General features: G+C 65.9%; 52 protein-coding genes, 1 tRNA gene and 1 pseudogene (1 of these 54 running past the window's edge). 32 read left to right on the top strand and 22 right to left on the bottom strand.

Going from position 1 to position 57,671, the window contains the following annotated elements:
• From VGG53_RS11195 to VGG53_RS11215, 5 genes are all read left to right on the top strand, one after another.
• Positions 1-1,980 (top strand): acetyl/propionyl/methylcrotonyl-CoA carboxylase subunit alpha (locus VGG53_RS11195; RefSeq protein ID WP_331518129.1); only part of this gene is annotated, 1,980 nt, incomplete at its 5' end.
• The gene (locus VGG53_RS11200; RefSeq protein ID WP_331518130.1) at positions 1,977-3,143 is read left to right on the top strand and encodes an acyl-CoA dehydrogenase family protein; all 1,167 of its coding nucleotides are present in this window, start codon (positions 1,977-1,979) and stop codon (positions 3,141-3,143) included. The genes VGG53_RS11195 and VGG53_RS11200, both read left to right, overlap by 4 nt.
• Positions 3,143-3,919, top strand: a complete 777-nt coding sequence (locus VGG53_RS11205) for an enoyl-CoA hydratase family protein (RefSeq protein WP_331518131.1) — start codon at positions 3,143-3,145, stop codon at positions 3,917-3,919. The genes VGG53_RS11200 and VGG53_RS11205 overlap by 1 nt, the downstream gene beginning before the upstream one ends.
• A gap of 49 nt (positions 3,920-3,968) precedes the next feature.
• Positions 3,969-5,357, top strand: coding sequence for a ClC family H(+)/Cl(-) exchange transporter (locus VGG53_RS11210; RefSeq protein ID WP_331518132.1), 1,389 nt, complete (start codon positions 3,969-3,971; stop codon positions 5,355-5,357).
• Between the two features lie 75 nt (positions 5,358-5,432).
• Entirely contained in the window at positions 5,433-6,035 is a 603-nt protein-coding gene (locus VGG53_RS11215; protein WP_331518133.1) for a DUF1707 domain-containing protein, read from the top strand.
• 9 nt (positions 6,036-6,044) lie between these two features.
• On the opposite strand, the gene VGG53_RS11220 is transcribed toward VGG53_RS11215, so the two are convergent.
• The 7 genes from VGG53_RS11220 to VGG53_RS11250 form a co-directional block, all read right to left on the bottom strand.
• Positions 6,045-8,039 (bottom strand): VWA domain-containing protein, encoded by a 1,995-nt coding sequence (locus tag VGG53_RS11220; RefSeq protein WP_331518134.1) that lies wholly within the window; start codon positions 8,037-8,039, stop codon positions 6,045-6,047.
• Positions 8,032-9,417 (bottom strand): ATP-binding protein, encoded by a 1,386-nt coding sequence (locus tag VGG53_RS11225; RefSeq protein ID WP_331518135.1) that lies wholly within the window; start codon positions 9,415-9,417, stop codon positions 8,032-8,034. The genes VGG53_RS11220 and VGG53_RS11225 overlap by 8 nt, the downstream gene beginning before the upstream one ends.
• A 118-nt stretch (positions 9,418-9,535) precedes the next feature.
• Complete coding sequence (locus VGG53_RS11230) at positions 9,536-9,967, bottom strand: hypothetical protein (protein ID WP_331518136.1); 432 nt, start codon at positions 9,965-9,967, stop codon at positions 9,536-9,538.
• A gap of 307 nt (positions 9,968-10,274) precedes the next feature.
• A complete protein-coding gene (gene purH / locus VGG53_RS11235; protein ID WP_331518137.1) occupies positions 10,275-11,846 on the bottom strand; it encodes a bifunctional phosphoribosylaminoimidazolecarboxamide formyltransferase/IMP cyclohydrolase in 1,572 nt (523 codons plus the stop codon).
• Positions 11,843-12,472 (bottom strand): phosphoribosylglycinamide formyltransferase, encoded by a 630-nt coding sequence (purN, locus tag VGG53_RS11240; protein ID WP_331518138.1) that lies wholly within the window; start codon positions 12,470-12,472, stop codon positions 11,843-11,845. Before purN ends, purH begins: the two co-directional genes overlap by 4 nt.
• Positions 12,473-12,530: 58 nt before the next feature.
• Positions 12,531-14,024: a DUF6350 family protein gene (locus tag VGG53_RS11245; protein WP_331518139.1), complete on the bottom strand. Its 1,494-nt coding sequence runs from the start codon at positions 14,022-14,024 to the stop codon at positions 12,531-12,533.
• An 83-nt stretch (positions 14,025-14,107) separates the two neighbouring features.
• Entirely contained in the window at positions 14,108-14,941 is an 834-nt protein-coding gene (locus VGG53_RS11250; protein WP_331518140.1) for a DUF5336 domain-containing protein, read from the bottom strand.
• Between the two features lie 268 nt (positions 14,942-15,209).
• Between VGG53_RS11250 and VGG53_RS11255 the strand changes: the two genes are divergently transcribed.
• Together VGG53_RS11255 and VGG53_RS11260 are read left to right on the top strand one after the other, a co-directional pair.
• The gene (locus VGG53_RS11255) at positions 15,210-16,058 is read left to right on the top strand and encodes an LLM class F420-dependent oxidoreductase (protein WP_331518141.1); all 849 of its coding nucleotides are present in this window, start codon (positions 15,210-15,212) and stop codon (positions 16,056-16,058) included.
• Between the two features lie 26 nt (positions 16,059-16,084).
• Positions 16,085-16,486 (top strand): hypothetical protein, encoded by a 402-nt coding sequence (locus VGG53_RS11260; protein ID WP_331518142.1) that lies wholly within the window; start codon positions 16,085-16,087, stop codon positions 16,484-16,486.
• On the opposite strand, the gene VGG53_RS11265 is transcribed toward VGG53_RS11260, so the two are convergent.
• From VGG53_RS11265 to sucC, 3 genes are read right to left on the bottom strand one after another with little or no spacing between them, the layout of a single operon-like run.
• Positions 16,487-18,028, bottom strand: coding sequence for an acetyl-CoA acetyltransferase (locus VGG53_RS11265; RefSeq protein WP_331518143.1), 1,542 nt, complete (start codon positions 18,026-18,028; stop codon positions 16,487-16,489).
• A gap of 40 nt (positions 18,029-18,068) precedes the next feature.
• The gene (sucD, locus tag VGG53_RS11270) at positions 18,069-18,971 is read right to left on the bottom strand and encodes a succinate--CoA ligase subunit alpha (RefSeq protein WP_331518144.1); all 903 of its coding nucleotides are present in this window, start codon (positions 18,969-18,971) and stop codon (positions 18,069-18,071) included.
• A gap of 21 nt (positions 18,972-18,992) precedes the next feature.
• Complete coding sequence (gene sucC, locus VGG53_RS11275) at positions 18,993-20,156, bottom strand: ADP-forming succinate--CoA ligase subunit beta (RefSeq protein WP_331518145.1); 1,164 nt, start codon at positions 20,154-20,156, stop codon at positions 18,993-18,995.
• A 256-nt stretch (positions 20,157-20,412) separates the two neighbouring features.
• Here sucC and VGG53_RS11280 point away from each other — a divergent pair, with 256 nt between their 5' ends.
• Both VGG53_RS11280 and VGG53_RS11285 read left to right on the top strand, forming a co-directional pair.
• Complete coding sequence (locus VGG53_RS11280; RefSeq protein WP_414688946.1) at positions 20,413-21,456, top strand: M23 family metallopeptidase; 1,044 nt, start codon at positions 20,413-20,415, stop codon at positions 21,454-21,456.
• A 3-nt stretch (positions 21,457-21,459) separates the two neighbouring features.
• Positions 21,460-22,056 carry a hypothetical protein gene (locus VGG53_RS11285; RefSeq protein ID WP_331518147.1) on the top strand — a complete coding sequence of 199 codons (597 nt, stop codon included), beginning with the start codon at positions 21,460-21,462 and terminating at the stop codon, positions 22,054-22,056.
• Between the two features lie 10 nt (positions 22,057-22,066).
• Here the strand turns inward: VGG53_RS11285 and pcrA are convergent, their stop codons facing one another.
• Positions 22,067-24,391: a DNA helicase PcrA gene (pcrA, locus tag VGG53_RS11290; protein ID WP_331518148.1), complete on the bottom strand. Its 2,325-nt coding sequence runs from the start codon at positions 24,389-24,391 to the stop codon at positions 22,067-22,069.
• A 199-nt stretch (positions 24,392-24,590) separates the two neighbouring features.
• Between pcrA and VGG53_RS11295 the strand changes: the two genes are divergently transcribed.
• Positions 24,591-24,902, top strand: a complete 312-nt coding sequence (locus VGG53_RS11295; protein WP_331518149.1) for a chorismate mutase — start codon at positions 24,591-24,593, stop codon at positions 24,900-24,902.
• Between the two features lie 69 nt (positions 24,903-24,971).
• A complete protein-coding gene (gene pgi, locus VGG53_RS11300; protein WP_331518150.1) occupies positions 24,972-26,636 on the top strand; it encodes a glucose-6-phosphate isomerase in 1,665 nt (554 codons plus the stop codon).
• Between the two features lie 21 nt (positions 26,637-26,657).
• Here pgi and VGG53_RS11305 read toward each other — a convergent pair whose 3' ends face one another.
• Positions 26,658-27,233, bottom strand: a complete 576-nt coding sequence (locus VGG53_RS11305; protein ID WP_331518177.1) for a TetR/AcrR family transcriptional regulator — start codon at positions 27,231-27,233, stop codon at positions 26,658-26,660.
• 92 nt (positions 27,234-27,325) lie between these two features.
• Here VGG53_RS11305 and VGG53_RS11310 point away from each other — a divergent pair, with 92 nt between their 5' ends.
• Positions 27,326-28,645, top strand: a complete 1,320-nt coding sequence (locus tag VGG53_RS11310) for an oxygenase MpaB family protein (RefSeq protein ID WP_331518151.1) — start codon at positions 27,326-27,328, stop codon at positions 28,643-28,645.
• A 15-nt stretch (positions 28,646-28,660) separates the two neighbouring features.
• On the opposite strand, the gene VGG53_RS11315 is transcribed toward VGG53_RS11310, so the two are convergent.
• The 4 genes and pseudogenes from VGG53_RS11315 to VGG53_RS11330 form a co-directional block, all read right to left on the bottom strand.
• On the bottom strand, positions 28,661-29,410 hold the full coding sequence (locus VGG53_RS11315; RefSeq protein ID WP_331518152.1) for an SDR family oxidoreductase: 750 nt from the start codon (positions 29,408-29,410) through the stop codon (positions 28,661-28,663).
• Positions 29,411-29,440: 30 nt separating this feature from the next.
• Positions 29,441-29,911, bottom strand: coding sequence for a zinc finger domain-containing protein (locus VGG53_RS11320; RefSeq protein WP_331518178.1), 471 nt, complete (start codon positions 29,909-29,911; stop codon positions 29,441-29,443).
• A gap of 150 nt (positions 29,912-30,061) precedes the next feature.
• Positions 30,062-30,304, bottom strand: a pseudogene (locus VGG53_RS11325) (DNA-formamidopyrimidine glycosylase family protein); the annotation flags it as partial.
• A gap of 16 nt (positions 30,305-30,320) precedes the next feature.
• Positions 30,321-30,722, bottom strand: coding sequence for a phage holin family protein (locus VGG53_RS11330; protein WP_331518153.1), 402 nt, complete (start codon positions 30,720-30,722; stop codon positions 30,321-30,323).
• A gap of 136 nt (positions 30,723-30,858) precedes the next feature.
• On the opposite strand from VGG53_RS11330, the gene VGG53_RS11335 reads away from it, so the two are divergent.
• The 5 genes from VGG53_RS11335 to VGG53_RS11355 all read left to right on the top strand — a co-directional run bounded on the left by VGG53_RS11335 (position 30,859) and on the right by VGG53_RS11355 (position 36,651).
• Complete coding sequence (locus tag VGG53_RS11335; RefSeq protein ID WP_331518154.1) at positions 30,859-31,761, top strand: diiron oxygenase; 903 nt, start codon at positions 30,859-30,861, stop codon at positions 31,759-31,761.
• Entirely contained in the window at positions 31,758-32,885 is a 1,128-nt protein-coding gene (locus VGG53_RS11340) for a DUF4873 domain-containing protein (protein ID WP_331518155.1), read from the top strand. Before VGG53_RS11335 ends, VGG53_RS11340 begins: the two co-directional genes overlap by 4 nt.
• A 120-nt stretch (positions 32,886-33,005) precedes the next feature.
• Positions 33,006-33,998 carry a chemotaxis protein CheB gene (locus tag VGG53_RS11345; protein WP_331518156.1) on the top strand — a complete coding sequence of 331 codons (993 nt, stop codon included), beginning with the start codon at positions 33,006-33,008 and terminating at the stop codon, positions 33,996-33,998.
• A complete protein-coding gene (locus tag VGG53_RS11350) occupies positions 33,976-34,761 on the top strand; it encodes an ATP-binding protein (RefSeq protein ID WP_414688947.1) in 786 nt (261 codons plus the stop codon). Before VGG53_RS11345 ends, VGG53_RS11350 begins: the two co-directional genes overlap by 23 nt.
• A gap of 48 nt (positions 34,762-34,809) precedes the next feature.
• Complete coding sequence (locus tag VGG53_RS11355) at positions 34,810-36,651, top strand: CheR family methyltransferase (protein ID WP_331518158.1); 1,842 nt, start codon at positions 34,810-34,812, stop codon at positions 36,649-36,651.
• Positions 36,652-36,691: 40 nt separating this feature from the next.
• Here the strand turns inward: VGG53_RS11355 and VGG53_RS11360 are convergent, their stop codons facing one another.
• The gene (locus VGG53_RS11360) at positions 36,692-37,081 is read right to left on the bottom strand and encodes a hypothetical protein (protein WP_331518159.1); all 390 of its coding nucleotides are present in this window, start codon (positions 37,079-37,081) and stop codon (positions 36,692-36,694) included.
• Positions 37,081-37,776, bottom strand: coding sequence for a GAF and ANTAR domain-containing protein (locus tag VGG53_RS11365; protein WP_331518160.1), 696 nt, complete (start codon positions 37,774-37,776; stop codon positions 37,081-37,083). Before VGG53_RS11365 ends, VGG53_RS11360 begins: the two co-directional genes overlap by 1 nt.
• Positions 37,777-37,963: 187 nt before the next feature.
• Between VGG53_RS11365 and VGG53_RS11370 the strand changes: the two genes are divergently transcribed.
• Positions 37,964-38,830, top strand: a complete 867-nt coding sequence (locus tag VGG53_RS11370) for a TIGR03619 family F420-dependent LLM class oxidoreductase (RefSeq protein ID WP_331518161.1) — start codon at positions 37,964-37,966, stop codon at positions 38,828-38,830.
• A gap of 3 nt (positions 38,831-38,833) precedes the next feature.
• Here the strand turns inward: VGG53_RS11370 and VGG53_RS11375 are convergent, their stop codons facing one another.
• From VGG53_RS11375 to VGG53_RS11385, 3 genes are read right to left on the bottom strand one after another with little or no spacing between them, the layout of a single operon-like run.
• Positions 38,834-39,640, bottom strand: a complete 807-nt coding sequence (locus VGG53_RS11375; RefSeq protein ID WP_331518162.1) for an enoyl-CoA hydratase/isomerase family protein — start codon at positions 39,638-39,640, stop codon at positions 38,834-38,836.
• A 24-nt stretch (positions 39,641-39,664) separates the two neighbouring features.
• On the bottom strand, positions 39,665-41,599 hold the full coding sequence (locus VGG53_RS11380; protein WP_331518163.1) for a fumarylacetoacetate hydrolase family protein: 1,935 nt from the start codon (positions 41,597-41,599) through the stop codon (positions 39,665-39,667).
• Positions 41,600-41,605: 6 nt separating this feature from the next.
• Positions 41,606-43,873, bottom strand: coding sequence for an ATP-dependent DNA ligase (locus tag VGG53_RS11385; RefSeq protein WP_331518164.1), 2,268 nt, complete (start codon positions 43,871-43,873; stop codon positions 41,606-41,608).
• A gap of 135 nt (positions 43,874-44,008) precedes the next feature.
• Here VGG53_RS11385 and VGG53_RS11390 point away from each other — a divergent pair, with 135 nt between their 5' ends.
• From VGG53_RS11390 to VGG53_RS11455, 14 genes are all read left to right on the top strand, one after another.
• Entirely contained in the window at positions 44,009-45,529 is a 1,521-nt protein-coding gene (locus VGG53_RS11390) for a mannitol dehydrogenase family protein (RefSeq protein WP_331518165.1), read from the top strand.
• Positions 45,526-46,383: an HAD-IA family hydrolase gene (locus VGG53_RS11395; protein WP_331518166.1), complete on the top strand. Its 858-nt coding sequence runs from the start codon at positions 45,526-45,528 to the stop codon at positions 46,381-46,383. Before VGG53_RS11390 ends, VGG53_RS11395 begins: the two co-directional genes overlap by 4 nt.
• A 66-nt stretch (positions 46,384-46,449) precedes the next feature.
• Positions 46,450-47,847: a mannitol dehydrogenase family protein gene (locus VGG53_RS11400; protein ID WP_414688948.1), complete on the top strand. Its 1,398-nt coding sequence runs from the start codon at positions 46,450-46,452 to the stop codon at positions 47,845-47,847.
• Positions 47,844-48,770 (top strand): carbohydrate kinase, encoded by a 927-nt coding sequence (locus VGG53_RS11405; RefSeq protein ID WP_331518167.1) that lies wholly within the window; start codon positions 47,844-47,846, stop codon positions 48,768-48,770. The genes VGG53_RS11400 and VGG53_RS11405 overlap by 4 nt, the downstream gene beginning before the upstream one ends.
• A gap of 37 nt (positions 48,771-48,807) precedes the next feature.
• The gene (locus VGG53_RS11410) at positions 48,808-49,743 is read left to right on the top strand and encodes a Ku protein (RefSeq protein WP_331518168.1); all 936 of its coding nucleotides are present in this window, start codon (positions 48,808-48,810) and stop codon (positions 49,741-49,743) included.
• 34 nt (positions 49,744-49,777) lie between these two features.
• Positions 49,778-50,092: a hypothetical protein gene (locus tag VGG53_RS11415; protein ID WP_331518169.1), complete on the top strand. Its 315-nt coding sequence runs from the start codon at positions 49,778-49,780 to the stop codon at positions 50,090-50,092.
• 39 nt (positions 50,093-50,131) lie between these two features.
• Positions 50,132-50,548 (top strand): DUF6632 domain-containing protein, encoded by a 417-nt coding sequence (locus tag VGG53_RS11420; protein ID WP_331518170.1) that lies wholly within the window; start codon positions 50,132-50,134, stop codon positions 50,546-50,548.
• A gap of 106 nt (positions 50,549-50,654) precedes the next feature.
• Positions 50,655-51,446, top strand: coding sequence for an SDR family oxidoreductase (locus VGG53_RS11425; RefSeq protein WP_331518171.1), 792 nt, complete (start codon positions 50,655-50,657; stop codon positions 51,444-51,446).
• Between the two features lie 2 nt (positions 51,447-51,448).
• Positions 51,449-52,525 (top strand): diacylglycerol kinase, encoded by a 1,077-nt coding sequence (locus VGG53_RS11430; RefSeq protein WP_331518172.1) that lies wholly within the window; start codon positions 51,449-51,451, stop codon positions 52,523-52,525.
• 49 nt (positions 52,526-52,574) lie between these two features.
• A complete protein-coding gene (locus tag VGG53_RS11435; protein WP_331518173.1) occupies positions 52,575-53,813 on the top strand; it encodes an Nramp family divalent metal transporter in 1,239 nt (412 codons plus the stop codon).
• Positions 53,814-53,861: 48 nt separating this feature from the next.
• Positions 53,862-54,932 carry a poly-gamma-glutamate hydrolase family protein gene (locus tag VGG53_RS11440; RefSeq protein ID WP_331518180.1) on the top strand — a complete coding sequence of 357 codons (1,071 nt, stop codon included), beginning with the start codon at positions 53,862-53,864 and terminating at the stop codon, positions 54,930-54,932.
• 21 nt (positions 54,933-54,953) lie between these two features.
• Positions 54,954-55,772, top strand: coding sequence for an LLM class F420-dependent oxidoreductase (locus VGG53_RS11445; protein WP_331518174.1), 819 nt, complete (start codon positions 54,954-54,956; stop codon positions 55,770-55,772).
• A gap of 53 nt (positions 55,773-55,825) precedes the next feature.
• Positions 55,826-56,335 (top strand): hypothetical protein, encoded by a 510-nt coding sequence (locus VGG53_RS11450; RefSeq protein ID WP_331518175.1) that lies wholly within the window; start codon positions 55,826-55,828, stop codon positions 56,333-56,335.
• A 52-nt stretch (positions 56,336-56,387) separates the two neighbouring features.
• Positions 56,388-56,460, top strand: a tRNA-Arg gene (locus VGG53_RS11455).
• 168 nt (positions 56,461-56,628) lie between these two features.
• On the opposite strand, the gene VGG53_RS11460 is transcribed toward VGG53_RS11455, so the two are convergent.
• Positions 56,629-57,671, bottom strand: part of the annotated coding region (locus tag VGG53_RS11460; RefSeq protein WP_331518176.1) for an FAD-dependent oxidoreductase (this coding region is incomplete at its 5' end). 377 nt of the annotated region lie beyond the right edge of the window; 1,043 of its 1,420 annotated nt are in view.

Genomic DNA, 57,671 nt, shown 5'->3' on the forward strand with positions numbered 1-57,671 from the left:
GCCAATCGCGGCGAGATCGCCCGACGGGTATTCGCGACGTGCCGCACTCTGGGCCTGGGCACCGTCGCGGTCTACACCGACCCGGACGCCGCCGCTCCGCATGTCGCCGAGGCCGATGCCCGGGTGCGGCTGCCCAAGACCAACGACTATCTCAATGCCGAGGCGATCATCGCGGCCGCCCGTGCGGCCGGCGCGGACGCGGTGCATCCGGGCTACGGATTCCTCTCGGAGAACGCTGAATTCGCCAAGGCGGTCACCGCCGCCGGGCTGGCCTGGATCGGCCCGCCGGTGGATGCGGTGCGCGCGATGGGCTCCAAGATCGAGTCCAAGAAACTGATGGCCGCCGCCGGCGTCCCAGCGCTCGAAGAACTCGACCCGGACACCGTCACGGCCGACCAGTTGCCAGTGCTGGTGAAGGCGTCCTCCGGCGGCGGTGGTCGCGGGATGCGCGTCGTTCACCAATTAGATTCGCTGCCAAGCGAAGTCGCCGCCGCCCAGCGCGAAGCGCAGTCCGCGTTCGGCGACCCCACGGTATTTTGTGAGCGCTACCTGCCCACCGGCCACCACGTCGAGGTCCAGGTGCTCGCCGACACCCACGGCACGGTGTGGGCGGTCGGCGAGCGGGAATGCTCGATTCAGCGCCGCCATCAGAAGATCATCGAGGAAGCACCGTCGCCGTTGGTCGAGCGCATACCGGGCATGCGGGCCAAGCTGTTCGACGCCGCCCGGCTGGCCGCCGGCGCGATCGGCTACACCGGGGCGGGCACGGTGGAGTTCCTCGCCGATGATGACGGCGAGTTCTACTTCCTGGAGATGAACACCAGGCTGCAGGTCGAACACCCGGTCACCGAAGAGACCACCGGTCTGGACCTGGTCGAACTGCAGATCGCGGTCGCCGACGGCGACCGGCTGGAAGCCGAACCGCCTGGCGCGCAAGGGCATTCCATTGAGGCGCGGCTCTACGCCGAGGACCCGGCGCGGGACTGGCAGCCACAGGCCGGCCCGGTGCACCGCATCGAGGTACCGGCGGCCCGCACGGAGTTCACCAGACTGGGGTCACGGACCGGGATCCGCCTGGATTCCGGGATCGTCGACGGCTCCGTGGTGTCCATCCACTACGACCCGATGCTCGCCAAGGTGATCTCCTACGCTCCGACGCGCCGCCAGGCGGCGCTGGTGCTCGCCGACGCGCTGGCACGAGCACAGCTGCACGGCGTGCGGACCAACCGCGATCTGTTGGTCAACGTGCTGCGGCACCAGGCATTCCTGGACGGCGCCACCGACACCGCGTTCTTCGACACGCACGACCTGGCGCAGCTGTCCGCGCCGTTGGCCGGCAAAGACGTGATCCGGCTGTCGGCAATCGCCGCGGCGCTGGCCGACGCGGCGGACAATCGCGCCGCGGCCACCGTGCTGGGCTCGATCCCCAGCGGCTGGCGCAATCTGTCTTCGGGCTACCAGGTCAAGACCTACGTCGACGACGCCGGCACCGAACACCGGGTCGAATACCGTTTCACCCGAACCGGATTGCTGTTGCCGTCCGACGAATCAATACGGCTGGTCTCGGCTTCGGCACACGAGGTGGTGTTGGCCGATGACAACGGCGTGGCACGCAGCTTCGCGGTTAGACGCTACGGCGCAGAAGGCTCAGCCATCTATATCGACTCGGCGCACGGACCGGTGCACCTGGTCGCGTTGCCCCGCTTCCCCGAACCGGGATCGGCCGTCGAGAAGGGTTCGCTGGTCGCGCCCATGCCGGGCAACGTCATTCGGCTGGGTGCTGCGATCGGCGATACCGTCACGGCCGGTCAACCGCTGATCTGGCTGGAGGCGATGAAAATGGAGCACACCATCACCGCCCCGAGCGACGGTGTCCTCGCCGAACTCAACGTCGACACCGGCCACCAAGTCGAAGTCGGCGCCGTGTTGGCACGCGTCGACGCCCCCCACGATCCCGAAGCAGAAGGAGACGCACCGTGACCGACAGCAGCTTCATCGAAAACGAAGACCGCACGGCGCTGCGCAAGGCGGTGTCCGAATGGGCATCCAACTATGGCAGCGAGTACTACCTGAAGAAAGCCCGCGCACACCAGCACACCGACGAACTATGGTCCGAGGCAGGCAAACTCGGCTTCCTGGGCGTCAACCTCCCCGAGGAGTACGGCGGCGGTGGCGCCGGCATGTACGAGCTGTCGCTGGTGATGGAGGAAATGGCGGCCGCGGGTAGCGCGCTGCTGCTGATGGTGGTCTCGCCCGCCATCAACGGCACGATCATCAGCAAGTTCGGCACCGAGGAACAAAAGACGCGCTGGATTCCCGGCATCGCCGACGGCTCGCTGACGATGGCGTTCGCGATCACCGAGCCCGACGCCGGATCCAATTCACACAAGATCACCACCACGGCCCGCCGCGACAGCAGTGACTGGATCCTCAAGGGGCAGAAGGTTTTCATCTCCGGGGTCGATCAGGCGCAGGCGGTGCTGGTGGTCGCGCGCTCCGAGGAAGCCAAGACCGGCAAGCTGCGACCGGCGCTGTTCGTGGTGCCCACCGATGCGCCAGGTTTCACCTACACCCCGATCGAGATGGAGCTGATCAGCCCCGAGCGGCAATTCCAGGTCTTCCTCGACGACGTCCGGCTGCCCAGCGACGCGCTCGTCGGGGCCGAAGATGCCGCCATCGCACAGCTTTTCGCGGGCCTGAACCCGGAGCGCATCATGGGTGCGGCGAGCTCGGTCGGCATGGGTCGCTTCGCACTCGACCACGCCGCCGACTACGTCAAGACCCGCCAGGTCTGGGGATCGCCGATCGGCGCGCACCAGGGCTTGTCACATCCGTTGGCGCAGTGCCACATCGAAGTGGAGCTCGCCAAGCTGATGATGCAGAAGGCGGCAACCCTGTACGACAACGGCGACGACGGTGGTGCAGCCACGGCCGCGAACATGGCCAAATACGCTGCGGCCGAAGCCGCTACGCGCTCGGTCGACCAGGCCGTGCAGTCGATGGGCGGTAACGGGCTGACCAAAGAGTACGGCGTGGCCGCCATGCTGGCCTCCGCGCGGCTGGGTCGTATCGCACCGGTCAGCCGCGAGATGGTGCTCAACTTCGTCGCGCAGACGTCGCTGGGCCTGCCCCGGTCCTACTGATGGACACTCTCGTCGAGTACGCCGTCGACGGGCAGGTGGCGCGGCTGACGCTGAATTCGCCGCACAACCGCAACGCGCTGTCGCCGACGTTGGTCGGCCAGCTGCATCAGGGCCTGCGCGACGCGGCGGACGACCCCGCGGTGCGGGTCGTCGTACTCGGCCACACCGGCAACACCTTCTGCGCCGGCGCCGACCTTTCTCAAGGGTCGGCGACGGCGAGCTCCGATCCCGCCGAGGCGACCGCCGAACGGTCCCGGGAGATGGCCGCGCTGCTGCGCGCGATCGTCGAGTCGCCGCGGCCGGTGATCGTCGCGGTCGACGGCCATGTCCGGGCCGGCGGCATGGGCCTGGTCGCCGCCTGCGACATCGCGGTCGCCGGTCCACGCAGCACCTTCGCGCTGACCGAAGCCCGTATCGGGGTGGCGCCGGCGATCATCTCGCTGACGCTGCTACCGAAGATGTCCGCCCGCGCCGCGGCCCGCTACTACTTGACCGGAGAGACGTTCGACGCTGCGACCGCCGCCGCGATCGGACTGATCACGGTGGCCGTCGATGACGTCCACGCGCAGGTGGCGTCTCTGGTCGCCGATATCGGCCGCGGCTCACCGCAGGGCTTGGCAGCGTCGAAGGCACTGACCACCGCCGCGGTGCTGGAGGGTTTCGACCGCGACGCCGAGCGGCTGGGCATCGAGTCGGCGCGGCTGTTCGTCTCCGACGAAGCCCGCGAGGGCATGCTGGCGTTTCTGGAGAAACGGCCGCCGTGCTGGGCAACCTGACATGACCCCCGCGACAGCGGGCCGTCATCGCCTCCGATAAGCAGTAGGGGTGGATAACGACGGAAGCCAAAGCTGGCGAAATTGGCTTCGCAGCCTGTTCACCGGATGGCAGCGCCCAACTACACACCCGGTAGATACACGGGGCGAGGGCGCCGAAAGCCTGATCGGGTTCGTGGTGGCGGCCGCGCTGGTCGGGGTGATCACCGGTCTCGGAGCGGCCACCTTCCGGCTGCTCCTCGAAGAGGCTGCGCGGTTGCGCAACAGCCTGGCTGCCTGGGCGCACGGCAGCTGGTGGGGGTTGATCGTCGTCGTGCTCGTCTGCACGACGGCCGCCACCGTCGCGGCAGCCCTGGTGCACCGGGTCGAACCGCACGCCGAAGGCAGCGGAATCCCGCGCGTCGAGGCGATCGCTGATGGCCGGGTCAGACCCGACCGATTTCGGATACTGCCCGTCAAGTACATCGGTGGGCTGTTGGCCATCGGCAGCGGTCTGGCACTCGGGCGCGAAGGACCGTCAGTCCAGATGGGCGGAACCGCCGCCGTCATCGTCGCCACCCTCACCCGGCGCAACCTGGCCGACCTGCGTGTCCTGGTCGCCGGTGGCGCTGCCGCGGGGCTTGCCACCGCATTCAACGCTCCTATCGCCGGCGGGGTCTTCGTCCTTGAAGAGCTCGTCAAGCGCTTTGACCCGCGCACCACCGTCGCCACCTTCGTTGCGTCTGCGTCCGGGTTTGCCGCCGCCCATCTGCTGGTGCAATCACGATATGAGTTCGAGATGACCGCAGTAGCCGAACCGCGGCTAGTCGAGTCCGGCTGGGTATTCGCCATCGGGATCCTCACGGGTTTGCTCGGCGTGCTCTACAACAGCGCGGTGATGTTCGGGCTGCGCCGGGCCGACGCCAGCCGTTGGCCGAAGGAGGCTCGCGCCGCCGTGACGGGCGCGCTCATCGGAGTGCTCGTCTGGGTCGTGCCAAACCTGGCCGGCAGTGGCGACAACCTCACCCAAAATGCACTTCTCGGCCATGGCACACTGCTCGCGATCACCGGCGCGCTCGTCCTCCGGTTCGCGCTGGGCGTCGTCTCCTACGCCGCCTCCACCCCCGGGGGCCTGTTCGCCCCCATGCTCGTACTCGGAGCAGACGCTGGGTTGATCATCGGGCTCGTAGCCAAGCACGTCACACCGCACGCCATGCCCGGCCTGGCCGCCTGCGCTCTTATCGGCATGGCCGCCTTCTTCACCGCGTCGGTGCACGCCCCCGTCACCGGTCTGATCCTCGCCACCGAAATGACCGGCATTACCAATCAATTGCCGCCGATGCTCGGTGCCTGCGCCATCGCCATGCTCGTCGCCATCGCGCTGCGGTCCCAACCCATCTACGACCGGCTCGCCCAACGGGCGGCCGAGGCAGCGCGGCGCACAGCGGACCACGGCAGCTGAGCGAAGCCTGAGCGTGGCGCAACAGTTTAGCGAAGATCCTTGCAGCAAAATTACTTCGTCGTAGGCTCGTCACTGATGAGCGAGTCAGCGCAGCGAGGCGCGCAGGACCAGCGGAGGGCAGTCGCGCGTGCCGCCGAAACCGATCGCATCCAGGTCGCACAGCTGCTCACTGACGCCGCCGCGCAGGGCCGGCTGCAGATGAGCGATTACGAAGACCGCCTCACCAGGGCCTACGCGGCGCAGACCTACGACGAACTGGATCGCCTGCGGTCCGACCTGCTGGGATCATCGGTGAGTCCCCGCGATGGCGGCGACGCCAAGCCCGCGCCGTCGATGCTGCTGCTGGCCATCATGAGCGCATTCGAACGGCGCGGCAGATGGAACGTGCCCAAGAAGCTGACGACGTTCGCGCTGTGGGGCGGCGGCGTGATCGACCTGCGCTACGCCGACTTCACCTCCACCGACGTCGAGATCCACGCCACGTCGATCATGGGCGGGCAGACCATCCTGCTGCCCCCCGAAGTCAACGTCGAGATCAAGGGCCACGGCGTGATGGGTGGATTCGACCATTCAGTAGCCGGCCAAGGCACGCCCGGTGCTCCCACCGTGCGGATCCGTGGTTTCTCGTTGTGGGGCGGAGTCGGTATCCGGCGGAAGAACCGAAAGACCCAGAGCTAGCCCGCGGGCCTATCGCCTGCGGCTGCGCAGGTAGTCGCCGACCACCGCCGCGCCCAGCCCGTCGAGATCGGGATCGACCACCCGGCCCTCGACGCGGCGCGCAACCTGATCGATGAACCTCGCCAGCCCGGGGTCGTTGCCCAACCGGAAGATGGTCACCTGCGCGCCGAGCCGCGCCATCTCGTCGAAGCCGCGCACGGTGTTGGCGATGGTTCGCGGATGCGGCGGGTAATCGAAAAACACAGCAGAACCCCGCCCGCTGCCATCGACGTCTTCCAGGTGCGCGGTCGGCTCACCGTCGGTGACCACCAGCAGGACGGGCTGCGCGTTGGGATGCCGACGCAGATGCCGGCCGGCCAGCGCCAGCGCGTGATGCAGGTTGGTGCCCTGCTCGTACACACCCTCCAGGCCCATCAGCTCGGCGCTGGTGATGGTCCGCGCATAGCGCCCAAAAGCAATGATCTGCAACGCATCTGAACGAAACCGGGTACGCACCAGGTGGTCGAGCGCCAGCGCCGTGCGTTTCATCGGCAGCCAGCGGTTCTCCATCACCATCGAGAACGAGGTGTCCACCAGCAACGCGACCACGGCCTGGGTGCGGGTCTCCGTTTCGGACACCTCGACGTCGTCGACGCTGATGCGAATCGCCGATTCCTGGTTGGCTGCCTGGGTTCCGGCCTGCCGCAGCACCGCGTTGGTCAGCGTCCGGGTGACATTCCACGGCTCGGTGTCGCCGAACTGCCAGGGCCGGGTGGCGCCGGTCAGTTCACCGGCGGCTCCGGCCCGCCGCAGATCACGCTCGCCGTGACGGCTGGAAAGCTGCTGTGCCACATCGCGTAACGCTGTTTCGCCGAGCCGTCGCATCGCCTTCGGCGACAACCGCCACTGGCCGTCCGAGCTCCGGTCCAGAAAGCCCTGGTTGACCAGCGCGCGCTCCAGCTCGGCCAGCGTTTGAGCGTCGATGGCGGCCTGGTCGCCCAGTTGGCGGGCCAGTGCGTCGAGGTCGACGTCGTCCATCGTCGCACCGGGATAGCTCTGCGACAGCTGCTCGGCGAGTTGTTCGAGCTCGCCGATGTCGGCCAGCGCCTGGGCGCCTTCACCCATGCCGAGCGGATTGTCGCCGGAGAACTGCGACGAGCCGTCCCAGTCCTCACCGGGCCGCGCCGCCTGCAGGTGCGCGTCGAGTCGATCCAATGCCTGCATCAATGCCGGCGACCCGAATGCCTGCTGCGCCAACGCATCCAACTCCGCGCGCTGATCCGGGCTCAGGCTGTTGCGGAACCGCTGCGCGGCCGCCGCGCGCTTGGCGAGCGAGTCCAGCAACTCCTCGACATTCTGCGGGTTCTCCGGAAAGAACTCACCGTGCTTGTCCATGAACTCTTGGAAATCTTGTTGGGAGTCTTGCCCTTTCGAGTGCTTGTCCAACAAATCGTTGAGGTCGTTCAGCATGTCGTTGACGCGCTGCCGGTCCTCGTCGGTGGCGCCCTCCAGCGCCTCCTTCATGCCGGCGAAACGCTGGTCGAGCATCTCCCGGCCGAGCAGATCCTTGATCTGCTGATACTTCTGCCGCGCCTCCTCGCTGCGCCAGCCGTATTCGGAGAGCTCTTGCACGGCCTTGGCCGGCGACGGCGAGAGTGCGTCGAGTTGCAGTTCGCCGAAGCGCGCGTCGTCATCCAGGGCGCGGGCCAGCTCTTTGCGCTCGGCCAGCACTGCATCGTCGAGCAGCTTTTTGATCTCTTGCAGCGTGCCGTCTAAGTTGTTCTCGCGCAGTAGCTCTCGCCGCCGACGGTTTGCCTCGGCGGCCAGCCGATCGGCTCCGTTCATGCTCTTGGTGCCTCGGCGCAGCAGCTCGGACAGCGCCCGGCGCGGCGAGGTGCCCGCCATCACGTCCTGCCCGATCTGCTCGAGCGCCTCACGCAGATCCACCGGTGGAGCCAGCGGGTCGGGCCCGCCGGTGTAGGCCGAGTATTTCGCCGAATGACCTGACGAATGACCTTTAGCCATAGACGGTTTCGCCTTCCCCGGACACCTTGTCGACGCGCTTGGCCAAATACAGTGCCTCCAAGGCTAATTCGAGCGCCGCAGCGCGCTCACCCTCGGATTCGGCGCCGAGCCGCTTGGCGATCGCCTCGATGATCGGCAGGTCGGGCAGCGCCGCCAGCACGTCCTTGGCCGAAACCCGCTCTCCCGTCGTCACCGCCGAGCCGCCCTCGACCGCAGCCACCAACGGGCCGACGTCGAGATCGCCGAGTGCTCTGGACGCGGTGTCGGCGGTGGCGCGGCGCAGCAGGTGTTCCAGCACGGCTTGTTCGCGGCCTTCCTCGCCGGACTCGAATTCCAGCTTGCCGCGCAGCACGTCGATCACGGTGCCCAAGTCGACCACCCGGGCCACCGGATCGGTCTCACCCAGCATCGCGCCGCGATGCCGCGCCGACGCCGCAACCGTCTCGGCCGCCGCGATCGCGAACCGCGCCGACACCCCGGACCGCTGATCGACCGAGTTGGACTCCCGCAGGTAGCGGGCAAACCGGGCGATCACCTGGATCAGGTAGTCGGGCACCTGGGCGCTCAGGTGCGCCTCCTGGCGGATCACCCCGACCTCGGCGTCGAGCTCAAGCGGGTAGTGCGTGCGGATTTCGGCGCCGAAGCGGTCCTTGAGCGGGGTGATGATGCGGCCCCGGTTGGTGTAGTCCTCGGGGTTGGCGCTGGCGACCACGAGCACGTCCAGCGGCAGCCGCAAGGTGTAGCCGCGGACCTGGATGTCGCGCTCCTCCATCACGTTGAGCATCGACACCTGGATGCGCTCGGCCAGGTCGGGCAGTTCGTTGACGGCGACGATGCCACGGTGTGCCCGTGGGATCAGACCGTAGGCGATGGTCTCGGGGTCTCCCAGGCTGCGGCCTTCGGCGACCTTGATCGGGTCGATGTCACCGACCAGGTCGGCCACGCTGGTGTCGGGAGTGGCCAGCTTCTCGGTGTAGCGCTCGCTGCGGTGTCGCCACTCGACCGGCAGGTCGTCGCCGAGCGTGGCGGCCTTGCGGATCGACTCCGGCGTGATCGGGGTGTACGGATGCTCACCGAGCTCGGCGCCACCGATCACCGGTGTCCACTCGTCGAGCAGGCCGATCAGCGCCCGCAGCAGACGCGTCTTGCCCTGCCCGCGCTCGCCCAGCAGCACGAAGTCGTGGCCGGCGATCAGCGCCCGCTCCAGCTGCGGCAACACGGTGTCCTCGAAGCCCAGGATGCCTGGCCAGATCTCGTCACCCTCGGCCAGCGCGGTCAGTAGGTTTTCCCGGATTTCTTGTTTGACGGCTCTTTCGCGGTGCCCGGTGGCACGCAGTTCGCCGACGGTGCGGGGCAGGTTATTCGCAGCGGTCACCACACCACGCTACGACGAGGCAGCCGATACAGCACCGCCCCCAGGTCACTTTGGCACCGGAAAGAGTAGGAAAGGCCGGGCCATCGCGTGGATTGCCCGGCCTTCCGAGGTGAATGTGAGGCTAGCCCGTGACGACGGTTGCCTCGGGGTCGCCCGGCTTCCAGGTGATGGTGCCGTGCTCGAACGTCGACTTGAAGGAACCGTCGGGTTCGGTCTGCTCGTCAGCGGACGGGTAACCCAGCTTGCCCTGCGAAGCCTGGTTCGCATTCCACGCGTCACGGATCTTGCCCCACACGAAGTAGACCGGGCCGCCGTTGCGATAGATCAGGACGCCGCCGTCGAATTGCTGGTAGACACCGCTGTTGTCCGCGGTGTTCTTCTGGTTGTCATACGGTGCGCCCAGGTCCTTCTTTTGAGCGTCGTTAAGGGTCTCCCACTTCGCCAGAATTGGTCCCTCGACGGTGTACGGCGTGCCGTTTGCACCGTTGATCTGCGTCGAGGTCGGTGCCGCCGGGGTCGTTGCCGGCGACATCGCCGGCGCCGAAGACGACATCGCTGACGATGACGACGTCGCTGACGAACTCGAGGATTGGCTGGAGTTGTTCGACTGGTGGCATCCCGCACCGATCAGAGCGAACACCGCAATTGCGACTGAGAACGACGCCGTTCTTTTGCTTATCGCGCGCATGTTTTCCTCTCGAATACCTTTTGAATCGCACCGGACTCGTCCCGGTAGACGTGCCCGAATTTCGATGCTAGGCCGATCCGATCTTGTGCGGAAGGAGAATCGGAACGACCCAAAACAGCGAGCCCGATACTTTGCTCGACGGTCGTCGGGCGTTCAGGTGCATGCCAGCGGTTCAGTGGGCGAAGTGCCGCGAGCCGGTCAGGTAGAGCGTCACGCCGGCTTTGGCGGCGGCAGCAGTCACTTCGTCGTCGCGGACCGACCCGCCCGGATGCACGATCGCGGTGACGCCCGCCGCGGTCAGCGTCTCAAGACCGTCCGGAAACGGGAAGAACGCGTCCGACGCGGCGACGGCGCCACGAACCCGATCCCCGCCGCGCTCGACCGCCAGCCGCGCCGCGTCGACGCGGTTCACCTGGCCCATGCCGATGCCGATGGTGGCACCGCCACCGGCGATGACGATCGCGTTGGACTTGACCGCACGGCAGGTTCGCCAGGCGAAGGCCAGATCCGCCAGAGTGGCCGGATCGGCCGCGGCACCAGTCGCCAGCGTCCAGTTGATCGGGTTGTCGCCGGGCGCGTCGATCCGGTCGCGTTGCTGCATCAACAGCCCGCCGCTGATCTGACGACGTTCCGTGTCGTCATCCATCGGCTCGGAAGCGACCAGCACCCTGACATTCTTCTTGCGCGCCAACACGTCAACGGCGCCCGGCGCATAGGCGGGCGCCACGATCACCTCGGTGAAAATCGTGCTGACATATTCGGCCATCTCGACGCTGACCTCGGTGTTGGCCGCGATCACTCCGCCGAACGCACTGAGCGGATCGCACTCGTGGGCCTTGCGGTGGGCGTCGGCGATCGAAACCGACGAGATCGCTATTCCGCACGGGTTCGCGTGCTTGATGATCGCTACGCAAGTCTGCTCATGATCGAAGGCCGCCCGCCAGGCCGCATCGGCATCGGTGAAGTTGTTGTACGACATCTCTTTTCCGTGCAGCTGGTCAGCCTGCGCCAGGCCGGGCCACCCGCTGTCGTCGACGTACAAAGCGGCTTGCTGATGCGGGTTCTCGCCATAACGCAGGTGGGTCGATCGTCGCCACGTGCCGGCGAACCACGCCGGGAACGTCGCGGCCGGCTCCTCGGGCGCCAGCGTCGACTCCATCCAGCCGGCCACCGCGACGTCGTACTCCGCGGTGTGCCGAAACGCCAACGACGCCAACTTCTTTCGTTCGGCAAGGGTGAAGCCGCCGCTACGCACCGCGGCCAGCACTCCGTCATAGCCAAGCGGATCGGTGACCACGGCCACGCTGGGATGATTCTTGGCCGAGGCACGAACCATCGACGGTCCGCCGATGTCGATCTGCTCGACACACTCGTCGACGCCCGCGCCGGACTCGACGGTCTCGCTGAACGGATACAGGTTGACCACCACCAACTCGAACGCCTCGATCCCAAGCTGTTCGAGCGCCGCGGCGTGCTCAGGTTTGCGTAGGTCGGCCAGCAAGCCGGCGTGCACACGCGGATGTAGGGTCTTGACCCGGCCGTCGAGTACCTCTGGAAAGCCGGTCAGCTCCTCCACCGGTGTCACCGGAATACCTTTGTCAGCAATAGTTTTCGCCGTTGTCCCGGTTGAAACGATCTCGACGCCCGCTTCGGAAAGACCGCGGGCCAGTTCGACCAGACCGGTCTTGTCGTAGACGCTGATCAACGCGCGCCGAATCGGCCGTTTGACGTCGTTGGTGCTCATCCGAGAGTTGCCTTTCGTCCGGTCCAGGTCACGCCGCCGGTCGCCACCGCGGCGATTACATCCACCAAAAGCCGCCGTTCGATGACCTTGATGCGCTCGTGCAGGGTCTGTTCGTCGTCCTCGTCGAGCACGGGGACGACTTGCTGGGCGAGTATCGGGCCGGTGTCAGTGCCGGCGTCCACCAGGTGCACCGTGCAGCCGGTGACCTTCACACCGTGGGCCAGCGCGTCGGCCACCGCGTGCGCGCCGGGGAATGCCGGCAGCAAAGCCGGGTGCGTGTTGAGGGTACGGCCTTGAAACTTCGAAAGAAATTGTGGTCCAAGGATTTTCATGAATCCAGCCGAGACGACGAGGTCGGGCGAATGCGCGGCTGCAGCATCGGTGAGCGCGGCATCCCAATCGTCGCGATCTGGGTGGTCGGCCAGTCGCACCCGGAAGCTCGGAAGCGACGCGGTGGCCGCGATTTCGGCGGCCGGGCAGTCGCGGTCCACGCCGACGGCGACCACCCGCGCCGGATATTCTCCGACGGCGGCGTCCAGCAAAGACGCCAGCAGCGAACCGGTACCCGATGCCAGCACCACCAATCGTGCCGGTGCGCTGGGAGGCGCGCGGAACGGTTGCTGCACAGGGCGAGCCTACGTCCGCTGACGATGCGGGCCGTCGGCGGCTCGAGGAAGCGGACGATCAATCACCGTCGTCGTCCGGCGACAATGCGGGCCGGTCCGCGGCCCGAGGAGGAGCCGGACCATCAAGTCCGTCCGGCGACAATGCGGGCCGGTCCGCGGCCCGAGGAGGAGCCGGACCATCAAGTCCGTCCGGCGACAATGCGGGCCGGTCGGCGGCCCGAGGAGGAGCCGGACCATCAAGTCCGTCCGGCGACAATGCGGGCCGGTCGGCGGCCCGAGGAGGAGCCGGACCATCAAGTCCGTCCGGCGCGTCGTCGACGCCCGACTCGATTGCCGACGTGTCGTCCGCCTCGGCGTCGATCGTCGGCTCGGCCGATACGGCCGGCGGCCGCCCGGGCCGCACCGGCTTGGCCTTGCGCGGCCGGTATCTGATCCCGCCGGCCATCACGACGGTGATCGCGCCGACGGCGGTGAACCACAGGAAGACCGCGAACCCAAAAGTGCCCTGGTCGATTCCGACGCCCCCGAAGTTGCCCAACTGGCCGCTGCCGGCGTAACCGAGCAGCGCCAGGGTCAACGCCGCCACCAACGCCGCGATCCCCAGCTTCGCCATCGCGTCCGACAGCGGCAACGGCTGGCGCGCGCACTGCTGTCCGAGCGCCACCCCCGAGGACGCTCCGACGATGAGCAGCGCGACCCAGGCCGGCCCCAGCGGCGGGTGGGGCGCCGCGGCCAGCACCGGCAGCGCCGGGATATCCCCGCCGAAGACGGTGAACGAGCTGAACGTGGCAAAACCCAGGTGAGCGCTGGAACCCACTGCCATCGCGGCGGTCGCGACGATCACATTGGGCGCATAAAGCACCGACAGCACGGTCAGGCTGAACTGGCCGAAAATCGAATTGGTGATCGCGTACAGATCCTGCATCGTCGCCCAGTGCACGACAAGCGAGCCGGCTGCCACTAGGCCCGACAACCCGAGCAGCGCCAGTACGCCGGCCATCGCCGCGCGTAGCGAGTCGGGCAGCCAGTCCGGAAACGGCGACGCCCCCAGGGCCCGCCGGCCGACGCGTGAGCCCACCCCGATAGCTGCGCCGATGGCGTGCACGGCCAGCACGCTGACAAAGGCGCGCAACGCGCTCGGCGTCTGTAGTTCGGTGATCACCGACGCCGCATCGTGGATGACGGCCAGCGCGATCGCGGCGATCAACAGCGGCCCGCCCAGGGCGGACGCGACGATCCACCGGATGACGAACCACGAGGCCGTCGCCCTGGTGGCCTGCGCGGTGGTGCGCGCGGTCCCCCACACCATGAGCAGCACCGGCAGCAGCGGCATCACACCCAGTTCGCGGCCACCGATGGAGATCGGGACCTGATGCACGCCGAGCCACATGCTGGCGATCGCACCGAGCGCGCCTGTCATGTCGCTGTTGGCGATCACCAGTTGCAGCAACGTCACCGCCGCGATGACCACCAACGCCACCACTGCGGGCCCGAACGCAACCCGCAACAAGTCACGGGCCTGATGGGCGCCCGCGGTTCGATTGTCCTGCACCGGCGTCACGGTTTGAGGACGTTACACAGCGGCTGTCTGAGTGGCGACCCACCGCGCCCGTGTGCGCACCCCGGTGCGCACCGTCAGGACTGTGCCGGGCCCGACGGCGAGGACGGCGCCTGCGGTTGCTGACCCGAGCCGTACGAGTGCTGGCTGTGGGCGGAACCGCCATGGTCCGAGGAGTTGCCCTGCCCCGAGCCGCCGGAGCCGGACGACGGCGGTGGGCTGAAGCTGGGGAAACCTGTTGGCGGCGTGGGTGATCCGTGCTGCTGCGCCTGCGCCGAGCCCTGCTGCGGTCCCGGTTGCGCGCTGAAACCACCGGTCGACGGCCCACCCGGGTAGCCGCCGTACTGGGTTCCGTAGCCCGACTGCTGGTACGGAGACTGCTGCTGACCGTAGTAGCCGTACTGCCCGTAGTACTGGTCGTACTTGGGCCGCGGCGCCGGCGGGGTGATCACACCGGCGTCCAGCAGGAGTGCGCTGATCGCGAGCCCGGCCTGCAGGACGCCGGCACTCACGGCGATCCACAGCGCCGCGCCCCGGCCCGGAGCACCAATGGTGTCCTCGATCAGCAACAACGCGCCTAACGTGGCGACCACGGCCGCCACCGCGTAGAAGTTTTTGGCCTTGGGCAGCAAGCCCACCCCGGCCAGCAGACCCGCCAACAGGGCCAAGTCGATCGGCAGGCTGCTGCCTCTTTCGACGAGCTCGTCACCGTTGGGAAGGACCCGGGTGATCATCGGGGCGTAGCTCGCCAGGTAGATGATCACGCCGAGCGCCAATACCGCGATGGTCAGGTAGTGCTTCAGATTGCTTTCACCGTCATCGGCCTTCGTGAACGACGGCGCGGCGGGAGCCCCGTAGGAGCCAGGCGACTGCGCGGGCGGATATCCGGGACTGCCGGGCGGGTAGGTCATCGCTTCTCCTGTGCCTTCCAATGCGGTTGCGGCGCCACTGTCGTGCGGCGCTGGTACTCCCGCGCCGCTCCTCGCGAGGCTACCTCGGGACGCTCCATGAACGCCGTGGCGGCGGCTGGCGCAGGCTTGCGACGCGAGCCGATCATCAACGCTAGCGCACCCTCGGGCCATTCGTCGGCGCGGACCTCGACGCGCCGCCGCGCACCCCGCCACCCCCGGCCACCCCCCGCCGCTTGCCCGCAAGATTGGAACACGTTCTAATTCATCCATGGACTACGGGCTCGTGCTGTTCACCAGCGATCGCGGAATCACCCCGGCAGCGGCTGCCACGCTTGCCGATAACCATGGGTTTCAGACGTTTTACGTACCCGAACACACCCACATCCCGATCAAGCGCCAGGCCGCTCATCCGACGACTGGTGACGCCTCGTTGCCCGACGACCGCTACATGCGCACGTTGGATCCATGGGTGAGCCTCGGCGCGGCGTGTGCCGTCACTTCGCGGGTGCGGCTGTCCACCGCGGTCGCATTGCCGGTCGAGCACGATCCGATCACTTTGGCCAAATCCATTGCGACGCTCGATCATCTCTCCGGCGGACGAGTCAGCCTGGGCGTCGGGTTCGGCTGGAACACTGACGAACTCACCGATCACAATGTGCCGCCCGGACGGCGCCGCACCATGCTGCGTGAATACATCGAGGCGATGCGGGTGCTGTGGACCGAGGAGGAAGCCTCCTATGAAGGCGAGTTCGTCAACTTCGGGCCCAGCTGGGCGTGGCCCAAGCCGGTGCAGTCGCACATCCCGGTACTGGTCGGGGCGGCGGGCACCGAGAAGAACTTCAAGTGGATCGCGCGCAGTGCCGACGGCTGGATCACCACTCCCCGCGACTTCGACATCGACGAACCGGTGAAATTGCTGCAGGACAGCTGGGCCGCCGCCGGCCGGAAGGGCGCGCCGCAGATCGTGGCGCTGGACTTCAAGCCCATCCCGGAGAAGTTGGCGCACTGGGCCGAGCTCGGGGTCACCGAAGTGCTGTTCGGTTTGCCCGACAAATCCGGAGGCGAGGTCGCGGCCTACGTGGAGCGGCTGGCCGGCAAACTCGCCGCGGCGGTTTAGCCGCTGAATCCGATCGGAGCCGCATCGTGACAGCCGACGAAAAGCCGGGCCGGCACTTTCCCTATCGCTACGAACCCCGGCTGGCTCCAATCTGGCTGCCGTTCCGGGTGTGGCCCGGCACCCAGGGGGTCACCGTCACCGACGACGGGCGCTTGATCGCGCGTTACGGGCCACTTCGCGTCGAGGCCCCGCTGTCGCAGGTGCAGTACGCACACATCACCGGGCCGTATCGATGGTGGACCGCCGTGGGCGTGCGGCTGTCGATGACCGACGACGGGCTCACGTTCGGCACCAATGCGACCCAGGGTGTGTGCATCCACTTCGAGCCGCGAGTTCGTCGCGTGATCGGGCTGCGTGACCACTCCGCGCTGACCGTGACCGTTGAGGACTGCGAAGGCTTGGCCGCGGCGATCACCCGCGCCGGCTGATCAGCGCAGCGAGCAGCGGTTGCCGTAGTCGAACGAGCGCACCGTCACGGCGTGCCGCAACGGCTCTCCGTCAGTGAGCAGCTCGATCAGGTCGTCATCCTCGGTGGTTGCCAGGAACCGGGTCTGGTCGCCGTCGAGCCGGCCGACGATGATCCCGGTCATCCGTCCGCCGTCGCGCCGCACCGTGTAGGTCTCAACTGTTGCCGGACCGTCGGCTTGTTCGGTCACTGCTTCTTTCGGCGACTCGGCGATCTGCGCCTGCAGCTTCGCGCTGCGGTCTGGCTTCCACGGCACGGGCGCCGTCGAGTAGATGCCGACCGAGTACTTGCTCAGCAAGCCACCGTTGGCGCCGACCAGGCCGAATTGCCCTGGTGTACTTCGGCACTCGGCGATCGTCTCGGCAATGGCGTGCATCGAGTAGTTGTTGCCCGCGCCGCCGAAGAACGGCAGGCCACCGGTCAGGGTAAGCCCGCGAGGGTCGTCGGTGGCGAGACCGACGCCGTCGCAGATGTTGAACACCGGGACCGCGAAGCAGCTGTACAGGTCGAAGGTGGCGATGTCGTCGATGCCGAGTCCGGCGACCGCCAGTGCTTCGCGCACCGCCATCACCGCCGACGGGGAGTGGCCGAGATCCCGCCGATCCAGCAGGCTCTGCTCTTCGAGATCGGCGTGGCCATGGAGATAGACCCAATTATCTTCAGGCACACCGAGTTTGCGTGCGGCCTCGATTGACATCAGCAGCGCCGCGGCGCCCTGGTTCACCTGGTCGCGGGCGACCAGCAGCCGCGGGTAGGGATCAGAAATCATCCGATTGCGCTCGGTGACGGTGATCAGTTCCTCGACGCTGCGTTCGACTGGCGCGGCGGCAAACGGATTACCAGCGGCGACCTTGGTGAACGGTGCGAACAGTTCGCCCATCCGCCGCAGATACTCGGCGGGACCGAGTCCGGTCCGGGCTCGCCGAGCGTTCTCCAGCAGCGCGTATTGGGTTGGCGCGTCGACCAATCCGTGGATGATGGTGTAGCGGCTGATCAACTGTTCGAGGCCGTGGCCACGGTCTTCCAGAGGCCCGTCGACGGTCTCGGAAAAGTCCGGCTTGTTCTCCGCGTCGGCGAAATAGCGGTTGGTGGAGGTCGCGTCCGAACCGAAGACCATCGCGACTTCCAAGCGCCCGGCCGAGATCTCGCCGGCCAGCTCGGTGATCAGGTGCTGCGGGCCTTGGCCCCCAACGACTTCCAGGATGGCGCGGGCCGGGTCGGCGCCGATTCGATTGGTGACCGACCGCGGATAGTTGTTCGACTTACCCAGGACGGCCTTTGCCGGCCCGGAAATCTCGAATTGCCTTATGCCGGCAACGGTGTCGATCGCCGCAGCCACCTTGGCGGCATCGGCGCCGCAGTCCTCGAGCGCAGCGCGGGCTCCGGCCGCCGCCAGCTCGACGGCCGACATGCCCCGGTAGTAGGCGTCGTCGATGCGTTCTGCGGCCTGCCCGACGCCCACTACTACCGGAGTGCGGGGGTCAAGTGCGCCGCTCCTCCTCATCGCTGCGCTCTGCATCGTCGTCGGCGCGGATCCATAGCGCCTACAGACTCTCCAGGATTTGCCGTGCGAGCGCGGCAGTTTCCGAAGGAGTCTTGCCGACCTTGACTCCGGCGGCTTCCAACGCTTCCTTCTTGGCGGCGGCGGTGCCCGACGAACCGGACACGATGGCGCCGGCGTGGCCCATCGTCTTGCCTTCCGGCGCAGTGAATCCGGCGACGTAGCCGACGACCGGCTTGGACACGTTGGCCTTGATGTAGTCGGCCGCGCGCTCCTCGGCGTCACCGCCGATCTCACCGATCATCACGATGACCTTGGTCTCGGGATCCTTCTCGAAGGCCTCGATCGCGTCGATGTGCGTGGTGCCGATCACCGGATCACCGCCGATCCCGATCGACGTGGAGAACCCGAAATCGCGTAGCTCGTACATCATCTGGTAGGTCAGCGTGCCGGACTTGGACACCAGGCCGACGGGCCCGGGGCCGGTGATGTTGGCCGGCGTGATGCCCACCAGCGCCTGCCCGGGGGTGATGATGCCTGGACAGTTCGGCCCGATGATGCGGGTCTTGCCGCCCTTGGACAGGTTATAGGCCCAGGCATATGCGCTGTCCTGCACCGGGATTCCCTCGGTGATGACCACCAGCAGCGGGATCTCGGCGTCGATGGCCTCGATGATGGCGTCCTTGGCGAACTTCGGCGGCACGAAGATGATCGACACGTCGGCGCCGGTCTTCTCCATCGCCTCGGCAACGCTGCCGAACACCGGCAGCTCGACGATCTGGCCGCCCTTGTTCTCATGCGTGACGGCGGTGCCGGCCTTGCGCGCGTTCACCCCGCCCACGATCTGGGTGCCCGCCCTGAGCATGCGGGCGGTGTGGACGGTGGCCTCGCTACCGGTGATGCCCTGGACGATGACCTTGCTGTCTTTGGTCAGGAATATAGACATTGTGTGATGGGTCCTTTCGCCTCAGGCGCTCGCCAGCTCGGCGGCTTTGTCAGCGGCCTCGTCCATCGTCGGTACCACCGTCACCAGCGGGTGGTTGGCATCGGCCAGGATGCGCCGGCCTTCGTCCACGTTGTTGCCGTCCAGCCGGACCACCAGCGGCTTGTTGGCATCGTCGCCCAGGATCTTCAGCGCCGACACGATCCCATTGGCCACGGCGTCGCACGCGGTGATGCCACCGAACACGTTGACGAACACGCTTTTGACCTGCTGGTCACCCAGGATGACGTCGAGCCCGGCGGCCATCACCTCAGCCGAGGCGCCACCACCGATGTCGAGGAAGTTGGCCGGCTTGACCCCGCCGTGCTTCTCGCCGGCGTAGGCCACGACGTCCAGCGTCGACATGACCAGTCCGGCGCCATTGCCGATGATGCCGACCTCACCGTCGAGCTTGACGTAGTTGAGGTCGTGCTCCTTGGCCTTCAGCTCCAGCGGGTCGGTGGCGTCGCGGTCCTCGAACTCGGCGTGGCCAGGCTGCCGGAAGTCGGCATTGCCGTCCAGCGTCACCTTGCCGTCCAGCGCCAGGATCTGGTTGTCGGGCGTCCGCACCAGCGGGTTGACCTCGACCAGGGTGGCGTCCTCGGCGACGAAGACGTCCCAGAGCTTCGAGATGGTGATTGCCGCGGCGTCGAGCACCTCCGCCGGCAGGTGGCCCTGTTCGGCGATCGAGCGGGCGAACGCCACGTCGACGCCGGTGACCGCATCCACCGGCACCTTGGCCAGCCGCTCGGGCTTGGTGGCCGCGACCTCTTCGATCTCCACGCCGCCCTCCACCGAGCACATGGCGAGGTAGGTGCGGTTGGCCCGATCGAGCAGGAAGGAGATGTAGTACTCCTCGGCGATGTCACTGGCCTCGGCGACCAGCAGCTTTTTGACGACGTGGCCCTTGATGTCGAGGCCGAGAATGTTCTTCGCGTGGTTGTAGGCGTCCTCAGCGGTCGCGGCGTACTTGACGCCGCCGGCCTTGCCGCGTCCGCCGACCTTGACCTGCGCCTTGACCATCACCGGGTGACCGATCTCTTCGGCAATGGCTTTGGCCCCGTCAGCGGTGTCTGTCACCCGACCGGGTGTCGTCGGCACGTTGTGCTTGGCGAACAACTCTTTCGCCTGGTACTCGAAAAGATCCATGGGCTCACTTCTGTGTGTCGGCCTATTTGCAAGCGGGCCGGGGTTTCCCAGTGCCCGCTTGCGGGAACTGTATCGACACGGCCTGAATGTTCCGTCGTCGGCATCGGTGGATGTGGCAGATCTCACCGGTGGGTGCTGCGTGATTGAAATCACATTCCCGGGCGGATTCCTGGCTTAGCTTGCAACGCCCCAGGGTCGCCGGTTAACGTCGCAGAGTCCAGATAACGGTATGGTTACGGCTCGAGGGACAATCAGGTTGACCCAGCAAATCCCGGCACCGTCTCCTGCGCAAGGAGGGTTTTCGGCGTCGCGCGACCGCAGGTCCATCCCCAATCGCAATGAAGTCACCGACATCATTCCTTTCAACGAGTTCGGCAGACTCGACGATCTGGATTTCAGTGCGAACTCCGTCTTCGACAAAGAAGCGCAGGTACTCCGCGCGCCCGAGCTCGACGACCTGCACGACACCGACAACCTTGTCGTCATGGACCTGGCCGGCCCCAGTGCATCCGAGTCGAGCCCTGAGCGACGCATCGACCCACTCTGGCGTGACGCGCCACGACGCCCGACCCACCCGGAGCTGGTCGCCCGGGGCGGGCAGCACCGCAAACAGCTGACCGGCCCGACTCGGGGCCGAGTGCTGATCGGCGCGATGGCCGCCGGGGCCGCCGCCGCTGCTGCGCACTCCGCCACCAAGCCCCCCGACCACTCCAAAGCCCAGACCGTGCTGGCCGCCGAGACTGCACCGACGACCAGCGGGCCGATCAGTACTTCGGCCAACGGCATGCAGATGGTCACCGTGCAGCCAGCCGCGAACGTCGCCGTGCACAACGCCGAGTTGGCCCACGGCGTCGCGTTCGCTCAAGAACGCGCCCAGCGCGAGGCCAGGCTGCAGCAGCCGTTGTTCGTCATGCCGACCAAGGGCATCTTCACCTCGGGGTTCGGGTACCGGTGGGGCGTGCTGCACGCCGGCATCGACCTCGCCAACTCGATCGGAACCCCGATCAAGGCGGTCTCCGACGGCGTCGTCATCGACGCGGGCCCGACCGCCGGATACGGCATGTGGGTCAAGGTGCGTCACGCCGACGGAACGGTCACGCTCTACGGGCATGTCAACACCACCACCGTCAGCGTGGGTCAGCGCGTGATGGCGGGCGACCAGATCGCCACCATCGGCAACCGCGGCAACTCCACCGGGCCGCACTTGCACTTCGAGGTGCTGCTCGGCGGCACACAGCGCATCGACCCGGTGCCGTGGCTGGCGAAGCGGGGCCTGTCCGTCGGCACCTTCGCCGGTTGACCGGTGACCGACCCGAGCAACCCCAACCCAGGCGATCGCCCTCCCACCCCAGCGCCAAGCGGGCCGCTGAGTGCTGGCAGCCCGGAAACACGCATCATTCGGCGCGCACCCACCGGGCCGATGCCCCAGATCGTCGACGACGCCCGCACCACGCACATTCCGCGACCGCCAACACCACCGCAATTCGTTCCGCCTAGTCGCCAGCCGGGGACGGCAGACGCACCCTATTCCGAACCCAGCCGGACGACGGCGGTGGCCGCATCGGCGGTCAGCATCATCAGCGGCTGGGCCACGTCGGTGGTGGCGACCGATCTGATCGCGGGCTGGTGGCGATCCGACCGGCTGTTCTGCGTCGCCGTGGCGTTCCTTGCGCTGGTGTTCGCGCTGGCCACGGTCTCCGGGGTGATCCTGCTGCTGCTCCGGCAACCGCTGAGCCGCTACCTGATCGTGGCCGGCGCCGCGGTCGCGATCTTGACCTACCTCGGTGTGTTCATCGCCGGCGCGCGGGTGGCATGGATCGTGCACACCCTGCCGATTCTGCCGATCACCAGCGCCGTACTGACGCTGCTGCCGCGGACCAGAGATTGGCTGCTCGAGTAGGGCTCGGCGGCTAGAGCTTCGCCACCGGAGCATGGTTGTGCATCAACTTCACCCGGCCCGAGCTGCCGAAGTCGATCAGTGACATCGCCGATTCGCCCACGCCGGAAACTTCTTCGACCCGACCGAGGCCGTATTTGTCATGGGTGACCCGGTCACCGGGTGCCAACACCAGCAGCGGACGCTTGCTGCCCGCCCCGCGAGTCGGCGACGGGCGCGGCGCCCCGAACCGCCCCGCTCCACTCACCGGCGCGCTGAACGACGGGGCCGGGTCGGTGCGTCGCCAGTCGATGAGCTCCTGGGGGATCTCGCGCAGAAAGCGCGATTCCGGGTTGAGCATCGGCTGCCCCCACGACGAGCGCACCTTGGCCCGGCTGACATAAAGCCGTTGACGCGCACGCGTGATCCCGACGTAGGCCAGACGACGCTCCTCCGAAAGCTCGCCTGCGTCGCCCAAAGCCCGCATGTGCGGGAACATCCCGTCTTCCCATCCGGTGACGAACACCACCGGGAATTCCAGCCCCTTGGCCGTATGCAACGTCATCAGCGTCACCACACCGGCTGTGTGCTCAGGGATTTCATCGGTATCGGCGACCAGCGAGACCCGCTCCAGGAATTGCGCCAGCACACCGGTGTCTGGCACGTCCTCGTCGGCCGGCACGTCTTCCAGCGCGGCGGCGTTGGCCAGGTCGATAGCGAATTCGTGTGCGACGCTGACGAGTTCGTTGAGGTTGTCCAGCCGTGCCAAATCTTGCGGGTCGGAAGACGATTCCAACTCCGCGCGATATCCGGTGCGCTCGAGCACCGCCTCCACCAGTTCTCCGAGATCGCCTTCCGACGAGTCCAGTCGGCTGCGCAGTTCGTCGAGCATCTCGACGAAACCCGCAATCGCCTTCGCCGACCGGGTATTCAGCAGCGGCACTTTGCCTTCGGCGGCGGCTTCCAGCGCGTCGGCGAAACTGGACCCGGTGTTCTCGGCGTACACCGCGACGCAGGCCTCGGCGCGATCACCGATGCCGCGCCGCGGGGTGTTGAGGATGCGTCGCAAGCTGACCGCGTCGCCGGGGTTATCCAGCACCCGAAGGTAGGCGACGATGTCGCGTATCTCCCTGCGCTCGTAAAACCGCACTCCCCCAACGACTTTGTATGGAATGCCGGCGCGGATGAACACCTCTTCCAACGACCGCGACGAGTTGTTGGTGCGGTAGAAGACGGCCACGTCGTTATAGGTGATACCGCTACCGGCCGCCAAGGCGTCGATTTCCTCGGCGACGAACCTCGCCTCGTCATGCTCGTTATCGGCGACGTATCCGACGATCAGCTCACCCTCACCGGCATCGGTCCACAGTCGCTTGTCCCGCCGGCCGGCATTGCGGGAGATCACCGAGTTGGCCGCCGTCAGGATGTTTTGCGTGGAGCGGTAATTCTGTTCGAGCAGGATCGTCCTCGCGTCGGGGTAGTCACGCTCGAAGTCTTCGATGTTGCGGATCGTGGCCCCGCGGAACGCGTAGATCGACTGGTCGGCGTCGCCGACCACGCACAGCTCGCCGGGCGGCACATCGTCTTCTCCGGCTTGCGGCTCGCGGCCGACCAGCTCGCGGACCAGTACGTACTGCGCGTGGTTGGTGTCCTGATACTCGTCGACCAGGATGTGCCGGAAGCGTCGACGGTAATGCTGGGCGATCTGCGGAAAGGCTTGCAGCACCGCGACCGTCTCGCCGATCAGGTCGTCGAAGTCGAGCGCGTTGGCCAGCCGCAACCGGTGCTGATACTCGGAAAAGACCGCGGCCACGGTGCGCGCCAGGTCGTCGGCGTCGTCGGACAGGTTGGCCATCGCCTGCTGCGGATCGATCAGCTCGTTCTTCAAGTTGGAGATGGCGTTGGCCAGCAGCCGCGGCGAGTACCGCTTGACGTCAAGGCCCATGTCCTTGGCGATCATCTGCAGCAGGCGTCGTGAATCGTCGGCGTCGTAGATGGAGAAGTTGGAGTTGAGGCCCGCGATCAGCGACGCCTGGTTGCGCAGGATGCGCACGCAGGTCGAGTGGAACGTCGACACCCACATCGACCGTGCCCGCGGGCCTACCAGCGCCACCACCCGGTCCCGCATCTCGGCGGCGGCCTTGTTGGTGAAGGTGATCGCCAGCACCTGACCGGGCGCGACGTCACGCGCGGCCAACAGGTAGGCGATACGCCGCGTCAGTACGGCCGTCTTGCCCGAACCCGCGCCGGCGACGATCAGCAGCGGCGAGCCCTCGTGCAACACCGCCTGACGCTGCTGGGGGTTCAGACCGTCGAGCAACTGGTCGGCTTCGGTCTCGGTCACGTGCTCCACACTCATATCTGTGTCAACTTACCGCCGTTCGGTGACACCTTTGCGCTGGAACGCCTCCAAGTGGCACACTCATTTCGTGCTCAACATGCAGCGTCGATTTTTCTACGGGTACCGACCAGCGGTGCCCGTGGTTTAGCTGCTTCGCAGAGCCCCGCGGTCCGCTTCTGGATCCGGGGCTCGTCTCTTGTGTGAGGCCCGAAACCGGATGAGACCACCACCACACCCTCCACACAACGAGATTCCGGAGTCTGACATGACAGTCGAAACAGAACCCCTCACCGACATCGATGACCTGCGTAAGGAAATCGACCGTCTCGATGCCGAGATCCTGGCCGCGGTCAAACGTCGCGCCGAGGTGTCCCAGGCAATCGGCAAGGCCCGGATGGCCTCCGGCGGCACCCGACTGGTGCACAGCCGCGAGATGAAGGTCATCGAGCGCTACAGCCAACTAGGGCCCGAGGGCAAGGACCTGGCCATGCTGCTGCTGCGGCTGGGCCGCGGCCGGCTCGGTCACTGATCCGGCCGGTTCGTCACTCGTTCACCCCGGCTTCAGCACGGCCCCGGCCAACCTGACTAGGGTCGAATCATGACTGCGGTTGAACAGATTCCCGACATCTCAGCGACCCCGGCATGGAACGCGCTGCGCCAGCACCACGAGCAGATCGGTGACATCCATCTGCGGCAATTCTTCGACGACGACCCGGATCGCGGCCGCGAATTCAACGTCACCGTCGGTGACCTCTACATCGACTACAGCAAACACCGAATCAACCGGGAAACCCTGAAACTTCTGACCGACCTGGCGCGGGCCGCCGAGCTCGAAAAGCGTCGCGACGCGATGTTCGCCGGCGTGCACATCAACACCTCGGAGAACCGCGCGGTGCTACACACTGCGCTGCGACTTCCGCGCGATGCCACGCTGACCGTGGACGGTCAGAACGTGGTCGAAGATGTGCATTCGGTGCTCGACGCGATGGGCGATTTCACCGAACGGCTGCGCAGCGGTGCATGGACCGGCGCCACCGGGAAGCGGATCAACACGGTCGTCAACATCGGTATCGGCGGCTCGGACCTCGGACCGGTGATGGTTTACCAGGCACTGCGGCATTACGCAGACGCCGGCATCTCGGCACGCTTCGTCTCCAATGTCGACCCCGCGGACCTGATCGCAAAGCTGGCCGACTTAGCGCCGGCCACAACACTTTTCATCGTCGCGTCGAAGACGTTCTCTACCCTGGAGACGCTGACCAACGCCACCGCGGCCCGGCGCTGGCTGACCGACGCGCTCGGCGACGACGCGGTGGCGAAGCATTTCGTGGCCGTCTCCACCAATAAGAAGTTGGTCGACGAGTTCGGCATCGACACCGAGAACATGTTCGGATTCTGGGACTGGGTCGGCGGACGGTATTCGGTCGACTCGGCGATCGGGCTCTCGGTGATGGCCGCGATCGGCCGGGAAGCTTTCGCGGACTTCCTGTCCGGGTTCCATCTCGTCGACGACCATTTCCGGACCGCGCCGCTGGAGGCCAACGCGCCGGCGCTGCTCGGACTGATAGGACTGTGGTACTCGGATTTCTTTGGCGCACAGTCGCGCGCGGTATTGCCGTATTCCAACGACATGGCCCGGTTCGCCGCATATCTGCAGCAGCTGACGATGGAATCCAACGGCAAGTCCACTCGCGCCGACGGCACCCCGGTCACCACTGACACCGGTGAAATCTACTGGGGCGAACCGGGAACCAACGGCCAGCACGCCTTCTACCAACTGCTGCACCAGGGCACCCGGCTGATCCCGGCCGACTTCATCGGTTTCAGCCAACCCACCGACGACCTGCCCACCGCCGACGGCACCGGCAGCATGCACGATTTGTTGATGAGCAACTTCTTCGCCCAGACGCAGGTGCTGGCGTTCGGCAAGACCGCCGAGGAGATCGCCGCCGAGGGCACGGCTGCCGACGTGGTGCCGCACAAGGTGATGCCGGGCAACCGACCGACCACCTCGATTCTGGCTACTCGGCTCACCCCGTCGGTGCTGGGTCAGTTGATCGCGCTCTACGAACATCAGGTCTTCACCGAGGGCGTCATCTGGGGTATCGATTCGTTCGACCAGTGGGGCGTCGAACTGGGCAAGACGCAGGCCAAGGCGCTGCTGCCGGTCATCACCGAAGATGCTGCGCCACAACAACAATCGGACAGTTCGACCGATGCTCTGGTGCGCCGCTTCCGCGCGGAGAGAGGTCGCGCACGCTGACGTTTCGCGCCGAGCGCGCTCTCAACGCGCTGGGACCACGAGCTCGGATCCGAATTCCCGCACAAAGGTCCGCAGGCGTTCCACGGTCGCGGTTTCCGGGTTACTGAGGCGCAACTGCAGCAGTTCGCGGCCGGCAGCATGCAGGATCCGCGCTGTGTATTCGGGATCATGCAGCTGGGGATTGATGCGCAGCAGTGCTCTGACAAAGAACTCGAGTACGACGTCCTGAGATTGAGCCAGCCGGGCATACAACTCCGGGGGAGCGCCTTGCGGCGGGAACAAAAACAGCCGCCACGTTGCCGGTTGGGCATCGACGGCGGCCAGCACACCGTCGAACGCAAGCACGAGCGACTGATCTCCGGCAGCAGCATCCAATCCGGAGATCGCTTCGGCGAACTGCGCACCGGCCCGCGCCGCCTCACGGTCGATCAGTTCCACGAACAGCCCGGCCAAATCGCCGAACTTCTGATAAATCAACGACCGATTGATGCCGGCCTGCGCTGCAATGCGGTTCGGTGTTGCCGCGTAGAACCCGTCGGCGTCGACGATCGCGTGCGTGACGTCGAGGATCTGCTCGCGCCGCCCCTCGGCGGTCATGCGCCGCTTCGCGTTGGCCATAGTCACGCTTGACAGGATAACTAACACCTTGTGAGTATTACTCACTAACTGTTAGTTAGCCGGAGGTTGTAATGGTCACCTACTACCCCGAACTGGCTCAGCGAGTCCGCAGCCAGCGCGATCTGCAGCCCGGCCTCTACGGGGACTTCGACTTCGACCAGCAGCCGGATCGCCTGGCCACCGAGCCCGACGTCGTCTCGGCCCTGCCAACCTGGGTCGCCGACCGGGCGCCAATCCTGGAAGACGACCGCGTCCTCGAATTGATCAGCACGGCCACCCTGCTCGGCGACGTCGTCGCCGATCCCTATGCGTCGCTGATGACCACACACGGCGTCGCGCAGCTGATCGACATGCTCAAGGCGGCCTGCCGCGAGGGCATGGAGGCCGTGCCCGACGCGCCCGCCGAGCTCGTGTCGTTCATCGCCGCCATGGAGGACACCCCGGAGTGGATCGACTTCGACCTGGTGCGCGAAGGCGCTCGCCAAGAGCGCATCCCGGCGGCGCTGCTGGCCCCGTTCATTACCCGCGGAGCCTTCATCGCGACCTTCACCAACACCTACGCCGCGTTGCCGATGGCTCTGACCGGCGCACTCTCGGGCACGCGAGCCGCCCGGCGGGTCAACGAGACAGCCAGTTTCTTCGCCGTGACCACCCTGCCCGGTGCGCTGAACCGTTACGGCCCCGGCTTTGAAGCCGCCGCCATGGTCCGGTTGATGCACTCGATGGTCCGCTACAACGCGCTGAAGAAATCCGACAAATGGGACACAGCCGTCTACGGGATGCCGGTGCCGCAGGTCGACCAGATGCCCGCCGGAATGATCGGGCAGTACCTGTTGGCCCGCCAGGCACGCCAACAGGGCCGGACGAAGTTCACCAAAGAAGAGCGCGCGGTCGTCGAATTCGCCAGGTATCGCTGTTTTCTGCTCGGCCTGCCGCCCGAACTCCTGCCCGCAGAACCTGCCGACATCGTGCATGTCATGCACGCTCGCTCAGCGCTGCTGCGCGACGGATTCGACGACATCTGCCGCGAACTCGTCAGCGGCACGATGGCGGCCTATCTGCGCCCCGACACCACCCTGTTCGACCGTTGCGCCGAGGCGGTCGAAAAGAGTTTCAGCAAGCTCACGTTCGTCCGCACGTTCTGCGGTGGTGACCGCGACGTCGCCCACGCCATGGGTGTGTCACTCGGGCCGACGGATCTCATGCGTGTCGCCCTCACCGCACCCTTCATAATCGGGCGTTTCACCGCGGTGAGCCAAGCCAGCCGCATCCCGGTGCTTCGCGACCTCACCGACGCATACGTCATCGGGCTCCTCAAGCTTCGGCTCGCGACCTACGGCAAACCCGAATTTACCACCGACGCAGCGCATTACACACCGGCGCGGCACTGAGTGAAGTGGTGTGAGCTAGGCGAAGCGCTTGGTCAGCGGTAGCGGCAGCACCCGTAGCAGCTGCACCATCGGCCCCCATGGCCACCACGGCACAGCAGCGCGGCCGGGCTCTCGCTCGATGGCAGCGACGAGTGACTTGACGCCAGTTTTGTTGTCCACCATGAACATCGTGCTTTGGGATTTGCCGGTCATCTCCGATTCGATGTAGCCCGGCTCCATCACCGAGACCTTGATCGGACCGCTGGCGTATTCCGCGCGCAACGACTCGCCCAATGAACGCACGCCGGCCTTGCTGGCCGCATAGGCCGCCTTCACGCCGGGCACACCTTTCGCGCCGAGCACCGACGAGATCAGCACAAGATGCCCGGATCCCTGCTCCTTGAACATCTCCAGCGCGGTTTCGATCTGCACCAGGGCCGCAACGAGATTGGTTTCGATGGTCGCCTTGTTGGCCCACAGTTTGCCCGACCCGAGCCGCGCGCCCTTGCCGATACCGGCGTTGACGATCACCCTGTCGATGCCGCCGAGTGCGTCGGACAATTCCGCGAACACCTTCGGCACCTGGTCGTGATCGTTGACATCCAGTGCGGCGATGGCAACTTTGGCATCTGGATACCGTTGCGCCAGTTCGGTTTTGAGCTCGTCGAGCCGGTCGGAGCGACGGGCGCACAGCGCCAGGTCCCGTCCCTTGGCCGCGAACGCGCGGGCCATTCCGGCGCCCAGGCCGGAACTCGCGCCGGTGATGAGGATCTTCTGCCGAGTCACCCGCGCAGCATAACGGCGAAGCCGGCCCAGTTATTTGAGCAGGCGCGACATCCGCCGGTCAGCCAGCACCTTGCCCCCGGTCTGGCACGTCGGGCAGTACTGAAACGACTTGTCGGCGAACGACACTTCGCGAACCGTGTCGCCGCAGACCGGACACGGTAAGCCGGTGCGCGCGTGCACCCGCATACCGGAGCGCTTCTCGCCCTTCAGCGTGCCAGCCTGCTGGCCGACCGACCTTGACACCGCGTCAGACAGTACTGACTCCATCGCGAAGTGCAGCGCGGCGAGCTGTCCGTCCGAGAGCTTGCCCGCGGTGGCAAACGGCGAGAGCTTGGCGACGTGCAGAATCTCGTCGCTGTAGGCGTTTCCGATGCCGGCGATGACTTTCTGGTCGGTGATGACGGATTTGATCCGGCCGGTATTGCCGGCCAACAGCCCGGCCAATTCCTCGGCGGACAGCTGCAGCGCATCCGGACCCAGCGCCGCGATGCCCGGGACCAGCTTTGGATCGGTGACAAGCCACACCGCCAGCCTCTTCTGGGTGCCCGCCTCGGTGAGATCGAAGCCCGGCGCCTCGCCGGGCGTGCCAAGGTGAACCCGCAGCGCGATCGGCCCTTTGCCCGGCTTCAGCGGCGCTGCGGCCAACTTGTCCGACCAGCGCAGCCAGCCGGCCCGGGACAGATGGGTGATCAGATTGAGCTCGCCGGCGCGCACACCGAGGTATTTGCCCCAGCGATCGGCCCCGCTGACCGTCAGGCCGTGCAGCACATTGATCGGCGGATCGAAGGTCTTGAGCACGGACAACGCGGCTACATCGACACGCCCGATGGTTTTTCCGACGGCGTGGCGACGCAGATGGTCGGCCAGCGCCTCGACTTCGGGCAGCTCGGGCATGTATCCAGTGTGCCGGTCAACGCCGGGTGGTGCGCCGCACGTCGCGAACCACCAGCGACAGCACCCAGCTGACGATCGACAAGACGATCGCGGCCCAGATCGCGGTCCACCAGAAATGGTCGATGGCCAGGCCCCAATGGGTGGTGTGCGCAGTGATCCACGCGGTGATCCACAGCATGAGCGCGTTGATCACGACGTGGAACAGGCCCAGCGTGAGGATGTAGAGCGGGATCGACAGGATCTGCACGATCGGCTTGATGAAGGCGTTGACCAGACCGAAGATCACCGCGACCACGAAGATGACGCCGGCCCGCTGCAGACGGGTGTCACCGCCGACGAAGCTGAGGCCGTGGACGAACAGCGTGACCACCCAGAGCGCGAATCCGGTCAGCGCGGCGCGAATGACAAATGGCCCCATCCGGCTGAACCTACTCCTAGCCCCGCAGAGACTAGCCGGAACCCTAAGTATCCGGTACCGCGAGTATTGACATCGGACGCGCTGCTCCTTACCGTCGGGTCAGATGCCACGTGACTCGATGAGGAGGAACGGCGCCATGACTACCGCAGTGAAGCCGACCGGGCCCGGTCGTGAAGAATTCTCGCAACGATTGCTGAAGGGTTCGGTCAAGAAGTCCTACGCGCCGGTCGTCGACATCGACTGGGACGCGCCCCTGCACCCGGACAAGTTCTATCTTCCGCCGCGGACGGTGTCGCTGTACGGCACCCCGCTGTGGGACGAGATGACCCGGGCTCAGCGCATCGAACTGTCCCGGCAGGAACTGGTGAACACGCTGTCGGCCGGAATCTGGTTCGAGAACATGCTCAATCAGGCGTTGTTGCGCAAGATCATCCACACCGACCCCACCAGCCGGGCCACCCATTACGCGCTGACCGAACTGGGCGACGAAACCCGGCACATGGTGATGTTCGGCAAGGCCATCGAGCGGGTCGGCGCCAGGCCGGTGCGACCGCGGCTGCACCACCGGATGATCATCAACACGCTTCCATTGTTCTTCCGCGGCTCGGTGCTCTGGGTTGCCGCGCTGATCGGCGAGGAGATCTTCGACTCGCTGCAGCGACAGATGATGGACGATCCCGAGCTGCAGCCGATCATCCAGCGGCTGATGCGAATTCACGTCACCGAGGAAGCCCGTCACATCCAGTTCGCCCGCGATGGTCTGCGCAAGCGGACGCCGAGGATGCGCCGTCCGGAGCGGTGGTTCGTCGGCAACGTGAACGGCCTGGGCGGGTGGTTCTTCCGCTACCTGTTCACCAACCGGGTCCAGTATGCGCGCGCGGGTCTGGACGCCCGGCACGCGCGCAGAATCGCGCACAACAGCCCGCACCGCCACCAGGTGCAGGTGGCCGGCTTCGCCCCACTCGCGGAATTCCTCGACGAAGTCGGCCTGCTGGGCCCGATAGCGCGCCGAGGCTGGACCCGCACCAAGTTCCTGTGATCCACGACGTCCTCGTCGTCGGCGGCAAGGTCGCCGGCTTCACAACGCTCGATCGACCAGTGATCGGCGCGGTGTTCGACGACGACACCAACACCTGGACGCTGACCACCGACGACCACGACATCTGCCGGACCCGACTTCTGTTGGCCCGCGAGTCACCATTGCAGCCGTGGATACCAAACCTGCCGGGCCGCACGAGCTTTCGCGGTGAATCGTTTCACGCCACGGCGATCGCACCGAATTTCGACCCGGCTGCCCAACGCATCGCCGTCGTTGGCGCCGACTCCGCCGCGGGGCGCCTGGTCGGCAAGCTGACCAGGTCGGCAGCCTCGGTGAAAGTTTTTCCGCTTCCGCCGCGCCGGGCCGTCCGGCCAACCCGGGGAGCCCGACGCTACCTACGTCGTCGGCCCGAACTGGTGCCGTGGCTGGTCGACGCGGTCACCGCATCGGGAATCCGCACCGTCGACGGCGCCCTTCATCAGGTCGACACCATCATCTACGGCACCGGGTTCGCGGTCTCCGCCGAATGCCCCACCCTGGTCGGCACGGGCGGGCTGACGCTGCAGCAGGCCTGGCCGGACGGCGCTGAGCCCTACCTCGGCGTCGCCATGCACGGCTTCCCGAATTACTTCATGCTCGGCGAGCCGGACACCGACACGGCGCTGCGCTGCGTGACCAACTGCCTGCACCTGATGGCGGGTCACCATCGCATCGAGGTGCGGCGCAGCGCGCAGCGGGTGTTCAACGAGCGGGTTCATCTGCGCGGTACGACGTCTGCGCCCACGGCATCGGCATTTGACCTGTCGTCGCCCGGCGGCATGCATGATGACCTCTACGACGGCCCCGCGACACTGACCTTGGCCGACATCTCCCAGCAAGTACGGGTTCGGCTGGCGGGGCACATCGATCCGATCGATGGCCAATACCATTGGCAGGGTGTCGTTTTCGACGAGCTGCCGACAGATCTGCTGACGAAATCGCGCACCGTGGGCCTGGCGGTGGGTGACCAGAGCGCGGCGGCGCGCATCACCGAGAAGACCCCGCAAGGCACGCACTCGATCGCTGGTGTGGGTGCGCCGCCGTTTGGTCTGCCAGACATCGAACTCACCGTGCCGCAACGGTAAACCGAAACGCTTCGCATCGGGCACTCCCCGATGCCGGCGCAGGCGCGTAGTCTGAGTGGACCCTGTCAACAGGGTTGCCTGCGCGGGCCTATGGGTACATCTCCGATGGTGGCTGATGCAATGCCAATCGAGAACAACACGGTGAACGTGGTCGCAGTCGGCGCCTCGGCCGGCGGGGTCGAGGCACTGGGTCATCTGGTGGCAGGCCTGCCGGAAGACCTGCCATACGCGGTGCTGGTGGCGCTACACATGCCGTCCAGAGCCCCGAGCGTCCTCGCCCAGATTTTGGATCGCAAGGGGCCACTGCCGGCAGGGCCTGCGGTCGACGGAGCGCGGTTGGAGCCTGGCACCATCCGGGTCGCAGTTCCGGGTCGCCACCTGACGGTTTACGACCATCGGATGGTGCTGTCGGAGGGCCCCACCGAGAACGGCCACCGGCCCGCGATCAATGCGCTGTTCCGCTCAGTCGCACTGTCCTTCGGTCAGCGAGCCGTCACCGTGCTGCTGTCCGGTGTGCTCGATGACGGCACGCTGGGATCCGCTGCCGTCCGGTCACGCGGCGGCACGACGATTGCCCAATCGCCCAGCGATGCGCTGTTTCCCGCCATGCCGCTCAATGCCATCGCAGCCGGTGTGGTCGACCACCAGGTGGCGGCGGCCGAGGTGGGCGGATTGCTCAAGCGGTTGACTGATCGAACATTCGAGGAAAGTCAGATGGAACCCGATGCCCGCATGGAGCTGGAGAACCGAATCGCCATGGCACGACGGTTCTCGACGCAATTCGACACCCGGGAACTGGGTCAGCCGTCCGGATACACCTGCCCGGACTGCAATGGCTCACTGATCGACGTCAGCGAGGGCAACTACCGGTGTCACGTCGGCCACGCCTGGACTGCTGATGCGCTGCTGGGCGCACGTGACGATGAAATCGAGGGCGCGATGTGGGTTGCCATGCGCAGCTTGCAGGAGAAGGCGAAGCTGTCGCGCCGGCTGGCCGACCAAGCCAGTGCCGGGATGCTCCGCGAGCGGTATCGCGCGATCGCCGACGAGTCGGAGCATGCGATGTCGGTCCTCGGTACCCGGCTGTCGAATGTCTACGCCAAACAACGGTAACCCGGTGGCTAGGCCGGTCAGCGAGGTCGCGGTGCGGACGGACACCGCAGGACCGACCCGTCTGCTCACCGCCGAAGGCGTCCTCGACGGCACCACCTACTTGAAGCTTCGGGACGCCATCATCAAGTCCGCGCTGGAAGAACCGCGGGCGGTGGTCGTCGACGTCAATGACCTCGACGTACCGGCCCCCTCCGCATGGTCGGTGTTCACCAGCGCGCGCTGGCATGTCAGCACATGGCCCGACGTGCCGGTCATCCTGGTATGTCAGCACGATGGCCGCCGGAGCACTATCGCTAGCACCGGCGTGACACGTTATGTGCCGGTGCACGCCAGCGTCGCGGCGGCATTGGCGGCTCTCACCGACGACCATCGATGTGCCCGGCGGCGGGCTCGCGCGGAACTGCCCGCCTCACTCGCCAGTCTGCGCACGGCCCGCGCATTGGTGTCCGAGTGGCTCAAGGCCTGGTCCCAGGCCGACCTCATCCCGGTCGCCACGGTGATCGTCAACGTGTTCGTCGAGAACGTGTTGCAGCACACCGCCAGCGCGCCGGTGGTGATCGTCGAATCCGACGGTGCCTCGGTGAGCATCTCGGTGCAGGACGCCAGCACCGTGCCTGCGGCGCGCCACGAGGACCCTTACCGCGGGGGGGACCGGGTGTCCGGCCTTTCTATCGTCGCGTCAGTGTGCCGGGCCTGGGGCAGCATGCCGAGGCCGTTCGGAAAGACGGTGTGGGCGGTCGTCGGACCCGAGAACCAGCTCTGACCGCGAGTAGGGTTCAGTTCGCGACACGTTGTCGGCGGACAGGACGAGATGGGAACAACGACGGACGACTCATTCGAGGCGTTGCTCAGATATATGCGGGATTCGCGGGGATTCGATTTCACCGGATACAAGCGCACCACGCTGATGCGACGGGTTCGCCACCGTATGGCCCAGATCTGCAATGAGACTTTCGAAGAATACCTGGATGTCCTGCAGGCCAGCTCCGACGAGTTCGCGGCGCTGTTCAACACCATTCTCATCAACGTCACCGCCTTTTTTCGTGACCCGGAGGCGTGGGAGTACATCGCCACCGATGTGATTCCGCGACTGCTGGCCGAACGCGGTCCGGATAGCGCCATTCGAGTCTGGAGCGCCGGCTGCGCCGCCGGCCAGGAGGCCTACACGCTGGCCATACTGTTAGCCGAAGCGCTCGGAGCGGATTCATTCCGGCGGCGGGTCAAAATCTATGCGACCGACGTCGACGAGGACGCCCTGGCCGAGGCACGTGCCGCCTCCTACGACGCGAAGGCCATCGAGTCGGTGCCGGCAGATCTGCTGGGCAAGTACTTCGAACATGTCAACGGCCGCTACGTCTTTCACAAGGATCTACGTCGTGCAGTGATCTTCGGCCGCAACGACCTGGTCAAGGATGCGCCCATCTCGCGGGTGGATCTGCTGGTGTGCCGGAACACGCTGATGTACATGAATCCGGAAACACAGCGGAATGTTCTGGGACGCTTGCATTTTGCATTAGGCACCCAGGGCACGCTGTTTCTGGGCCACGCCGAGATGTTGTTGGGCCACAGCGATCGGTTCACGCCGTTGAGTCTCAAGCACCGGGTTTTCCGCAAGGTCCCGGGCTCCAATGGTGGCATGGAATCCTACGACCTCGGCGCGACGATGTATGAGCGGCACGGCGATCTGGCCAGCCTGAACGCCGTGCGCGAGTTGGCTTTCGGCGCCAACCCGGTCGCCCAGATCGTGGTGACCGGTGACGACACTGTCGCGATGATCAACCAGCAGGCCGAAATGATGTTCGGGCTGTCGGCCCGCGACATCGGACGCCTGCTGCGCGACCTGGAAGTCTCCTACCGACCGGTTGAGTTGCGCGCTTATTTGGAGCAGGCCAGAGTGGAGCGCCGGTCCACCCGCATCCAAGACGTCAAATGGCAGCGAGCAGGCGTCGAGACCACCTGGTTCGAGATCCACATCAACCCGCTCGTGGACGCGGAGAACGGGCTGCTGGGCATCTCGATCGCGTTCTTCGACGTCACCGCGACCCGGCTGCTGCTGGACAAGGTGGTCGACACCAATCGCCAGCTCGAGGCGGCTTACGAGGAATTGCAGTCCACCAACGAAGAACTCGAGACCACCAACGAAGAATTGCAGTCGACCGTGGAGGAATTGGAGACTACCAACGAAGAACTGCAATCGACCAATGAAGAGCTCGAAACGATGAACGAGGAATTGCAGTCGACCAACGACGAATGGCACACCATCAACGACACCTTGAGCGAGCGCAGCGGCGAACTCGACGATGCCCGTACGTTCGTGCACTCGCTGGTCAACTCGGTCCGTCTCGGCATGACGGTGGTGGATCGCGAGATGCGGGTGGTGGTTTGGAATCACGGCTGCGAAGAGCTGTGGGGCCTGCGCGCCGACGAAATCACCGGTGAGGTTCTCACCACGCTGGACATCGGGCTGCCGATGGACCAGGTGCGGCCGCTGATCGGCAACGCTTTCGTGGATCCAGACAACCCGGGTGAGCTTTTTGTCGATGCGGTCAACCGCCGTGGCCGGCCCACCCGGCTGCGAGTGATGTGCACAAGTTTCCAATCCACTGACGGCGGCGTGAACGGCGCAGTGCTGTTGATGGATCCACAGTCCTGACAGGGCGATTGGCGGCTGGGCGTCGCAACGCCCGTCCGGATCAGCTCCCGGCGAACCGCGCCTCTTCCTCCTGTTCGACGGCGGCGACGTCGTGGTCGGCCGCCGCATCACGGTGTAGTGCGGCCGCATCCTGATGTTCCTCGCCGGTGCCGCGGCTGGCCAGCATGGCAGCCTGCTCGTGCGCGGCCGCGGCGCGTAGGTGTGCGGCACCGGCCTGAAGGTGTCCTTCCGCCGCCGACCGGTGAGCGCGAATGGCCCGTTGCAGTGAATCTTCGGCGCGCAGCCGCGCGCGCTCGGCGCTCTCGGCGTTGGACGGCAGACCAGATTCCAGTTCGGATCTACGCAGCTGCAGCTCGCCTGCGCGCAACCGCGCGGCCTCGGCGCGGGCAGCGGGGTCCCGACCCGACGCGCCTTGCTGATCAGCGGCCATCAGCTGCGACGTTCCGACTCGACAAGCCGGCGGGCTACTACGGCCACCGGCGTGTTCGAGTTCTGGGAGAGCCGCTTGAGTAATTCGAAGGCCCGCCCGGCGTCGATCTTGAACCGCTCCATGAGCATGCCCTTAGCTTGGCCGATGATGTCGCGGGACGCCAGGGCACTGCGGAACTGCTCTTCGCGGCGAACCAGCTTCCACGCCAAAGCCGTGTGGGTCGCGAAGATCAAACCCACCTCGGCGGCGTCGTCGTCGAATGCGCGGGATTTTTCAGCGTAGAAATTCAACGCTCCCATGCTGTGGCGATCGGCGAACAATCGGAACGACATAATTGACCGGATCGGCGTCTCTTCGGCTACCGCGAAGCAGAATGCCGGCCACCGCTGTTCGAGCGCCACGTCATCGATCCGGATCATTCGCTGTTCCCAGGCAGCCGACAGACACGGCCCTTCGCGGTGCCGCTGCTGGATTTTGTCGAGCAGCTCCGGGTATCGGCCGATCGCCGCGACCGTTTGTATTGTGCCGGCGCGGTCTGCAACTGTGATGCCGGCGTCGTGGGCGCCCGGCACTGATTTGACCGCGCTTTGGGTCAGCTGACCCACCATGGCCTCGCCATCGATGATCTGCCGCTGCAGGAGCTGCACCGACCCAGCGATTTCGCGAAAGAGATTGCTCTTGTGTGCCGCCTCCATGCCGCTACTCCGATCGCTTGTTTGGATCGTGACGTTGCCATTTCCGCGCCCCGGCAAACCCGGCAACAGTCAACGATCGGCACTAACCACAACGGTATCCCCCTCCCCGCCGGCCCGGTAACCATCGGCGCTGCTAACACCCCCTAGTATCTGGCCAATACATGTCTTGACCGGTGGAGGAGATGGCGTGCGGTTCAGCTATGCGGAGGCGATGACCGACCCGACGTTCTACATCCCGCTGGCAAAGGCCGCCGAAGCGGCCGGCTACGCGAGCATGACGATCGCGGACAGCGTCGCCTACCCATTCGAGTCGGACTCGAAATACCCCTACACACCCGACGGCAACCGCGAGTTTCTGGACGGCAAGGCATTCATCGAGACATTCGTGCTGACCGCCGCCCTGGGCGCGGTGACGTCGACGCTGCGGTTCAACTTCTTCGTCCTCAAGCTTCCGATCCGCCCGCCGGCCCTGGTCGCCAAGCAGGCCGGGTCGCTGGCGGCACTCATCGGCAATCGGGTGGGCCTTGGCGTGGGCACCAGCCCGTGGCCTGAGGACTATGAGCTGATGGGTGTCCCGTTCGCCAAGCGCGGCAAGCGGATTGACGAGTGCATCGAGATCATCCGCGGCCTGACCACCGGCGAGTACTTCGAATTCCATGGTGAGTTCTACGACATACCCAAAACGAAGATGACTCCCGCTCCCACCCAACCCATTCCGATCCTGATCGGTGGCCACGCCGACGCCGCGTTACGGCGCGCGGCTCGCGCCGACGGCTGGATGCACGGTGGCGGCGACCCCGAAGAACTCGACCGACTCATCGTGCGGCTCAAGCAACTTCGCGAGGAAGAGGGCAAAACCGGGCCGTTCGAAATTCACGTGATCTCGGTGGACGGCTTCACCCTCGACGGCATCAAGCGTCTGGAAGACAAGGGTGTGACGGATGTGATCGTGGGCTTCCGCATCCCTTACATCATGGGACCCGACACCGAACCGCTCGAAACCAAGATTCGCAATCTGGAGAGGTTCGCCGAAAAAGTGATCACCAAATCCTAACTGCTACAGCGGATCCCACACCGCCGCGCGCTTCTCTTGATGCGCCTTGGCGGCTTCGAGCGGGTTGTTGGTGAAGCCACTCAGAATCTGGGTGCGGTTCTCGATCTCGATGGCGTGCCGCAGGCTTGGCGCGTCCAGCGCGGTGTTGAGACCGATCTTGGTCTGCCACACGCCATAAGCGTTGTTCTCGACGATCGAGCGCGCCATTGTTGACGCTGCGGCCATCAACTCGTCCGGTGCCACCACGTCGTGCACCAGCCTGATCCGGTAGGCCTCGTCCGCGTCGATGATGCGGCCGGTCAGCATCAGCTCTCGCGCCACTCCCGCTCCGACGATCTTCGGCAGCAGGTAGCTGGTTCCCATGTCCATCGAGGAGAATCCCGCCTTGATGAACACCGAACCGAACCGGGCTTGCTGCGACGCGATCCGGATGTCGCAGTGCAGCGCGAAGGCCAGCCCGCCGCCGACCGCGGCACCGTTGACCGCGGCGATCACCGGTATCGGCAACTCGTAAAGCCGGATGTACAGGTCGGCCAGCCGAACCTGGGCGTCGTAGCTGACCTTGAATGACGGGGTGTGCGGCGCGGGTTTCGTCCAGGCTTCCCCGATACCGCTCAAGTCCGCGCCCGCGCAGAATCCGCGGCCCGCGCCGGTCAGGATCGCCGCCCGGAACTCGCCGCTGCTGAGCGCACCCAGCACGTCGTCCATCGCGTTGATCAGGGAGCCGTCGATGGCGTTCAGCCGATCGGGGCGATTCAACGTGACGACGGCGACGTTGTCGTCGAGCGTCTCTAATTCGACAGCACTCATAGGGCAACCCTAAGGGAACGGCAGCTAGCCGTGTTTGGCGAGCCAATCGGCCTGCATCGCCAACAATCCCATCGCGGGCAGTTGCGGTGTGTTCGAATCGAGTTCGCGGTAGCGCCGATAGACATTGATGACGACGCGTTCGGCGTCCAGCCAGTTCCCATATTCGGCCAGATCAATGGTGTCAGCCGCTTCGACGAACGACAGGCCCTTGCGAAAGGCGGCTTCGGCTTGCTCGGCGATGTGCGCCAGATACCCCCGCACCGCCCGGATTCCGTCCGCGTCGGTGACCGGCCCATGGCCCGGGATCACCGTCGGCGCATCCAAGGCAATCATGGCGTCGCACGCGGCTACCCAGTTGGCGATCGGTCCGGCCCATACGATCGGGGTGCAGCCGATGAACAGCAGATCCCCGGCGAACAGCACCCCGGCGGCCGGTACATGAACGACCGAGTCGGCAGCGGTGTGAGCCGGGCCGAGATTCAGCAGTTGCACCTCTCGACCGCCGACCTCGATGGTGAGCCGGTCTTCAAAGGTCTGATCGGCGTTGCGCACGGTGATGCCACCGAAATCAAAGGGCCCGAACCGTTCTCGTAGATACGGTGTCGCCACCGGACCGAGATCGGCGGTTTGGGCCATCACCAGCATCTCGGGAGCCATGCCGTGGGCGATCTCCTCGGCGGTGCCGGTTGCGGCGATCACCCGCACCGAACTGTCCAGCAGCTGGTTGCCGTGGGTGTGGTCGCCGTTGGAGTGGGTGATCAGCGCATCGGTGATCGGCGCGCGGTCGGTGATGGGCGCGAACGCGTCCAACATTTCGCGGGTCAACGCCAAGTCGAACAGGGTGTCGACCAACAGCGACGCCCCCTCGCCGGCGACCAGACCCGCGTTGCTCCAGCCGAATCCGCCGTCCGGCAGCGTCCAGGCCCAAACCCGTTCGCCGACCTCGTGCAGCCCCCGGGTGAACGGGACCTTCGCCGGCGCCGGATTGACCCGTTTTTTCACCGACGCCGCATCCGAATTGGCCCGGGCCGGTAGTGGTTGCGGCGCAGCAGTTTTCCGGACAGTTTGGCGCGTCTCACCAAGGCCCTGGACTTTGAGGGTCACGACGTCGCCGTCGTGAAGCCAGCCACGGAAGGACTCCGGTGCAGTCGGGTCGAGGTGTTCGACCAGTGTGCAGGTCGGCACGGTGCCCGAACCGAAGACATCGCCGGGCGTTAGCCTGACGCCACGTGAGGCGTAGGAGATGACTTCTGCGAAGCTCCAATCCATCTGTGCGGTGGAGCCGGATCCGATCACCTCGTCGTTGACCAACGCAGTGACGTCCAGGTTCAGCCTGCCGTCGCGACGGTACGGCTGGAGTTCGTCCGGCGTGACCAGGTACGGGCCCAGCGTGACGCCACTGTCCTTGCCCTTGGCCTGGCCGATCGCCAACTGGCCTTCCAGTTGTTGCAAATCACGCGCGGACCAGTCGTTGAAGATCATGTAGCCGATGATCGCCTGTTCGGCGTCATCGACCGACAAGTCTTGGCCCGCTGTTCCGATCACCGCGGCGATCTCTAATTCGAAGTCCTGCCAGACGCTTCCGGGCGCCATTGGGGCATCGTCGTAGGGACCGAGAACGGTTGACGGGCAGGCGAAGTAAAACGCGGGAATCCGGTACCAGGTGTCCTTGAGCGCGCGTCCGCCACCCATCGCCGCCTGGCAGTTGCGCATGTGGTCGAGGAAGCACAGCGAATCGCGGATGGACGGCGGTCGCGGAATCGGCGCCATCAGCGTTACCCGGTCCAGCGGCACGATGGACGCCGACCGCAAGGCGTCCTCCCCCGCTTCCTTCAGGCGAGCGGCGCCGTGCCCGATCAGTTCGAGCAAGCTCACATCCGGTGCCAGCGCGTGGATCGCATCGCCGGAAAGCACTCCGGTCCGCTGCCCGTCGCCGTCTTGGAAAGTGACCCATCGCATCGTGATTCAGTCCTCTCGAACTACCTGACCGGGTTCTTTGTCGGGCCGCAAGCCACGCCAACTGGGTTGACGCAGGCGGTTATCCGACGTCCATTCGCTGTATCGGACTTCGCCGACCAGGGTCGGCTCAACGAATGTCACACCCTTGGCATCCCGAGTAGGCAGCTTGGTGGAGAAAGGAGATTGGTCGGTGTGCAGCGGCGCCAGCGTCCTTTTCAGATTGGCCAGATCGCGCTCGGTGAAGCCGGTGCCGACCCGGCCGGCGAAATGCAGTCCCTCGGCGGTAGGGATGCCCATCAACAGCGAACCGATCCCGCTGGTGCGCCCGCCCTCGCCGGCGCGCCAGCCGCCGATGACCACTTCTTGGGTGTTCCAGTATTTGTCCTTGACCCAGGACGCCGACCGCCGACCCGGCTGATACGTCGAGTCGCGCTTCTTGGCGATCACACCCTCCCACCGGCGCTTGCGCGAGTAGTCCAGCGCCTCCGCACCGTCACCGGGCAGCAGGTCGGGAACGTTCAGACCGCCACCGGAAGCCAGTGTTTCCAACAGCTTTCGCCGGTCGTCGTAGCGGGCGCGCAGCAGCGACCGCCCATCCAGGTAGAGCAGGTCGAACGCCCAGAATTCGATACGGGTGGCACGCGCCCTGTTCTGCATCTCGGAGAAGCTCGGCACGCCGGACGCATCAAGCGCGACGACCTCCCCGTCGAGCACGGCGTGGTGGCCGGCGAGTTCGGCTGCGACGGAGGATAACTGGCGGAACTCCTTGGTGATGTCACGCCCACTGCGCGATCGCAACCGCAGCTCGCCATGGTTGGCCTCCACCAGCAGCCGGTAGCCGTCCCACTTCGCTTCGAACGCCCACTGCGATGCTTTCAGCTTCGCCACCGAACCGTGGGTAGCCAGCATCGGAGCGAGTTCGCCGAAGTCGAAGACATGCTGGTCCTTCATTCGGTGCGCCAGCCACTGGTCGCCGTTGGTCTGAATCAGCGCGTAGCGTCCCGAGATCCGGTTACCGTGCAACGTGACGATGACCTCCCCTTTCTCACCGTCATCGCGAAACTTCTCGGTGTCGTAAGTGCCGGAGTCCCAGACGATCACCTTGCCCGCGCCGTACTCCCCCCTCGGAATCGTGCCCTCGAATCCGCCGTATTCCAACGGATGGTCTTCGGTGTGCACCGCCAGGTGATTGACCGCGGTGGTCTCCGGCAGATTCTTCGGCACGGCCCAGGACACCAGCACGCCGTCGCGCTCCAGGCGGAAGTCGTAATGCAACCGGCGGGCGTGATGCTCCTGAATGACGAAGCTGTTACCTTGCCCGACAACTGGTTTGGTGCCGGGCACTGGCTCCGGCGTTTTCGCGGAGTCGCGCATGCTGCGGTATTTGGTCAACCGATCCGGGGTGCTCACGTCGGCGTCCAGCGCGGCCAGCAGATCTCCGTCGCGCTCGACCCGCTTGAGCACCTCGTCGTAGCGCAACTGACGCAGCTTCTTGTCGTCCAGTTCCTCCCAACTGCGCGGTGCGGCGACGGTCGGATGATCGCGGCCACGCAGTGAGTACGGCGCGATAGTGGTTTTCGAGCCGTTGTTCTGACTCCAGTCCACGAACACCTTGCCCGCCCGTACGCTCTTGGTCATGGTCGAGGTGACGAGCTTGGGCATCGACTTTTCCAGTTGCTGTGCAACACGTTTGGCCAGCACCACCGCACCACGGCTGCTTATCGGTTTGTCCAGTGGGCTGTAGAGGTGCAGGCCCTTGCTGCCGCTGGTGAGCGGAAAAGTCCTCAGCCCGATGTCGGCGATAAGATCCCGGACGGCGCGGGCCACCTCGGCGAGCTGCGGCATCGTCACGCCCTCGCCCGGGTCGAGGTCGAACACCAGCCGGGTGGCCGGGCCAGGCTTGACTTCTTCGCCTTTGCGTGTCCACTCGGCGGCGAACCGCCATTGCGGCACATGCACTTCCAGCGCGGCTTGCTGGGCAATCCAGGCCAAACCATCGGCGCTGTCGATGATCGGATAGGTCGTGGTGCCGGATCGATGTGCAATGCTGGCGCGCGGCAGCCACTCCGGCGCCGAAGAGGCCAGCTGCTTTTCGAAGAACGAGGACTGCTCGACGCCGTTGGGCCAGCGTTTGCGGGTGGCCGCGCGTCCGGCGATGTGTGGCACCATCACCTCGGCGACGCCGGTGTAGTAGTTGAAGACGTCGGCTTTAGTGGTTTGTGTGGCGGCATATAACACCTTGTCGGCGTTAGTCAACTCCACCTGCGGCGCCATGGTGTCAACTTACGCCGCCGATAACCTCGTCTCACCACCGCTTATCGGCGCCATCCGCCCCCGCCGGGCAGCAGCGCACCGTGACATAACCCACTTACAGGTTTAGCCCGGCGGTCACTACGGGCACGGACACGCATGCGAAAAGTAATTCCATGGCGGCCAAGCGCCGGAGTTCCGCTCAGTAATCAAACCCTTCGACTGCACTCACAACGTATTGACGTGCCAACTTACGATCGGTCTACCCTGCAACGCGGTGTCGTACACATCGGTGCGGGAAATTTCCACCGCGCACATCAGGCTGTCTACTTCGACGACCTGGCCTGCTCGGGCATTTCCACCCACTGGGGAGTCACCGGCGTCAGCCTGCGCTCCCGCGACATCAAAGACGTGCTGTCCGCCCAGGACGGGCTGTACACCGTCGTGGAACGGGGCCATGAAGGCCAGACGGCGCGGGTGGTCGGCTCGATCGGCTCTGTCCACTACGCACCGAACGACGGCGCGGCGGTCCGTGCCGCGCTGGCAGATCCCCGCACCCGCATCGTCAGCCTGACCATCACCGGCAACGGCTACTTCCTCGATCCGGTCACCCGTGAGTTCGACGCCGGCCACCCCGATGTGCGGGCCGACCTCATCGAATCGAACAGCTACGTCACCGCCTGGGCATACCTGACCGAGGCGCTGGATCAGCGTCGCCGCGCCGGCACCGCGCCGTTCACGGTGTTGTGCTGCGACAACATTCCCGACAACACCCAGGCGGCGCGGACCGCGCTGGTGTCGTTCGCGGCATTGAAGGATCCCGGGCTGGCCCGGTGGATCGACACTTATGTCGCGTTCCCGTCGACGATGGTCGATCGGATCACCCCACAGACCTCGAACACCGAGCGCCAATTCGTCCAACAGACCTTCGGCATCGCCGACAAGTGGCCGGTGCTCACCGAACCGTATTGCCAATGGGTCATCGAGGACAGCTTCAGCGACGGACGTCCGCCGCTCGATGAGGTCGGCGCAGAGTTCGTTGCCGACGTCACCGACCACAAGTTGGTAAAGACCCGGCTGCTCAACGGGACTCACATCGCGATGTCATGTTTGGCCACGCTGGCCGGCTACCAGCGCACCGACGAGGCGATGGACAACGAGACCGTCTTCGATTACGTCGAACGGCTCATGCGCGACGAGATTCAGCCGCTGCTGCCGGCGGTGCCCCGAATGAACACCCCCGACTACCGGGACACGCTGCTGTCTCGGCTGAGCAATCCCCAGATGAGCGACCAGTTGTCACGGCTCGCGCGCCGGGGCTCGGAGAAGATCGCGTCGTTCCTGCTGCCGTCCTTGCATGAGGCGATCGAGCAGGACCGGCCGCACAGCCTGCTGATGCTCGCCCTCGCCGGGTGGGCCCGGTACCTGCGCGGCTATGACCTCGAGGGTCGCAAGATCCGCATCGACGACCCGGAGAAGGAGTTGCTGACCAAGTTGGCAACCACGCCGGGCAACAACCATGAGGCGCTGCTGCAGCACAAGATTTTCGCGGAGCTTTGGTCGATTCCCGGATTTGCGGAGCGCCTCGGCGAGATGATTACCGACATCGACGAGCAGGGTGTGATCCCCACGATGCGCCAAGCGCTGCGGGACAACGTGCGGGAGCTGGTGCTGCAATGAACCACCCCCTGCAGTTTGTCCGCCCATTCGATCCCGGGACGATCACCGCGTTGCTCCTGGACGCCGACGACAACCTGTTCCCGTCCGAGGCACCGGCATTCGACGCGTCGGCCGAGGTGACCAGCCGCTTCCTGGCCAGGTTCGGCGTCTCGGCGCCGCTCAGCGGCGATGAGCTGCGGAAGAAAGCCACTGGCAAGAACTTTCGCAGCACTGCCACAGATCTGGCCGTGCTGAGCGGAGTTCCCTTCGAGAAAGCCCTGGCCGAGGGGCGTCCCGACGCGAAGGTGGCTTCCGACAGCGACGTGGCAAGCGGTGCTGCGTTGAGCGGCGATGAGCTCGAAGAGTGGGTGCGCCAAGAGCGCGAGCGGGTCACCGCCCACCTGGCCGTCACGCTGAGGCCGGACCCGGAGGTGATTGCGCCGCTGCAAGATCTCGCGGGGCGGTATGCGATGGCCGCGGTGAGCTCGAGTGCCAGTGCACGCCTGAAGGCCTGCTTCACCGCCACCGGACTCGATCCGTTCATCCCGGTGACGCTGCGCTTCAGCGCTGAGGACTCGCTGCCCGTGCCGACGAGCAAGCCGGACCCGGCGGTGTACCTGCATGCCGGCCAAGTGATGGGGGTCCAGGGATCGCACGGGTTGGCCGTCGAAGACTCGGTGCCCGGTGTCTCCTCGGCGGTCGCAGCCGGTTACGTCGCCGTCGGTAACGTGATGTTTGTGCCTGCCGACGAACGGCAAAGCCGTAGTGAGGAATTGATCGATGCCGGCGCGGTCGCCGTCACCGACTCGTGGCGCGCTCTCGCCGATGCCCTCATGCTGTCGTCCGTGACAGGTGGAAGTTCGGCGCTTACCTAGGCATCGGCACTCGCTCGACGATTCGGGTTCCGACCCGGAAGGAGCTGCGCAATCGTGCCTGACGCAATGAACCTGAACAATGCGACGCTGGCAGACCTGCCGATCGCCGCGCCTACCTACGACCGCGGCAGTGTCAGCGTCGGCATCGCGCATATCGGGGCCGGCCATTTTCACCGGGCGCACCAAGCCACGTACATCGACCGGCTGTTAGAGCAGGGTTTGGCGCATGAATGGGGCATCTGCGGCGTAGGGGTGATGCCCGCCGACTGGACCATGCGCGACGTCTTGCGCGATCAGGACGGGCTTTACACGCTGATTCTGGAGAACCCCGACGGCCGCCGGGATGCGCGCGTCATCGGCTCGATCATCGACTACCGCTACGCCCCCGACGATCCGGAGTCTGCGCTGGAGATGCTTTCGGCGGCGTCCACTCGGATCATTTCGCTGACCATCACCGAGGGCGGTTACCGCGATCCCGATGGGCCCGCGTTCGCGTTGATCACGCAGGCGCTGGCCCGTCGCCGCGATCGGGGTGTCCCGGCCCCGACAATCGTGTCCTGCGACAACATCGAGAACAACGGTGAGGTCGCGGGGCGGGCAGTCCTCGCGAATGCCGAGCGCTTCGATCCCGCGCTGGCCGAATGGGTGGCCGAACACACTCGCTTCCCGAGTTCGATGGTCGACCGCATCACCCCGGCCACGACGCTGGAGATGGCCGCCGAAGTACGGCGCGACTTCGGCGTCGACGACCGGTGGCCGGTGGTGGCCGAGCCGTTCAGCGCCTGGGTCCTCGAAGACCACTTTTCCGACGGCAGGCCGCCGTTGGAGGCGGCCGGTGTGCTGCTGGTCGACGATGTCCGCCCCTACGAGCTGATGAAGCTGCGACTGCTCAATGCGGGGCATCAGTGCCTGTGCTACTTCGCCCATCTGTGCGGCTTCGAGTTCGTCCACGATGCGGCGCAAGATCCGCTGTTCGCCGAGTTCCTGCTGTCCTATTTCGACTCCGAGGCCATCCCCACGCTGCCACCGGTGCCCGGGATCGACCTGCACGAGTACGGCCGCACACTGGTCGAGCGGTTCGCCAATCCGGCTGTGCGCGACACCGTTGCGCGACTGTGCGCCTACTCGTCGGATCGCATCCCGAAATGGCTGTTTCCGGTCATCTGCGACAATCTAGACAGTGATGGACCAGTCCAGCTGGCCGCAGCGGCGGTGGCCGCCTGGGCCCGCTACGCCGAGGGCGTCGACGAGTGGGGCGAGCCCTTCGAGGTGCTCGACCAGCTGGCGGACTCACTGATTCCGATCGCGCGCTCGCAATACGAGAATCCCACCGCGTTCATCGAAATCACCGCGGTATTCGGGGACCTGTCCCATCAGCCACGGTTTGTCGAGGCATATCGCTGGGCGCTGGATTCGCTGCACCGCAAGGGGGCTCGCGCGACATTGGAGGCGTTGGTGCAATGAGCCGCGGGCTGGTGATCGGCGAATCACTCATCGACATCGTCCAGGACGGCCAACACGTCACCTGCGAGCACGTCGGCGGGAGCCCACTCAATGTCGCAGTCGGGCTGGCCCGGCTCGGCCGCGATGTCGATTTTCTCACCCACATCGGTAATGACCCGCACGGCCGCCGCATCACTGAGTACGTCAATGCTTCGGGGGCGCAAATTGTTTCGGGAAGTCAGAGCGCCGAGCAGACACCGACCGCGCGGCTGAACGTTGACGAAAACGGTTCAGCAAAATACGAATTCGATCTGGACTGGCGGCTGTCCGGTACCCCGGCGGTAGCGCCGCCACTTGTGGTGCACACCGGATCCATCGCCGCAGTCCAGGACCCGGGCTGTCTGGCCGTCGCGGCCCTCGTCGACGCCTACCGGGTGTCGGCCACCATCAGCTTTGATCCCAATGTGCGGCCGTCGCTGATCGCCGATCGGGAACTGGCCCGCACCCGCATCGAGCGTCTCGTCGAGCGCAGTGACATCGTGAAGGTCAGCGAGGAAGACCTGCATTGGATCGACCCGGATCGTCGGCCCGAAGAGATCGCGCAGACCTGGCAGTCACTGGGGCCCGCGATCGTGGCGGTGACGATGGCTGATCAGGGCGCCGAGGCCGTGTGCACGGCCGGGGCGGTGCGGGTGCCGGCGCGATCGGCGCGGATCGTCGACACCGTCGGCGCCGGCGACGCGTTCATGGTCGGCCTGCTCGACGCGCTGTGGGGGCAAAATCTGTTGGGCGCGCAACAACGCGCCGTGCTCGCCGGGATCGATCTCGAGGCGCTGACAGCCGCACTCGAGGCCGGCAGTGCCGCGGCCGCGGTGACCGTCGGGCGAGCGGGCGCCGACCTGCCGGATCGGGACGCACTGATCGCCGCGGAGCAGCAGCGTTAGCCGCATAACCGGCTAGCAGTGTGGGCATACTTGCACCATGCGTTCCATCTGGAAGGGCTCGATCTCGTTCGGGCTGGTCAACGTGCCGGTCAAGGTGTACAGCGCGACCCAGGACCACGACATCAAGTTCCACCAGGTGCATGCCAAAGACAACGGCCGCATCCGGTACAAGCGCGTGTGCGAAGCGGACGGCGAGGTTGTCGAGTATCGCGATATCGCGCGGGCCTACGAATCCGACGACGGACAGATGGTGATCATCACCGACGACGACATCGCGACCCTGCCCGAGGAACGCAGCCGCGAAATCGAGGTGCTGGAATTCGTCCCTGCCAGCGAGCTCGACCCGATGATGTTCGACCGCAGCTACTTCCTGGAGCCGGACGGAAAATCGACGAAATCCTATGTGCTGCTCGCGAAGACGCTTGCAGAGACCGATCGGGTGGCGATCGTGCACTTCGCGTTGCGCAACAAGACCCGACTTGCGGCGTTGCGGGTCAAGGACTTCAGCAAGCGCGAAGTCATGGTGATCCACACGTTGCTGTGGCCCGACGAGATCCGCGACCCCGACTTCCCGGTGCTGGACAAGAAGGTCGAGGTCAAACCCGCAGAGCTCAAGATGGCCGGCCAAGTGGTCGAGTCGATGGCCGACGACTTCAATCCCGACCGCTACCACGACGACTATCAGGAACAGCTCCAAGAGTTGGTGCAAGCCAAACTCGAAGGTGGAGAAGCCTTTACCACCGAAGAGCAGCCGAAAGAGCTCGACGAGACCGAAGACGTCTCGGACCTGTTGGCCAGGTTGGAAGCCAGCGTCAAGGCGCGCTCCGGCGACGGCAAGGCGCCGGCGAAGAAGGCGGCCGCGAAAAAGGCTCCGGCGAAGAAGGCGGCCGCGAAAAAGGCTCCGGCCAAAAAGACTTCCGCCAAGAAGACTTCCGCCAAGAAGGCACCATCGAAGGCCGCCTCGAAGTCCTGATACGCCGGTAGCGTCAAACCCGCTCCGCAAACACGTGTCCGCGAGTATCGTCCGGGTCCAGTGCGGCCGGATCCGGGCCGCGTTCACAGAAGAGCTCGACATGGGTCGCATCCAGACAGCAGCAGCAGGACTCGCGATCGCGGCCTCCGCCGCGATATACGGCTTGATCGGTGCCGCTCCGCCTGCCCACGCTGATCCGCCGATCTGCGGCAGCCCGGACGTGCCCTGCGCCGGCCCGAGCCCGCTGACCCCGGAACAGCAGTGCGCGTTGACCGCGTATCGCATGATGATGCCCTGCAACTGGATGGGCCAACAGGTACCCCAGGGAACTCCAGGAAGCTGGGGCTAGAGCGGAACTTGTTGAACCGCATATTTTTTGGAGTGCACATTGGGACCGTCAACCAGCTACCGACTTCTTCAGATCGCGCTCGGTTTCTTCGGCGCGCTGATGCTCCTGCTCTACCCGCTGGCCGTGGTGTGGCCGTCGGGGTGGGCATGGCATCACGGTGCGCCCTACCAGTCCGACTACTTCATGATGATCGTCGGCCTGTACGCCACGCTGGGCGTGTTCGTCTGTAAGGCAGCGCGCCACCCGGAAGCCAACATCAGCTTGATCTGGTTCACTGTGTGGTCTTGCGTCGTGCACGCCGCGATCATGGCGGTGCAATCCTTCGGAGGCCAACACCACCACATGGGACATCTGTGGGGCGACGTCCCGGCGCTGCTGCTGGCCGCCGTCGTGCTGTCGGTCCTCGTCCGGTCATCCGGCATCACACGACCCGGGAGCAACCCGCAGCCTCAGTGAGAGCGTTGATCTTCCGTTGCCCGGTGCGCCGGCCAACCCGAAAAAACTAGAACGTGTTTCAGAAATAGGGTTCCCCGGCCGTCCGCGCCTTGTTACGGTGGCGGCCGTGATTCTGGATAAATTCCGACTCGACGACCAAGTCGCCGTCGTCACCGGTGGCGGCCGTGGTCTTGGCGCAGCCATCGCGCTGGCGTTCGCCGACGTCGGCGCCGACGTCGTCATCGCCTCCCGCACCCAATCCGAACTAGAGGCCGTCGCTGAAAAGGTCCGTGCCACCGGCCGGCGTGCCCACATCGTCACCGCGGACCTGGCCCAGCCCGAGGTCACCGCGGAGCTGGCCGGCCAGGCCGTCGAGGCGTTCGGACGGCTGGACATTGTCGTCAACAACGTCGGCGGCACCATGCCCAACGGGCTGCTGAGCACCTCGACGAAAGATCTCAAGAGCGCGTTCACCTTCAACGTCGCCACCGCCCACGCATTGACCACCGCCGCGGTGCCGCTGATGCTCGAGCACTCCGGCGGCGGCAGCATCATCAACATCACTTCGACGATGGGACGAGTGGCCGGCCGCGGTTTCGCCGCCTACGGCACCGCCAAAGCCGCACTCGCCCACTACACCCGGCTGGCCGCGCTGGACCTGTGCCCGCGGATCCGGGTGAACGCCATCGCGCCGGGATCGATCGCCACGTCCGCATTGGACATCGTCGCCTCCAACGACGAGCTACGCGAGCCGATGGAGAAGGCGACACCACTGCGACGCCTCGGCGATCCCGACGAGATCGCCGCCGCCGCAGTATATTTGGCGTCGCCCGCAGGCGCCTACCTGACCGGTAAGGTGATCGAGGTCGACGGCGGCATCACCTTTCCCAACCTCGACCTACCGATTCCGGACCTGTGACGATGGCTATTCGCGTCGCCCAGATCGGCACCGGCAACGTCGGCGTCCACGCGCTGCGGGCGCTGATCACCAATCCGGACTACGAGCTCACCGGGGTGTGGGTGTCATCGGACTCCAAAGCCGACAAAGACGCCGGAGGGCTTGCCGGACTTGATATCTCGACGGGCGTCACCGCGTCCACCGATCTGGATGCGGTGCTGGCCACCGACCCTCAGTGCGCTGTCTACGCCGCGATGGCCGACAACCGGCTGCCCGACGCACTCGACGATTACCGGCGCATCCTGGCCGCCGGCGTCAACGTCGTCGGCAGCAGCGCGGTGTTCCTGCAATACCCCTGGCAGGTGCTGCCGGACAACATGCTGAAGCCGATCGAAGATGCTGCGCAGGAAGGTAATTCGAGCCTGTTCGTCAACGGCATCGATCCCGGATTCGCCAACGACCTGCTTCCGCTGGCGCTGGCCGGGACGTGCCAGAGCATCCAGCAGATCCGCTGCATGGAGATCGTCGACTACGCCACTTATGACAGCGCGACTGTCATGTTCGACGTGATGGGATTCGGCAAGCCGCTCGACGAGATCCCGATGCTGCTGCAGCCGGGCGTGCTGAGTCTGGCGTGGGGATCGGTGGTGCGCCAACTCGCCGCGGGGCTGGGCATCGACCTCGATCAGGTCACCGAACGACACGAGCGCATCCCGGCGTCCGAGGATTTCGACATCGCAGCGGGGCACATCCCCAAGGGCAGCGCCGCGGCGCTGCGGTTCGAGGTGCTCGGATTGGTCGACGGCGAGCCGGCGGTGGTCCTCGAACACGTAACCCGGTTGCGCGAGGAACTGTGCGCGGACTGGCCGCAGCCGGCCCAGCCCGGCGGTTCCTATCGGATCGAGATCACCGGCGAACCCTCCTACGGCATCGACGTCTGCCTGAGCAGCCCCAACGGCGACCACAATCACGCCGGTCTGGTGGCGACGGCGATGCGTATCGTCAATGCCATCCCCGCCGTGGTTGCGGCTCCCGCCGGGATCCGGACCACGCTGGACCTGCCGCTGATCACCGGTCGCGGGCTGTACTCGGCGGGCTAAAGGTTTCGGCTAACCTAACTTTCTTATTCGTAGACGGAAAGTGAGTTAGGTGCCCCAGGACACCCGCCCGCAACTCAAAACCGGGTGGTATTTGCTCGGCCCCGCATTCGTCGCCGCGATCGCCTATGTCGACCCGGGCAACGTGGCAGCGAACATCAGCGCCGGTGCGCAGTTCGGCTTCGCGCTGCTGTGGGTCATCGTCATCGCGAACGTGATGGCCGGTCTCGTCCAATACCTGTCGGCAAAGCTCGGACTGGTGACCGGGCGCTCGCTGCCCGAGGCGATCGGCGGGCAGCTGGGCCGCCCGGCCAGGCTGGCCTTCTGGGTGCAGGCCGAGATCGTCGCGATGGCAACTGACGTTGCCGAGGTGATCGGCGGGGCGATTGCGCTACACATCCTGTTCGGCCTGCCGCTGCTACTCGGCGGCGTGATCACCGGCGTGGTCTCGCTGCTGCTGCTGCGGATTCAAGACCAACGCGGACAGCAACTTTTCGAACGTGTCATCACCGGACTGTTGCTGGTCATCGCCGTCGGCTTCACCGCCAGTTTCTTCGTGGCGACCCCGCCACCCGAGGCCGTGGTCGGAGGCCTGGTGCCGCGATTCCTCGGAAAGGAAAGCGTGCTGTTGGCCGCGGCCATCCTCGGCGCGACAGTGATGCCCCATGCGGTGTATCTGCACTCCGGGCTGGCGCGCGACCGGCATGGCCATCCTGACCCCGGCCCGCAGCGGCGCCGACTGCTGCGGATCACCCGGTTGGACGTTGGGCTGGCGATGGTCGTCGCCGGGGGGGTGAACGCCGCCATGCTTTTGGTTGCCGCGCTGAACATGCAGGGCCGAGGCGGCGTCAGTTCCATCGAGGTGGCCTACGCCGCGGTGCACGACACCGTGAGTCCATTGATCGCCGTGTTCTTCGCGGTCGGATTGCTGGCGTCAGGGCTGGCCTCCGCATCGGTGGGCGCCTACGCCGGCGCGATGATCATGCAGGGATTGCTGCACCGATCGATTCCGATGGTGCTGCGCCGATTGGCGACGCTGACGCCCGCACTGTTGATCCTTGCGCTGGGATTCAATCCCACCCGCACGTTAGTGCTGTCGCAGGTCGTCCTGTCCTTCGGCATTCCGTTTGCGCTGCTTCCGCTGGTTCGACTGACCGGCGATAGGGCGCTGATGGGAGCCGACGTCAATCACCGCGTCACGACCGCCATCGGCTGGGTGATCGGCGTGATGATCAGTCTGCTCAACGTGGCGCTGATTTATCTGACCGTGACGAGGAACGGCTCGGTGTAGCAGGGGGCGGCGCAAATATTTCGCTCGACTAACATCATTTTCGTGACGCTGCTCCGCCGTCATTCCTACTTCGCGTACGGGTCGAACCTGTGCGTGCGGCAAATGGCGCAGCGTTGTCCCGAGGCAGCCAATCCACGCCGCGCCGTGCTCGCCGACCACGATTGGCTGATCAATCAGCGCGGGGTGGCGACCGTCGAGCCCTTCGACGGGACGCAGGTGCACGGCGTCGTCTGGGAGCTGTCCGATCACGATCTGGCCACCCTGGACAGCGCTGAAGGTGTGCCGGCGCGCTACCGACGCGACCAGCTGACCGTGCAGACCGAAGACGGGCCATCGGATGCATGGGTCTACATCGACCACCGAGTGAATCCGGGTCCGCCACGGCCCGGTTACCTGGAACGCATCATCGACGGGGCGCTGCACCACGGCTTGCCGCAGCGCTGGATCGATTTCCTGCGCCGATGGGATCCCGCCCGCTGGCCGCGCCCGCGATCGCGACCGACAACGCCTGCGCCACAATCGCTTTCCGAGCTGCTCGCCGAGAGCGGGGTGCTCGAGGCCAGCCGCTTACGGTCGCGATTCGGTTTCCTGGCGATCCATGGCGGCGGCCTGGAAGAGATGACCGACGTGATCGCCGAACGCGCCGCCGATGTGGCCGGCGCATCGGTGTACGTGATCCGGCATCCCGACCGCTATCCGCACCACCTGTCGTCGGCACAGTTTCATCGGGACGAATCAGCCCGCCTCGCCGAGTTCCTCGACCACGTCGACGTCGCGGTGTCGCTGCACGGCTACGGGCGGATCGGTCGTGCCACGCAGTTGTTGGCCGGCGGTGGCAACCGCGCGCTGGCCACCCACGTCGCCGACCATCTCGAGCTTCCCGGCTATCGCGTCGTCACCGACCTCGACGAGATTCCCCTCGAACTACGCGGGTTGCATCCGCAGAACCCGGTCAACCAGACGCGGTATGGCGGAACACAAGTGGAATTGCCGACCCGGGTCAGGGGCATCAGCCCGCGCAGTGCGCTGCCCGGTGCCGACGGCTTGTCACCGGTCACCGCCGCGCTCGTGCAGGGACTGGCAGCCGCCGCCCGCTCGTGGGATCTACCGTCTACATAACTACACAATCGGAGGTGGCCGATGGCCGAACGGACCTTTCGCTTTTCGGTGGGCATTCATTCAGCGAAGTCGCGAACTGCATTGCAGGACAAGGCAAAGCGCTATGAGGATATTGGATTCGATGGCTTGCATCTGCCCGACCACCTCGGCGCCCCAGCACCGTTTCCGGTACTGACCGCGATCGCGTCCGCGACCTCGACGGTGCGGCTGGGTACCTACGTGCTCAATGCCGGCTTCTACAAACCTGCCTTGCTGGCTCGTGATGCCGGCGAACTCGATCGGCTCAGCGACGGGCGTCTGGACCTCGGCCTCGGCGCCGGGTACGTGCGCGAGGAATTCGAGGCTGCTGAGTTGCCATACCCGAGCGCACGCCAGCGCGTCGACTATCTCGAGCACGTCACCACCTACTTGAAGAAGCACCTGCCCACGATGCCAATCCTGATCGCCGGCAACGGAAATCGGTTGCTGACCATCGCCGCCCAGCACGCTGACATCATCGGACTGACCGGTGCCCGCGTGGCCGACGTGGCCGATCCCCTCGCCGAGCGCATCGAATTCGTCCGCAACGCCGCCGGCGACCGGTTCGCCGATCTCGAGTTGAACCTGGCGATCACCGCCGTGCCGTCGGACAACTCCGGAAAGGCCGACCTGTCGCTCACCCGCAGATTCGTCGACCTGTCCGATGAAGAGTTGCTGGCGCTGCCCTCCGTGCTGAGCGGATCGCCGCACGATATCGCCGACACCCTGCGCGGCTACCGCGACGAATACGGGCTGACGTCGTTCACCTTCCAGGAAAACCACGTCGACACCATCGCGAAGGTGATTCCCGAATTTCGTTGACCACGCTCGGCGCTGCACAGCGGCCACATAGCCATTTTCCGTATGGTGGACTGATGCGCTACAACCCGCCGCCGAACTGGCCAAAGCCGCCTAAAGATTGGGCGCCGCACGCCGACTGGTCGCCGGATCCGTCCTGGCCGGCGCCCCCGCCTGGGTGGCAGCTATGGGTCGAGGACGGGTCCCCGGACGCAAAGTCGGCTAAGCCCGCGCTGGGACGGATCGGGCAGACCGGCGACGACAGCGAGTACTTCGGCGATGACCGCGCGTGGTCCGAGGACTCCGGACCGAGGCCCGCTCACGGCGAGTTGGATGCCAAGGCGTCAGCACTTCCTCCGCAGCCGACAGAAGTCGCGCCCGAAGACCTTGGCGCGCAACACCTCGGGCGGTACGCCACGATCAAGTGGGATGACGAGCACCAGTACGAGATCGGCACGATCGTCGCCGTCTCGGCCGATGCGGCAGCGGTGCACCTCAAACTCGACGGCGTTGACGCGCCGATCTCCTTCTCGCGGGAGACCCCGAGCGACGGTGCCGGCCGCCCACGTCTGTTCGTCTGGATTTAGCACCCGCACTCGCGTGAGGCCGACGAGCGGCCTAGGTTTAACGATGTCTTCAGCCCTCGTAGCTCAGGGGATAGAGCACGGCTCTCCTAAAGCCGGTGTCGCAGGTTCGAATCCTGCCGGGGGCACTCGTGTCATGTATTACCTCGGTTGATTCTTGACATTTTGTCCTCGGGTGATTCCCACCACTACAGATGTGGCCAGCGCACTCCAAGACGGACCGGTCCGAATCAGGCGACCGGTTCGATATTGCCAAATGGCGGGCTGCCGACCGGTCGGGGCGTCCGGTCCGCCGATCAGGTCCCGAAGTACTCGTGGATTTGGCGGATGGCCATAGATCCTTCGCCGACCGCGGATGCCACCCGCTTAACCGAGCCGCTGCGCACGTCTCCCGCCGCGAACACGCCGGGTCGGCTGGTCTCGAGCATCATCGGCTGACGTTGCGTTCGCCCCTGATTGCCGTCGGTGTCCGAGTAGAGCGCAGCCCGGCCGGTGGGCACAAAGCCGTGGTCGTCGAGCTCGATGGCGCCGGCGAGCCATGAGGTGTTGGGATCGGCGCCGATGAAGACGAACAGGGCGCGGGTCTGGATCGAGTGCTGCTCGCCTGTTCGTTTGTCCTCGGTCAACACCGCCGTGAGTGCACCGTTTCCGTGTACCTGCCGGATCTGGGTGCACGACCGGACAGTCACGCGGGGGTGCCGGATGATCTGGTCGACGAGATATCGGGACATGGTTTTGTTCAGGTCGTCGCCGCGGATCACCACGTACACCCGGGAAACCTGCGCGGCGAGGAAAACCGCCGCCTGGCCCGCGGAGTTACCACCCCCCACGATGACGACGGGCCCTGTGCCGCACATCAAGGCCTCTTGAAAGGTGGCGGCGTAGTACACGCCGTTGCCCTCGAACGATTCGATTCCTGGAACAGCGAGCCTTCGATACCTGGCTCCCATGGCCAGCACCACGGCCCTGGCCACCACCGACCCGCCGTCCGCGAGCGTTACCCGGTGCTGGCCGCCGCCGGATTCCAGCTGGGTGATCTCCGCGGACACGATGATCCGCGCTCCGAACTTGCCGGCCTGCAGAACTGCCCGTTCGGCAAGGTCGGCTCCGGAGATTCCGCCGGGGAATCCGAGGTAGTTCTCGATTCTCGATGACGTCCCGGCCTGCCCGCCGGTTGCGATCCGCTCCATGGCCGCGGTGGTCAGGCCGTCCGACGCGGCATACACCGCAGCGCCCAGCCCTGCCGGACCGGCGCCCACCACGACGACGTCGGATTCGTCGGGCACTGTATCGGGTACCGGCAGTCCCACCCGGCGGGCCAGCTCGGTGTTGGTCGGGT

The sequence above is a fragment of the Mycobacterium sp. genome, assembly GCF_036490025.1.
Taxonomy (GTDB): domain Bacteria; phylum Actinomycetota; class Actinomycetes; order Mycobacteriales; family Mycobacteriaceae; genus Mycobacterium.

Excerpts from the sequence above, each read along its gene's own strand:
- VGG53_RS11205 (WP_331518131.1), top strand. The coding sequence starts at position 3,143 with ATGGACACTCTCGTCGAGTACGCCGTCGACGGGCAGGTGGCGCGGCTG.
- VGG53_RS11215 (WP_331518133.1), top strand. The coding sequence starts at position 5,433 with ATGAGCGAGTCAGCGCAGCGAGGCGCGCAGGACCAGCGGAGGGCAGTC.
- VGG53_RS11220 (WP_331518134.1), bottom strand. The coding sequence starts at position 8,039 with ATGGCTAAAGGTCATTCGTCAGGTCATTCGGCGAAATACTCGGCCTAC.
- VGG53_RS11230 (WP_331518136.1), bottom strand. The coding sequence starts at position 9,967 with ATGTCGTCTTCGGCGCCGGCGATGTCGCCGGCAACGACCCCGGCGGCA.
- purH (WP_331518137.1), bottom strand. The coding sequence starts at position 11,846 with ATGAGCACCAACGACGTCAAACGGCCGATTCGGCGCGCGTTGATCAGC.
- VGG53_RS11250 (WP_331518140.1), bottom strand. The coding sequence starts at position 14,941 with ATGACCTACCCGCCCGGCAGTCCCGGATATCCGCCCGCGCAGTCGCCT.
- VGG53_RS11255 (WP_331518141.1), top strand. The coding sequence starts at position 15,210 with ATGGACTACGGGCTCGTGCTGTTCACCAGCGATCGCGGAATCACCCCG.
- VGG53_RS11265 (WP_331518143.1), bottom strand. The coding sequence starts at position 18,028 with ATGAGGAGGAGCGGCGCACTTGACCCCCGCACTCCGGTAGTAGTGGGC.
- sucD (WP_331518144.1), bottom strand. The coding sequence starts at position 18,971 with ATGTCTATATTCCTGACCAAAGACAGCAAGGTCATCGTCCAGGGCATC.
- sucC (WP_331518145.1), bottom strand. The coding sequence starts at position 20,156 with ATGGATCTTTTCGAGTACCAGGCGAAAGAGTTGTTCGCCAAGCACAAC.
- pcrA (WP_331518148.1), bottom strand. The coding sequence starts at position 24,391 with ATGAGTGTGGAGCACGTGACCGAGACCGAAGCCGACCAGTTGCTCGAC.
- VGG53_RS11295 (WP_331518149.1), top strand. The coding sequence starts at position 24,591 with ATGAGACCACCACCACACCCTCCACACAACGAGATTCCGGAGTCTGAC.
- pgi (WP_331518150.1), top strand. The coding sequence starts at position 24,972 with ATGACTGCGGTTGAACAGATTCCCGACATCTCAGCGACCCCGGCATGG.
- VGG53_RS11305 (WP_331518177.1), bottom strand. The coding sequence starts at position 27,233 with ATGACCGCCGAGGGGCGGCGCGAGCAGATCCTCGACGTCACGCACGCG.
- VGG53_RS11310 (WP_331518151.1), top strand. The coding sequence starts at position 27,326 with ATGGTCACCTACTACCCCGAACTGGCTCAGCGAGTCCGCAGCCAGCGC.
- VGG53_RS11330 (WP_331518153.1), bottom strand. The coding sequence starts at position 30,722 with ATGGGGCCATTTGTCATTCGCGCCGCGCTGACCGGATTCGCGCTCTGG.
- VGG53_RS11335 (WP_331518154.1), top strand. The coding sequence starts at position 30,859 with ATGACTACCGCAGTGAAGCCGACCGGGCCCGGTCGTGAAGAATTCTCG.
- VGG53_RS11345 (WP_331518156.1), top strand. The coding sequence starts at position 33,006 with ATGCCAATCGAGAACAACACGGTGAACGTGGTCGCAGTCGGCGCCTCG.
- VGG53_RS11350 (WP_414688947.1), top strand. The coding sequence starts at position 33,976 with ATGTCTACGCCAAACAACGGTAACCCGGTGGCTAGGCCGGTCAGCGAG.
- VGG53_RS11355 (WP_331518158.1), top strand. The coding sequence starts at position 34,810 with ATGGGAACAACGACGGACGACTCATTCGAGGCGTTGCTCAGATATATG.
- VGG53_RS11360 (WP_331518159.1), bottom strand. The coding sequence starts at position 37,081 with ATGGCCGCTGATCAGCAAGGCGCGTCGGGTCGGGACCCCGCTGCCCGC.
- VGG53_RS11365 (WP_331518160.1), bottom strand. The coding sequence starts at position 37,776 with ATGGAGGCGGCACACAAGAGCAATCTCTTTCGCGAAATCGCTGGGTCG.
- VGG53_RS11375 (WP_331518162.1), bottom strand. The coding sequence starts at position 39,640 with ATGAGTGCTGTCGAATTAGAGACGCTCGACGACAACGTCGCCGTCGTC.
- VGG53_RS11380 (WP_331518163.1), bottom strand. The coding sequence starts at position 41,599 with ATGCGATGGGTCACTTTCCAAGACGGCGACGGGCAGCGGACCGGAGTG.
- VGG53_RS11385 (WP_331518164.1), bottom strand. The coding sequence starts at position 43,873 with ATGGCGCCGCAGGTGGAGTTGACTAACGCCGACAAGGTGTTATATGCC.
- VGG53_RS11390 (WP_331518165.1), top strand. The coding sequence starts at position 44,009 with ATGCGAAAAGTAATTCCATGGCGGCCAAGCGCCGGAGTTCCGCTCAGT.
- VGG53_RS11395 (WP_331518166.1), top strand. The coding sequence starts at position 45,526 with ATGAACCACCCCCTGCAGTTTGTCCGCCCATTCGATCCCGGGACGATC.
- VGG53_RS11400 (WP_414688948.1), top strand. The coding sequence starts at position 46,450 with ATGAACCTGAACAATGCGACGCTGGCAGACCTGCCGATCGCCGCGCCT.
- VGG53_RS11405 (WP_331518167.1), top strand. The coding sequence starts at position 47,844 with ATGAGCCGCGGGCTGGTGATCGGCGAATCACTCATCGACATCGTCCAG.
- VGG53_RS11410 (WP_331518168.1), top strand. The coding sequence starts at position 48,808 with ATGCGTTCCATCTGGAAGGGCTCGATCTCGTTCGGGCTGGTCAACGTG.
- VGG53_RS11430 (WP_331518172.1), top strand. The coding sequence starts at position 51,449 with ATGGCTATTCGCGTCGCCCAGATCGGCACCGGCAACGTCGGCGTCCAC.
- VGG53_RS11445 (WP_331518174.1), top strand. The coding sequence starts at position 54,954 with ATGGCCGAACGGACCTTTCGCTTTTCGGTGGGCATTCATTCAGCGAAG.
- VGG53_RS11450 (WP_331518175.1), top strand. The coding sequence starts at position 55,826 with ATGCGCTACAACCCGCCGCCGAACTGGCCAAAGCCGCCTAAAGATTGG.